We start from the raw sequence: 57,671 nt of genomic DNA on the forward strand, positions 1-57,671 counted from the left end.
CGCCCCGAGCGATCGCAGCTCGTCGCGGAGCTGTGCCGCGCCCGGTGCGGCTGGACCTTGGCGGCTGGCCAGGAGGAGGTGTGCGGGGTGTTGTGCGGCGAGGTGGCGGGCGAGAACGGTGCCGAGTGAGCCGGTGCCGCCGGTGATGAGGATGGTGCCGTGTGGATCGGGCGTGGTCGGGATGGTGAGTGCGAGTTTGCCGGTGTGGCGGGCGTTGCTGAGGTGGCGGAAGGCTTCCGGGGCCTGGCGGATGTCCCAGGCGGTCACCGGCAACGGGGTCAGGTCGCCGCTGGCGAACAGCGTGGTTAGGTCGCCGAGCATGGCCTGGAGGTGTGTCGGGTCGGCCTCGGTGAGGTCGAAGGCGTGGTAGCGCAGTCCGGGGTGTTCGGCGGGGTCGCGGGGGTCGGTCTTGCCGAGTTCGATGAAGTGCCCGCCGGGTGTGAGGAGGTCGAGCGAGGCGTCGAGGAGGTCTCCGGTGAGCGAGTTCAGGACGACGTCGACCGGCGGGAACTGCGTGGCGAAGTCCGGGGTTCGGGACGAGGCGATGTGGTCGTCGGGGATTCCGAGTTCTCGCAGGGTTTCCCATTTGCTGGGGTGGGCGGTGGCGTAGATGTCGGCGCCGTAGTGCTGGAGCAGCTGGATGGCGGCCATGCCGACACCGCCGGCGGCGGCGTGCACGAGCACGCGCTGCCCGGGTTGGACCTGCGCGAGGTGGTGGAGTGCGTGGTAGGCGGTCAGGAAAACCGCGGGTGTGGCGGCGGCCTGGGCGAACGTCCAGTCCTCCGGTAGGAGGGCGAGCAGCCGGTGGTCGGTGATCGCGAGCGGGCCCATCGCGCCGGGCAGCATGCCCGCCACCCGATCGCCGACCGACAGGCGATCGACATCGGAAGCGGCCTCGGTCACGACACCGGCGACCTCGATGCCCAGCGGCGGCGTGCCGGGGTACATGCCGAGGGTGTTGAGGACGTCGCGGAAGTTCAGCCCCACGGCCCGCACCGCGACCCGGACCTGACCGGCCGAAAGCGGTCCTTCGGCCGCCTCGAACGCCGCGAGGTGGAGGTTGTCGATGCTGCCGCGCTCGGTCACGTCCAGCCGCCACGCACGCCCCTCGGGCGGGGCGAGGACCTCCTGGCTGCGCGTCAGACGTGGCACGAGCAGCGCATCGCCGCGCACCGCGATCTGCGGTTCACCCTGGCGCAGGGCCACGCCGACGGCTTGCCGCAGCCCGACGGGATCGGTGTGGGCGTCGGCATCGACGAGCAGGATGCGGTCGGGGTGCTCGTTCTGCGCCACCCGCAGCAGGCCCCACAGCGGGCCGGTGACCAGGTCCGGGACCTCTCCCGGCTGCACCGCCACCGCGCCCCGCGTCACCAGCGCCAGACGCGTCTCCGCCCCGTCCGGCAACCAGCTCTGCACCTGATCCAGCGCTTCCCGGGCGACCCGCGCAACGCACGCCGGGACGTCCTCCGACGGATCGATCGCGCGGAAGTCGGCCAGCACCACATCGGGGCGCGGATCACCGCTCTCGGCAGGCAGGTCCGCGGTCAGCTGCGTCCACTTCAGCCGGAGCAGCTCGGCGTCCCGGCCGCCGGCGGTCGCGGCCGGTCGCAGCGTCAGGGCCTCGACCTCGGCCACCGGATTGCCGGTCTCGTCCGCGGCGGCGATGCGGATCGTGCCGGAACCGACCGGCCGGATGCCGACCCGGAGACGTTGCGCGCCCCGCTGGTGCAGCCGGATTCCGTTCCAGGAGAAGGGAAGGAGCGCGTCTTGGGAATCGCCGAGCCTCGGCAGCAGGGCCGCCTGGACCGCCGGATCGAGCAGTGCGGGGTGGATCGCCCAGCCGCCTGCACCGGCTACTTCTGGCAAGGCGACCTCGGCGTACAGGTCGTCGCCGTCCTCCCACAGGGCTTGGAGCCCTTGGAACGCGGGCCCGTAGTCGAGGCCTCGGTCGCTGAAGACGTCATACGCATCGGCCAGATCCACCGGCGTGGCGTGCTCCGGCGGTGCGGTGGCCGGAAAGTCGCCCCGAGGCTGTTGCACGTCGATGCGCAAGACGCCCGCGGCGTGTTGGACCCACTCCTGGGCTTCCTCGCGCGAGTGGATGGTGACTTCGCGATTCCCGGACTCGCTCTCCGGCGCGATCGTCAGGCGCAGCGCGAGGTGCCCGTGGGCGGGCAGCACGAGCGGTGTGTGGAGGGTGAGTTCTTCGACGGCGCAGTCGAGTTGCGCGGCCGCGTGCAACGTCATGTCGAGGAGCGCGGTGCCCGGGAGCAGCACGGTGTCCTGGACGACGTGGTCGGCCAGCCACGGCCGCGTTTCGAGCGAGATCCGCCCGGTGAAGACCGTCTCGCCGGTCTGCGGCATGTCGACCCGCGCGGCGAGCAGCGGGTGCCCGGTGCTCGCCAGCCCCAGCGTCTCGGGGCGTCCGGCCGACCGCTCCGCGTTCAGCCAGTACCGCTGGTGCTGGAAGGCGTAGGTGGGGAGGTCGATGGTCCGGCTCGGCGGGAGGAGCGCGGGCCAGCGGACCGGGAGGCCCGTGGTGTGGGCACCGGCGAGGGCGGTGACGTAGGCCGTCGTGTCGTCGGTACCGGCGCGCAAGGTGGGATGGCCGGGCGTGTCGTGCGTGGTGCGCGCGAGGGTGGTGAGGGTCGCGTCGGGGCCCAGCTCCAGATGATGCGTGACGCTGTGGTGCTCGTGGAGCCAGGCGAGGGCGGGCGCGAAGCGGACCGGTCGACGCACCTGGCTGGCCCAGTAGGCCGGCGTGGTGAGCTCGTCGGTGATGGTCCCGGTGACGGTGGAGATGATCGGGATCTTCGGCGGGTGGAAGGTCAGCTCGCGGGCGATGCGTTCGAGCTCGTCGAGCAGCGGCTCGCAGTGCGGCGAGTGGAAAGCGCGGCTGGTGTGCAGGTCCCGGACGGTGCGGCCCTGCCCGCGCCAGTGTTCGCGGATGGCGTGGACGGCGTCGGGATCACCGGAGACGACGGTCGACTGCGGGGCGTTGACCGCGGCGATCGAGACGCCGCTGCGCGGATCGTGGAGCTGGGGGTGCGCGTCGAGGAGTTCCTGCTCGCCTGCCTGGATCCCGGCCATGACCCCGTGCGCGGGGAGGGCCTGCATCAACCGGGCCCGCCCGGCGAGCAGCGCGGCGGCGTCGGGCAGGGACAACACCCCGGCCAGATGCGCGGCGGTGAGCTCGCCGACGGAATGGCCAATGAGGTGGTCCGGCACGATGCCGTGGTGTTCGAGCAACCGGAACAACGCGACCTGCAGTGCGAACAGCGCAGGCTGAGCGACCAGCGTTCGTTCCACCTCGGCGTCGTCGCCGTGGAACACGATGTCGGTGAGCGGTCGGTCCAGCCCCAGCAGCGGGTCCAGGTGCGCGCACGCTTCGTCCCAGGCCCGGGCGAACACCGGGAACGCCTCGTGCAGCCCACGGCCCATGCCGGGTCGCTGGCTGCCCTGACCGGACAGCAGCATGGCGACGCTCGGCTGGTCTGCGGCGATGCCGCGCACGACACCCGCGTCCTCGGAACCGGCGAGGGATGCCAATCCCGCCAGCAGTTCCCGGCGGTCGGTGCCGACGATCGCAGTCCGGTGCGCGAAGGCGGTGCGGGTGGTGGCCAGCGACCGGGCGATCTCGGCAGGCGTCCAGTCGTCCCGGTCGCCGAGGTGGGAGAGCAAGCGTTCTGCCTGCGATGCAAGGGCTTCCGGCGTTCTCGCGGAGATCACCCACGGCACGACGCCGGAATCCGCGGTCGCGGTCGCGGACTCGATGGCCGGCGGCTGTTCGAGGACGAGGTGTGCGTTGGTGCCGGAGATGCCGAAGGACGAGACGGCGGCGCGACGCGGCCGCTCGCCCTTCGGCCACGGCCGGGGTTGATCGAGCAGTGCGAGGGCGCCGCTGCTCCAGTCGGCGTGGGGAGACGGTTCGCCGGCGTGCAGCGTGGCGGGCAGCTCTTCGTGGTGGAGCGCCTGCACCATCTTGATGACGCCGGCGACACCGGCAGCCGCTTGGGTGTGGCCGATGTTGGACTTCAGCGATCCCAGCCACGCCGGCCGCTCGGGACTGTGGTGCTTGCCGTAGGTGGCGAGCAGGGCTTGCGCTTCGATCGGATCGCCCAACGCCGTACCCGTGCCGTGGGCTTCCACTGCGTCGACATCGGCGGGGGTGAGTCCGGCGTTGGCGAGCGCCTGCAGGATCACCCGCTCCTGGGCAACCCCGCTCGGCGCGGTCAGGCCGTTGCTGGCGCCGTCCTGGTTGATCGCGCTGCCGCGGATCACCGCCAAAACCCGGCGGCCGTTGCGCACGGCCTCCGACAGCCGCTCCAGCACCACCACCCCGACGCCCTCGGCCCAGCTGGTTCCGTCGGCGTCGGCCGAGAACGCCTTGCAGCGCCCGTCTTTCGCCAGCCCGCGCTGGCGGCTGAACTCGATGAACATGCCGGGCGTGGCCATCACGGTCACCCCGCCGGCCAACGCCAGGCCTGACTCGCCCGACCGCAGCGACTCGCATGCCAGGTGCATCGCCACCAACGACGACGAGCACGCGGTGTCCACGGTGAACGCCGGTCCGTGCAAGCCCAGGGAGTAGGCGATCCGCCCGGACAGGATGCTCGGCGTGGTGCCGGTCAGCGCATGTCCCTCGCCGCACTGGTCCAGGCGAGGCCCGTATTCCTGCGCGGTCGCGCCGACGAACGTCCCGGTGCAGGTGCCGCGCAGCGCCGCCGGATCGATTCCGGCGCGCTCCAGCGCTTCCCACGACGTTTCCAGCAGCAGCCGCTGCTGGGGGTCCATCGCCAGCGCTTCCCGCGGGCTGATGCCGAAGAAGGCGGGATCGAAGGACGCCGCGTCGTGCAGGAATCCGCCCTGCCGGGCATAGGACTTGCCGGGCGCGTCCGGATCCGGGTCGAAGAGCGCGTCCAGGTCCCAGCCGCGATCGGTGGGGAACCCGGAGATCGCGTCCGCGCCGGAGGCGACGAGCCGCCACAGGTCCTCCGGCGACCGCGCGCCGCCGGGCAGGCGGCACGCCATGCCGACGATCGCGATCGGCTCATCGCCGGCCGACGGTTTGAGCCCGGTGGGAGCCCCGCCGCCGGCCAGCTCCGCGCGCAGGTGATCGGCCAGTTCGGCTGGTGTCGGGTAGCTGTAGAGCGCTGCGGTCGTCAGCCGGAGCCCGGTGGCGGCGCAGAGGCGGTCGCGCAGCTCCACCGTGCCGAGCGAGTCGAAGCCGAGCTCGCGGAGCGTGCGTCGCGGTTCGACGTCCTCGGGCGAGGAATGCCCCAGGATGGCGGCGGCCTGGGAACGCACGAGCTCCAGCGGGTCCTGCTCGGTCTTGGCCGCTGGCTCCGCGACCGGCTCGTCGTCGGTCGTCTCCTCGTCCAGCCAGTACCGCTTCCGCTGGAAGGCGTAGGTCGGCAGGTCGATCCGGCGGCCCGCGGGCAGCAGAGCCGTCCAGTCGACGGGGACGCCGGTCGCGTGCGCGCGGGCGAGGCAGGTCAGCACGCTCTCGGGTTCCGGCAGATCCGGGTGCAGCGCCGGGATGGCCGGGATGTCGCCGTGCACCTCGCGCGCGAGCGTCGTGAGGGTCGTACCCGGGCCGAGTTCCAGGTGGTGGGTCGCCTCGTGGTCGCGGTGGAGCCGGGCCAGCGCCGGGTGGAACCGGACGGGATCGCGCAGCTGGCGCACCCAGTAGCCCGGCGTCGTGATCGCATCGCTGCGATCGCCGGTCAGGGTGGAGACGATCGGGATGCCCGGCCGGTGGTAGGTGAGCCGCGCCGCGGTCGACTCGAACTCGTCGAGGATGGCGTCGCAGTGCGGCGAATGGAAGGCACGGCTGGTGCGCAGCCGCCGGACGTGGCGGCCCGCCCGGCGCCAATGCCGCAGGATCGCATCCACCGGCTCGGGATCGCCGGAGATCACCGTGCTGTCCGGCGCGTTGAGCGCCGCGATGGCCACGCCGCTCGCCGGGTCGGCGAGTTCGGGGTGCGACCGGGTGAGTTCGGCTTCGGTCGCGTGCACGGCGGCCATGACGCCGGAGGCCGGCAGCGACTGCATGAGGCGCGCGCGGGCGGCGAGCAGCGTCGCCGCGTCGGGCAAGGTGAGGATGCCGGAGACGTGCGCCGCGCTCAGCTCGCCCACCGAGTGGCCGATGAGGAAGTCGGCGCCGATGCCGTGCCCCTCGAACAGCCGGAACAGCGCGACCTGGAGCGCGAACAGGGCGGGCTGCGCGACGAGAGTCTCGTTCAGGGCGTCCTGGCTGCCGGTGAAGACGATCTCGGTGAGCGGGCGGTCCAGCCCGAGCAGCGGATCGAGGTGCTCGCACACCTCGTCCCAAGCCTCGGCGAACTCGGGAAAGGCGCGGTGGAGTTCGCGTCCCATCCCGGCCCGCTGGCTGCCCTGGCCGGAGAACAGCATCGCGACGCCGCTGCCGCCCGTCGCCACGCCGCGCACGAGCCCCGAACCCTCGCCGCCCTGTGCCAGTTCTTCCAGCCTGGCAAGGAGTTCCTCCTCGTCGCGGCCGAGGATCGCGGCACGGTGCGCGTGCTGGCTCCGCGTCGTCGCCAGCGACCACGCCACGTCGGACGGCGACCACTCCCGGTGCTCCCGGAGGTGGGCGTGCAGCCGGGCCGCCTGCGCGCACAGCGCTTCCTGGGTCTTCGCCGAAACCAGCCACGGCACGGTGCCCGCGATGTCGCCGGGCACATCGGTCTCCGCGGCGGGCGGCTCCGTCACGACGAGGTGGCAGTTCGTGCCGCCCATGCCGAAGGAACTCGCGCCCGCCGTCAGCGGCCGGTCCGGCCGCGGCCACGGCCCGAGCTCCCGCTGGACCGCCAGGTTCAGGGAATCCAGCGGAATGGCGGGATTCGGCGTCTCGAAGTTGAGGCTCGGCGGCAGCCTGCGGTGCCGGATGGCCAGCGCCACCTTGAGCAGGCCGACGATGCCCGCCGCGCCCTCCAGGTGCCCGACGTTCGTCTTGGCGGAGCCGACCGGCAGGGGAGAGCCGGGCGGCCGGGCGGCGCCCAGCGCCGCACCGAGCGCCGAGGCCTCCACCGGATCGCCCACCTTCGTGCCCGTGCCGTGCAGCTCGACGTACTGCACCTCCGCCGGATCCACACCGGACGCCGCGTACGCCGCGCGGATGACTTCCCGCTGTGCCAACGAATCGGGCACCGTCAGGCCGTCGCCCGCGCCGTCGTTGTTGACCGCGCCACCGCGGATCACGCAGTAGATCGGGTCGCCGTCGGCCACCGCCCGCGATAGCGGCTTGAGGACGACCACGCCGCCGCCTTCGCCGCGCACGTATCCGTTGGCTCGGGCGTCGAAGGTGTAGCAGCGGCCGTCGGGTGACAGGCTGCCGAATTCCTCCACGCACACCGAGCTCTCCGGCGCGAGGATGAGGTTCACGCCGCCCGCCAGCGCGAGGTCGGCCTCCCCGGACCGCAGGTTCTCGCAGGCGAGGTGCACGGCCACCAGCGACGACGACTGCGCGCTGTCGACGACCATGCTCGGGCCGCGCAGCCCCAGGGCGTACGACACGCGATTCGCGATGATCCCGCGCTGCAGGCCGGTCGAGGTGTGCCTGCCGATCGCCCGCGGTGCGCGGCGGTGCAGCAGGGTCGCGTAGTCGTCGGCCGCGCATCCGAGGAACACGCCGGTCCGGCTGCCCCGGACCCGGTCCGCGATGATCCCGGCGTCTTCGAGCGCATCCCAGGCCAGTTCCAGGACCAGCCGCTGCTGGGGATCCATCGCGCGGGCCTCGCGGGGCGAGACGCCGAAGAAGTCGGCGTCGAAGCCGTCGACGCGATCGAGGAATCCGCCCCGGCGGGTGGCCCCGGACGCATCGGGGCCGCAGCGGTCGGCGGGGGCGTCGGCGATCGCGCTGCCGCCGTCCCGCAGCAGCCGCCACAACGCGCGCATGTCCGCTGCTTTCGGGAGCCGACATGCGGCGCCGATGACGGCGATCCCGTCATCGGCGGCCGAACGATCTCCTATTCCTGCGCGGTCAGATCCGGTTGCCAAGTGAACTCCCTGTCGGCTCGTTCAACACGCGGTTTCCGGGGGCCGGGCGCAGGTGCTCAGCCGAGGCTGGTGTTGTACAGGCCCGTCAGGGTGATCTCGGTGAGGCCTTCCGGGGAGTCGCACTTCGCCGGGTCGATCCGGCCGATGGTGTTGTTCTCGATGATGTGGCCCTTGAGCTCGCCTTCGGTGACCCGGCCGACCGACCGCTCGATGATGACGTCCCCGGCGATCTGGAAGGTGCTCACGAACTCCATCAGGCTGGTGCGCTCGGACTGGTCATCGGTGGTCCAGCGCACGCGGTCCTTGACCCACACGATCGCGGACTCGCAGTCGCCCTTGCCCTTGACCTCGACCTCGTGGGCCTTCGTGCCGGTGATCGGCAGGGTGGAGACGCACCGCCCGCTGTGCCCGCCCTCGACGTAGCTGAAGGTGATCTCCTGCTCGGTCCGCTTGAGGCCCGGCGTGATCTTCAGCGTCGCGGTTCCGCTGCACGATTCGCCGTGCACGGCTTCGTCGACGTTCGCTGCGGACAGCGCGGCCGGCCCGCTCGAGACCACCACCGTTCCGGCGGCCAGCAGGACGGCGGAGAGGCCCGCCAACACCCACTTGCCCCGGCGGCCGATCAGCGGCGCGGCCTTCTCGGCCGGCCGGGGCGCGTTGTGGGGGGTCTGGGCCTTCATGGGAGGGCTCCTTCCGGGGTGAATGCGGGAGATCCGCCCCATTTCTAAGCCACCCGAGGCGCTTTCTCGACCGATCATGCCCGATCGAGAAAGCAGCTCACTCGTCTTCGTTGTCCTGCCCGGAAGGGCGACTACGGTTCGCAGTGATGATGCCGAGATCGCTTCATATATTGTTGCGGCGCAATAGCTTTCAACCTTTCGATGGGGTGATCCTTTCTGGTGCGCCCAGCGGAGGGCCGTGTGGTAGTCCTGGGTGGTCCGTGATCGCTGCACAGCGCTTGGAGATGCGGTGCGCGCCATCCAGATTTCCCGGTACGGCGGGCCGGAAGTGCTCGTCCACGAAGAGGTGCCGGATCCGGCATCCAACAACGGTGAGGTGGCCATCCGGGTCAGCGCCGCCGGTGTCAACTACATGGACACCATGTGCACGTCGAATTCCTACCTCAAGCCGGTCGAGCTGCCCTACGTCCCGGGCGGCGAGGTGGTCGGCCGCACCGCCGACGGGCGGCGCGTCCTCGCCATGATGGACGGCGGCGGGTACGCCGAGCTGGTCGTCACGTCCTCCCCGTTCGTCGCCGAGGTCCCGGACGGCGTCGACGACCACCAGGCCGTCGCGCTCGGCGTCCAGGGCCTGTCGGCCTGGCACCTGCTGCGTACCTGCGCGCGAATCGTCCCCGGCGAGTCGGTGGTGGTGAACGCGGCCGCGGGCGGGGTGGGATCGCTGCTGGTCCAGCTGGCGAAGCTGTTCGGGGCGGGCCGCGTGGTGGCCGCGGCGTCGAGCCCCGACAAGCGGGCCTTCGCGATGGCAGTCGGAGCCGACGCGGCCGTGGACGGCGCGGCGGAGGGATATCGCGACCGGGTCGTCGAGGCCAACGACGGGCGGCCGGTGGACATCGTCTTCGACGCCACCGGCGGGGCCGTCTTCGACGCGGCGCTGGACGCGCTCGCCCCGCTCGGGCGGATCGTCACCTACGGCGTGGCATCCAACGTGCTGCCCGGCCCGATCACGGCGGCGCAGGTCATCGAACGCACCGTTGCGGTCGGCGGGTTCTGGCTGCCGCAGGTGATCTCGTTGCCGGGCAGGTACCGGGAGCCGCTGGCGGAGCTGTTCGCCCTCACCGCCGCCGGCCGGCTGCGCCCGGCGATCGGCGGCGTGTACCCGCTCGGCGAGGCGCGGCGGGCGCACGAGGACATGCTCGGCCGGCGGACGCGCGGCAAGCTCGTGCTGGAACCGTGACGGCGCCGGCCACGATCGTGCGGGTGCCGACCCCGTCGGTGGTGGTGGACCGATTTCCCGGTGGCACGAACGAGTTCCGGCGCCGCGCGGTAGTCGCGGTTCAGGCGCCAGGTCAGCGGAGGCGATCTCGCGATGGGTTTTCCTGTTGCGGTGAAGAGGTTTTTGCCTTTCACCGCCGTTGCCGAGGATCGGCCCGCACTCGCGCGGCGAGGTGGTGCCTGATGCCCGAAGATGAGGCGGGCGCCGATCACCGCGCGAAGTCCGGTGCGGTCTCGATCGAAACCGCCCGTTCTGCTCGTCCCTCGCCGGAAACCCGGCGGCTGGACTGATCGGGTCAACGATTCGCCGAAGCCGGGAGGTTGAAGTTGACTGCCACCGCCGCACCGCGGCTGATCGCCGAACGAGCCCCGGATCCCCGCCTGCCGGTCGCGCGGCTGCTCGACCGCGATTCCGCCACCGCGCTGCACCCGCCGGACGACTGCGGGGTCATCGCGGTGGCGGGGCGGATCGATGGCCGCCGGGTGATCGCGTACTGCACGGATGCCACCAAGATGGGCGGCGCGCTGGGTGCGGCCGGGGTGCGGCGCGTCTTGCCGGCGGAGTCGGCCGCGCGCTCGACATCGGCGTGGTGGACGAGGTGATCGACCCCGCGGACACCCGGCGCCGGGTCGCCGCCGCGCTCGCCGAGGCCGCCGCCGGCCGCGGCCACCACGGTAATATTCCGCTGTGACCGGAGGGAGAACGGTGACCGTTCCAGCACGCGGCGGCCAGTTGTGGATCCGCCGCTTCCACCCGGCGCCCGACGCCGGCGTCCGCCTGGTAGCGCTCCCGCACGCGGGCGGCTCGGCCAGCTTCTACTTCCCGCTGTCCCGCGCGCTCGCGCCGCGCGTCGAGGTGCTGTCGGTGCAGTACCCCGGCCGTCAGGACCGGCGGGCGGAGCCGTGCATTGACGACATCGGTGAGCTCGCGGACCGGATCGCGGCAGAGCTGCGGCAGTGGGCGGATCGCCCGCTGGCGCTCTTCGGCCACAGCATGGGCGCGGCGGTGGGTTTCGAGGTGGCGCGGCGGATGGACGTCGCGCCGATCCGGCTGATCGCATCCGGCCGCCGCGCGCCGTCGACGCATCGGGACGAGCGGGTGCACCTGCGCGACGACGACGGGCTCGTCGCGGACCTGCGGAAGCTGAGCGGGACAGCTGCCGGCGTGCTCGGCGACGAGGAACTGCTGCGCATGATCCTGCCCGCGGTTCGCAGCGATTACCGAGCGGCCGAGACCTACCAGGGCGAGTCCGGGGCGAAGGTGGCCTGCCCGATCACGGTGCTGCTCGGCGACGACGACCCGAAGGTCACCCTGGCGGAAGCCGAAGCCTGGCGGGAGCACACCGACTCCGAAGTGGACGTTCGGGTCTTCGCCGGCGGGCACTTCTACCTGGTGGAGCACCAGGAAAAGGTGCTCGCGGTGCTCGACGAGCGGCTGAAGGTGCCGGATTCCGTGTGAACATCCCTGCGTGGCGGCACCGGTTCCATCGCGCCCAAAGGTGTGCAAATATCGCCCAATTGTTGGGAAACAGTGTCAGTGTCGACAGACTTTGTTTAGGGGCAACATCTTTGAGTTCGTTTTATCCGTGATCTGCTCGGTTCGGCAGGAGGAGACCGACGTGTCTGGTGATGGGGAAGTCTGTGGAAAGGTTCCGCAGTTTCAATTGAAACTGTGAACTGGACGCTCGAAGAGTGGCGATTGCGCCCACCGCTGGTAGCCGGGTCCGACGCGTGCGGCTGCGCGGCATTCTGCAACGGCCCCTGAGTCCGGCATCGGATTCCACTGTGGAGTCCGGTGCCGGGCTTCCTGGTCTCAGGCCCCCGGTGTGACCGACGTCGTCCCGGGCTGGACCGAGGGGTGCTGGACTCGACCCAGTCGGATTAGTTAGGTTAGGCGTACTTAACCACTCTGATTGGGGCTTGATGCGGTTCTCTGGGCGTCGGGGTCGCGGCGCGCTCGCGGCGATGCTGTTGGTGCTGGTAGCGGCGCTCGCCGGGTGCGGCGGGCCGGAGCCGGGGAAGGCGCCCGTGGTGGGGGACGGGCAGTTCCCGGTGACCGTTCCGACCGCGTTCGGTGACGTCACGATCCCGGAGCGTCCGCAGCGGGTCGTCGCTCTGGGCTGGGGCGATGCGGAGGTCGCCCTGATGCTCGGCGTGCAGCCGGTCGGCGCGGCGGACTGGCTTCCCATCGGCGGGGACGGCGTTCCGCCGTGGCTGCCCGCGGACAAGAGGTACGCGACGCCGCCCACGATGCTCGGCACGATGGAAGTCGACATGGAAGCCGTGGCCGCGCTGGAACCGGATCTGATCCTGGACACCCGCGCCAGCGGCGAGCGGGACCGCCACGACCTGCTGGCCGGGCTGGGCGTGCCGGTGGTGAGCATCCCGGTCGGCGGGCAGGCGTACCGGACGAACTGGGACCAGCAGCTCGACATGATCGGCAAGGCCCTCGGCAGGACGGCGGAGGCGCAGCAGGTCCACGCGGACGTCGAGGCGAAGTTCCGCGAAGCCACGGCCGCGCACCCGGAGTTCGCGGGCAAGACGGTGGTCGTCGGCTCCAAGATGGTCGGCTCCTACGGCGCCTACGTCAACGGCGGTTCCCGCGTCGACCTCATGGAGCGCCTCGGCTTCGTCCAGTCGCCGCGGGTGCAGGCGCAGGCCGGGGAGGGCTTCTCGGTCTCCATCTCGCCGGAGCGGATGGACCTGCTCGACGCGGATCTCGTGCTGATGTCCCCGATCGGTGTGAGCGCGGCCGACATCTCCAACGATCCGCTGTTCCGGTCGGTGCCCGCGGTCCAGGCGGGGCACGCGGTCGTGCTCTCCGATTCGGAGATCTCGCAGGCCTTCTCCAGCGGCACTCCGCTCGGCCTGGTCCGCGCGGTGGACGAGGTCGTGCCGCTGGTCGCGCAGGCGCTGGCTCGCTGAGCGCCGTGGGTTCGGCGCGGCGCGGGACGCGTCCCGGTCTCGTTCTCGGGATGATCGCGGCGCTTCTGGTGCTGGCGGCCTTCGCGAGCGTCATGGTGGGCGCCAAGGGGCTCGCGCCCGCCGCAGTGCTGGACGCGCTGCTGCACCCGCGCCCGGGCGATCCCGACCACCTGATCGTCTGGCAGGTGCGCATCCCGCGGACGATCGTGGGGCTGCTCGCGGGCGCGGCGCTCGGGCTGGCCGGTGCGATCATCCAGGGCGTGACCCGAAACCCGTTGGCGGACCCGGGAATCATGGGCGTCAACGCCGGGGCTTCGCTGTGCATCGTGTTGGCGATCAGCGTGCTCGGTGTGCAGTCGGTGGCCGGGTACGTGTGGTTCGGCTTCCTCGGCGCGATCCTCGCGTCCGTCCTGGTCTACGGGGTGAGCATGCTGGGCGGGGAGGGCGGCACGCCGCTGCGGATCGCGCTGTCCGGGGCGGCGTGCACCGCCGCGTTCGGCTCGCTGACCACCGGCGTCCTCGTCACCGACAACGTGACCTTCGAGCAGTTCCGGTTCTGGCAGGTGGGTTCGCTGTGGGGCCGGGCGTCGGACGCCGCTTGGCAGGCGTTTCCCTTCCTCGTGGCCGGTTTCGTGCTCGCGTTCGCGTGCGCCCGAGTCCTCAATGGACTTTCGTTGGGAGACGACGTGGCCCGATCGCTGGGGCACAACGTGGTGGTCGGCCGCGCGACCTGCGCGGCAGCGGTCGTGGTGCTGTGCGGCTCCGCGACCGCGATCGCCGGTCCGATCGCGTTCGTCGGCCTGGTCGTCCCGCACGCCGCGCGGCTGCTGACCGGCCCCGACCACCGCTGGCTGCTGCCGTTCTCGATGCTGCTGGCCCCGTTGCTGCTGCTGGTGGCCGACATCGTCGGGCGCGTGATCGCGCCGCCGGGCGAGGTGCAGGTCGGCGTCGTCACGGCGATCATCGGGGCGCCGGTGTTCATCCATCTCGTCCGCCGCCGCAAGCAGGTGGCCGTATGACGACGCTGGTCGCGACGCGCCGCCGCAACGGCCTCCGCTACGCGGTCGTCCTGGCTGGGCTCACCGCCGCCGTGATCGCGGTCCTGATCTTCGCCCTGTGCTTCGGCCGGTATCCGATCGGCGTGCCCGACGTGGTCGCGACGTTGTTCGGCCGGGGCACGCCGAGAACGGACTACGTGGTGCTGCGGCTGCGGATGCCGCGCGCCCTGACGGGCCTGCTGGTCGGGGCGGCGCTCGGGCTGGCCGGCTTGATCTTCCAGAACATCCTGCGGAATCCGCTGGCCAGCCCGGACGTGATCGGCGTGACGGCCGGTTCGAGCCTGGCCGCCCTGCTGTGCATCACCGTGTTCGGGGCGTCCGGCTTCGTGGTGTCGACGGCGGCACTGGCCGGCGGGCTGGCCACAGCCGGGCTGATCTACCTGTTGGCGTGGCGGCGCGGCATCACTGGGCACCGGCTGGCGCTGGTCGGCATCGGCGTCGCGGCGGTCCTGTCGAGCATCGTCTCGTACCTGATCACGCGCAGCGACACCGAAATCGCGACGATCGCCCTGTTCTGGCTGACCGGCAGCCTCAACGGCGTCGGCTGGGCCGAGGCCGCCACCGCGGCGGCGTTCCTGGCCGTGCTGGTGCCGGTTGCGCTGGTGCTCGGTCGCGTGCTGGCCGCCCTGCAGCTCGGCGACGAGGTCGCCCGGGGGCTGGGACTGCGCGTCGAGTGGTGCCGCCTCGGCCTGCTGGCGGTGGCCGTGGCGCTGGCCGGCGTCGCGACCGCGGTGGCCGGTCCGGTGGCCTTCGTGGCGTTCGTGTCCGGGCCGATCTCGGTGCGACTGCTGCGAACCGGCCGACCGAGCCTGCTCCCGGCGGCGATGACCGGCGCGCTGGTGACCCTCGTCGCGGATCTCGCGGCGCAGCACCTCTTCTCCGGCGCCGTGCTGCAGCTCCCGATGGGCGTGGTCACCGGGGCCGTCGGTGCCCCCTACCTGCTCTACCTGCTGGCTGTCGCGAACCGAAGGACACGCGCATGACGACGTGGCATCCGAGCAAGGCCGAGCTGGTGACGCTGGAGGCGGCGCTCCACGAGGCGCGCCGGCACCGGCGATCGCGGCCAAAGGCATCGCCGGGATCGACGAGCTCAGCAGGGATTTCACCGCAGCGGCCAGGCTGTTCTTCCTCGCCACCACCGCCGCGGACGGCAGCGTCGACCTGTCGCCCCGCGGCGATGCGGCGGGCAGCGTGCTGCTGTTCGACGACGACCATGGCGAAGTAGCTGAAGCACTCCTGCGGGTGCTGGGTCACGGCGAATCCCGGGTGTCGCGCAGCGCCTCGGCATCCTGGGGCACGATGGCGTTGACCGTGGAGAGATCGCCGCCGACCAGTGCCGCCACCCGGGCCGCGCTGTCCGGGATGGGCGCGAGCACCACGGTGTTCAGCCGCCACCCCGCGTCGCCCGGCCGCGCGCCCTATCAGGATTCGTGGCGGCGCAAGGTGAGCTTGCTCCCGCACAGCCAGGATTCCAGCGCGAACGGGCCGGTGCCGACCGGCCGCTGCCAGAAGTTCTCCACGTCCCGCTGGATCGCGGTGGGCGAGGCGATGCCGAACTGCACGGGCGAGGTCATCCCGCTTCTCGGCCCGGCGACGGACACTCCGGCCTGAGCGCGAGGTCGGGCGGCCGGAAGCCGCCCGCCCCGCTTTCACACCGCGCGGATCGAACGGCCAGCGCTACCGGTCACGACTGCGCTATCCCGGCGGTGACCGAGCCTCGTGCCGCGCGACGGGCCGGGATGACGGCGGCGAGCGGCGCCGCCAGAACGGCGGCTCCCAGCAGCACTCCGAGCCGACCCCACGGCAGCGCGAACAGCACCGGCTCGGCGTCGGTCGACGCGACCTGCGCGATCAGCCACGCCGAGCCGATGCCGACGAACAGCCCGCACGCCGCACCGAGCAGCGCGACGAAGACCGATTCGGCGGCGAGGGCGGCGCTGAGCCCGCCCCGGGTCAGGCCGAGCGCGCGAAGCAAGGCCGACTCGCGAGTCCGCTCCAGGACGGACAGCGAGAGCGTGTTGGCGATGCCCGCGAACGCGATCAGCACGGCCAGGGCGGTCAGCGCCCACAGCAGGTCCAGCGTGCTGCGCAGCGGCGCCGATAGCTCGTCCTTGAGTTCGTCGATGCTGCGCAGCTGGGCAAGTGGCGCGCCGGAGAGCGCGTTCTCCAGCGCCCGCCGGACCTGGTCGTGGTCGGCGTCCGCCGCCAGCTTGACCAGGACGCTGTCGTCGTAGCCGCCCTCGCCCATGGCGATCGCGGACTGCTGCCCGAGATCGATCATGGCGAGCCCGGTATCGGCGCCTGCGGCGCGGACGCCGTCGTAGACCGCGACGACCCGCAGCGGGACCGGGCGGTTCCGGGGCCCGGCCTGGACGGTGTCGCCGACCGCCAGCCCCGTTTCCTCGGCGAGCTGCTTGCTCACGGCCAGCTCGCCCGGCCCCAGCCAGTCGAGGCGGCCGGACAGCACCACCGGCCGCAACAGGCTGCCCACGGCGTCGCCGCGCACGGCGGTCATCCCGTAGCCGCCGAACGTCCCGAGGTCACCCGAGAACGACTGGCGGAGGGCCGCGTCCGCGACGCCGGGAACCGCCGCGAGGGTGTCCGCGAGCGCGGCGGGCAGTGGCTTGGTGGCGACCACCGACGTGACGGTGAAGTCGGCCCCCAGCTGCTGGTCGATGCCGCGATCCCGGCCCGCTTCGACGCCCGCCGTCACCGTGGTCACGAGCGAGACGACGGCGAGACCGATCGTGAGCGCGGCGGCGCTGGCCGCGGTGCGCTTCGGGTTGCGGTCGGCGTTGAGCGCGGCCAGCCTCGCAGGCTGCCCGAGGATCGGCGCGCAGAACGCGCCCGCCACCCGCGCCACCGGGCCGACCACCAGGGGCCCCGCGGCCAGCGCCGCGCCCAGCAATGCGGTCATGGCCACGATGGACAGCACCACGCCGGTCTCCACCTCGGAGCCCAGCGCGAGTGCGGCCGTGCCGAAACCCGTCGCCAGCAGGGCGATCGTGACGGCCGCTCGTGGCCGCCCGGCGCGGGCGGACTTGCCCTCCACCGGCGTCCGCAGCGCCTCGACGGGGGCGGCGCGGGTCGCGGACCAGGCCGGGATCGCCGCGGCGAGCATCGTCACCAGCACCCCGATCGCCAAGGACGCGACGACCGTCCGCGCGGTCAGCGGGACGTGGACATCCCCGATCGCGATCGCCTGCAGCGCGGCGGCGACGCCGAGCCCGCCCAGCAGACCCACTGCGGACGCGACCGCGCCCACCGCCACGGCTTCGGCGAGCAACCCCGAGAACACCTGCGGCCTCCCGGCCCCGATGCACCGCAGCAACGCCAGTTCCCTCGTGCGCTGCGCGACGAGGATCGTGAACGAGTTGGCGATCACCATCGCGGCCACGATCATCGCGAGCACCGCGAAGGCGGTGAAGAACTTCGTCAGGCCGGCCGAGTCCGACGGGGTCTCGCGCAGCATCTGCGCGGCGGCTTCCTGCCCGGTCACCACGGAGATTCCGCGCCCGCCCACCGCTCGCGCGAGATCGGTGACGAGCTGCTGCTGACCGATGCCCGGAGCCGCGCGCACGACGATCTCGCCGAACGCCGTCTCCTGCGACAGCTTGCCCAGGGCCTCGGGCAGCAGCACCAGATCGCCGGCCCCGATACCGGCGTCCGAGGGCCGGGTGAACGTGCCGACCAGCGTGAAGGTGTGCTGGTTGCCGTCCTGGTCGAGGACGGTCACGGGATTGCCCAGCGCGTAGTCCGCGGCGGTGTCCTGCTCCATCGCGATTTCGTTCGCGCTGCTGGGAAAACGCCCGTCGGCGAGGTCGAAGGGACGCAGCTGCTCGTCGGCGGCCAGCCCGGTGGCGGCGGCGTCCTTCGGGCGGCCTGCAGCGTCCAGTAGGGGAGCGCTCACCGTGGTGCGGCCCTCCGCTGCGGCGACGCCGGGCACCTGCCGCGCCTTCGACAGCACCTCGTCGTCGAGCTCGGCCCCGCGCGTCCCGTCGATCGATGCGTCGACCCCGCGGGTCTCGAAGGCGATGGCTTGGCGAAGGCCGACGCCGACGGCGTCGGAGAGCACCAGCGACCCGGCGACGAAAGCCACGCCGACGGCGATGGCGACGGCCGAGAGCAGCAGCCGCAGCGGCCGGGCCGCGAGCCCGGCGATCACGGTTCGCAGCATCACGCCTCCAGCCTGGTGAGAGCCGCGAGCACGGTCTCGGCGGTCGGGCGTTCGAGGTGCGCGGCGATGCGGCCGTCGGCCAGGAGCACCCCGCGGTCGGCGTAGGACGCCGCGACCGGGTCGTGCGTCACCATCACGACCGTCTGCCCGAGCTCGCGGACCGACGTGCGAAGGAAGCCGAGCACCTCCGCGCCCGAGCGCGAGTCGAGGCTGCCCGTCGGCTCGTCGGCGAACACCACGTCCGGTCGGCCCACCAGCGCGCGGGCGCACGCCACCCGCTGCTGCTGGCCGCCCGAGAGCTCGCCCGGCTTGTGCCGCAGCCGCGACCGCAGGCCCAGCGCGTCGACGACCGAGGTGAACCACGCCCGGTCCGGCGCGCGGCGGGCGAGCCGCAGGCCGAGCAGGATGTTCTCCTCCGCGGTCATGGTCGGCAGCAGGTTGAAGGACTGGAACACGAACCCGATCCGGTCCCGCCGCAGCCGGGTCAGCGCCGCGTCGGACAGCCCGGTGAGCTCGGTCTGCCCGATGCGGATCCGCCCGGAGTCCACGGTGTCCAGCCCGGCGAGGCAGTGCATGAGCGTGGACTTGCCGGAGCCGGACGGGCCCATGATCGCGGTGAAGCGGTGCGCCAGGAGGTCGAGGGACACGCGGTCCAGCGCGCGCACCGCCGTGTCGCCGCGACCGTGGACCTTCACGACGTCCGCCACTCCCGCCGCGTTGTGACCGTCCATTGTGTTCCCGCGCATTTGCTCCCCTGAAACGAAGCCTCGAAGGCGGCCGCCGGTCGCGGCCGCCTCGGCGATGGTGGCGGGCGAGGCCTGAACGGTTCCTGAAACGACCTGAAGAACGCTTCAGGTGCGGCACCGCGGGTCTGGGAGGATCGGCCCATGCGGGTGCTCGTGGTGGAGGACGAGAGGCGGCTGGCCGAGACGCTCCAGTGGGGTCTGGAGGCCGACGGCTACGCCGTGGACCTCGCCCACGACGGAGTGGAGGGGCTGGAGCTCGCGCAGCTGCACCCCTACCAGGTGATCGTGCTGGACATCATGCTGCCGAAGCTCAACGGCTACCGCGTCTGCGCCGCGCTGCGGGAACGCGGCGTGAGCACGCCGATCCTCATGCTCACGGCCAAGAACGGCGAGTACGACGAGGCCGAGGCGCTCGACACGGGAGCCGACGACTTCCTGAGCAAGCCGTTCTCGTACGTGGTGCTCACCGCGCGCCTGCGCGCCCTCACCCGCCGGGGCGCGGCCGGTGCGGCCGCGGCGCTGGCATTCGGCGACCTGGTCCTCGACCCCGCGAAGCGGACGTGCCGGCGCGCGGGGCAGCCGGTGGCGCTGACCGCGAAGGAGTTCGCGGTGCTCGAATGCCTGCTCCGGCACAAGGGCCAGGTGGTCGCCAAGCACGAGATCCTGGAGCAGGTGTGGGACCTGGCGTACCGGGGCGACCCGAACATCGTCGAGGTCTACGTGAGCGCCCTGCGGCGGAAGCTGGACGCGCCGTTCGGGCGGCGCACCATCGCCACGGTGCGCGGCGTCGGTTACCGGCTGGTGGCGGATGAGTAGGTGGTGGCCGGTGTCGGTCCGGCGGAGCACGGCCCTGTCGGCGGCGCTGCTGTGCGCGTTCGTGTTCACGCTGGGATGGCTGGGGACGCGCGAGTTCCTGAGCAAGCAGCTGACCGGCGACGCGGTGAACGCGACGCGAACCGAGCTGGACCGGATGGTCGCCGCCTACCACGTCGCGTCTCTGGGCGGCGGACGACCGGCGCTCGCCGCGGCGATCCACTCCGGCGACGCGACGTTCGAGGTCGTCGCGGAGTCCGGGGAGGCGGTGGTGCGCAGCGAGAACCTGCGCAGCCTGGATCCGGCGTGGACACCGCTGCCGCCCGCGCCGATCGGAGCACCGGCGGACTGGACGACCACGACGAGCGTGACGCTGCGGCCCGGCGACCATCCGCATTGGCGCGAGTACCGCACGTACACCGTGCTGGGCCGGCTGGTCGACGACGTGCCCGCCGACCTGGTGGAGCCCACCGGCCGCGAAGGATCCACATTGGACGCAGAGCTGGGAGGCGCGGACCCGGCGAAGCGCCAGCGGCTCACGCTGTACCTGTTCGTGCCGCCGTGGAACGCGCTCGGCACGCTGCGCAACTTCGACGACACCCTGGCGGTCTTCGTTCCGCTCGCGGTGCTGCTCACGGCCCTGGCCGCGTGGTTCTCGGCCGGGCGCGCGCTGCGGCCCGTGGAGGCGATCCGCCGGGAGCTCGCCGAGGTCAGCGAGAGCCGGCTCGACCGGCGCGTGCCGGTGCCCCGCTCCCGCGACGAGGTGGCCCGGCTGGCGCGCACGACGAACGAGACCCTCGATCGCCTGCAGCGCGCCCACAACCAGCAGGAACGCTTCGTCGCCGACGCCAGCCACGAGCTGCGCAGCCCGCTAGCGAACCTGCGGGCGGGCCTGGAGGTCGCGCTCGCGCATCCGGACCGGGCGGACTGGCCCGACATCGCCCACCGGTCGCTGCTCGACGTCCAGCGCCTGCAGCGCATCACCGCGGACCTCCTGCAACTAGCCGTCGGCCCGGACGGGCAGCCGTCGGCGGTCGTCGACCTCGCGGATGTGGTGGCGGAACAGGTCGCCGAGCGCTCGTTCGACCCAGGAGCTCCCGTCGTGAGCTCCATTGTGGAGGGACCGGCGCCGGTGCTGGGAGAACCGGTGCAGCTCGAACGCCTGCTGCGGAACCTCCTGGACAACGCGGTGCGCCACGCGCGCTCGGCCGTCACCGTGCGAGTCGGCGAGCAGGCGGACGACGTCGTCCTCGAAGTCCTCGACGACGGACCCGGAATCCCCGTCGAGGACCGCGAAAGGGTCTTCGACCGCTTCGCCCGCCTCGACGACGCGCGTACGCGAGACGCGGGCGGCTCCGGCCTCGGCCTGACGCTCGCCCGGGACATCGCCACCAGGCACGGCGGCACCCTCCGGGCGGAGGACGCCGAAGCGGGAGCCAGGCTGGTCGCGAGGCTGCCATCCGCCAGGCGGGCAGAACCCGAACCACCGGCCTGAGCCGCAGTCCGTCCTGATCGCCCGTTGCCGCTTGGGGCAGTGCTCCCACCAGCAGGCGCGCGGTGGGCATTGGTGTCCATTGTGGGTGCTCGTGCCCGGCGCCTACCCCAGTTTCGTGACGCCTTCGTAGTCGCCGACCACCGCGTCGCCGGTGACCTCGTACTCGAGGAGCAGCAGGCCCCGCGTCGTGGCCTCGTGCCGGACGAGTTGCAGGCCGGTCGCCGCAGTCGGGTGGGTGAGCAGGCGTCGGCCCGTGCCGAGCACGGTGGGCGCCACGACCAGGCGGAGCGTGTCGACGAGCCCCATCGACAGCAGCGCGCTGCCGAGCCGGGCGCTGCCGTGGACCTGCAGTTCCCGCCCCGGCCGCGCCTTCAGCTCGCGGACCGCCTCGCCGGCATCGCCGCGGAGGACCGTGGTCGGCGGCCAGTTCCCCGCCTCGAGGGTGTTCGACACGACGTACTTCGGCAGCGAGTTCATCCGCTCGGTGAACGGGTCGTCGGGGTCGGTGATCGCCGGCCAGTCGCGGGCGAACGCCGTGTACGTCCGCCGGCCGAGCAGCAGGCCATCGGCGTGGTCGAGCCATTCCGACGCGCGCCGGACGAACGCCTCGTCCATGTGCGGCACGAGCCAGCCGCCCCTCGTGAAACCGCCGCTGGTGTCCTCAGTGGACGAACCTGGTCCCTGGCTCACGCCGTCGAGGGTGACGAATTCCGTGACGGCGACCTTCATCGCCCGGTCTCGCCCTCGACCAGCCGGGCGAGTTGGGCGGTGGTGGTGCCCCAGCCCTCGGCGAAACCCAGCTCGGCGTGCCGGGCGCGAGCGGCGGGGTCGCCGTGGCGCACGACGACCCGGTAGTCGGTGCCGTCCGGGTGGTCCAGCAGGACGATCTCGGCGGTCATCGGGACCGGCGCGGGGCTCGCGGGGCGCCATCCGCTGTCGAGCGCGTTGGTGAAGACGATCCGCTCGTACTCGTCCACCACGAGGAAGCACGCGTCCAGGTGCGGGACGAACGCGTCGCCGTCGTCGCTCATCAGCGTGACGAACGCGCCGCCGGGCCGGACGTCGAGGCGCTCGACGCGGCAGCGGGTCGGGGCGGGCACCCACCACTGCGCGAGGTTGGCCGGGTCGGTCCACGCATCCCACACCTGCTTGCGGGGCGCCCGGATGACCCGGTCGATGCCGAGGTCGAGTTCGGTGTTCACTGCTCCTCCTTCGGGTTGGTGACGAACCGCTCCAGGCGATCGGTGCGGTCCGTCCAGATGCGCCGCTGCTCCGTGAGCCAGTCCTCGACGAGCGCGAACCGCTCCTGGTTGAGCTCGCAGATGCGCACCCGGCCGGACTTGGCCGTGCGGATCAGGCCGTTCGACTCGAGCACCCGCACGTGCTTCATGAACGACGGCAACGTCATGGGGGCATCCCGGGCGAGGTCGCCGACGCTCGTCGGTCCGCGACCGAGCCGCCGGAGAACCGCGCGCCTCGTCGGATCGGCGAGTGCGATGAACACGCCGTCGAGCACAGCCGAATACTGAGCCATGAGGCTAAGTATTAACCCTTCGCAACACTTAGCGCAAGAGCAAAGTGTCGACCCGATGACCTCGCAGGGCGGTGGGCCGGTCGCGGGTGTGCACCTCTACCATTCAGCGGGTGGCCGCCTACGACGATCTCGACCTGTTCGAGCACCTGGACCCCTCGACCCTGCCGCTGCGCCAGCAGCGAATCCTGGTCGCCATCCGGGATTGGGTGATACGGCACGGGTACTCGCCGAGCACTCGGCAGATCGGCGAGGCCGTCGGGCTCCGGTCGTCCTCTTCGGTCTCGAAGCACCTGGCGAGCCTGGAGGAGAAGGGTTTCCTCCGCCGCAGCAACACGATGTCCCGCCCGATCGACGTGCGCGCGTTCCTCCGGGAACCGTCCACACGGGAGTCCGCCGAGCACTCGGTGCCCGTGCCCGTGGTCGGCGACATCGCCGCCGGAACGCCCATCTCGGCGGTGGAGCACGTCGACGACGTGCTGACCCTGCCCCGCGAGCTCACCGGGCGCGGCAACGTCTTCGGCCTCCGGGTGCGCGGTGACTCGATGATCGACGCCGCGATCTGCGACGGCGACATCGTCGTGGTGCGCCAGCAGTCGGAGGCCCACTCGGGCCAGATCGTCGCCGCGATGATCGACGACGAGGCCACCGTCAAGGTGTACCGCCGCCGCAACGGCCACGTGTACCTCGAACCGCGCAACCCGGCTTACGAAGTCATCGACGGCGACAAGGCCGCCGTGCTGGGCACGGTCGTCTCGGTGCTGCGCAGCGTCTGAGAGCTTGTTTCCAGGCTCGTTCGGTGCGGGGTGGCGGAACCTCAGGGGCCTTCTCGCTGTGGGATCCCCGACATCATGAATGCCACGACATGAAAAACAGCCTCCATGACTCCAGCGCGTTCATCGCCGGCGGGGATCCCGGGCGAGGGCGAAGCCGCACGCCGCTGCGGCGAGCAGCAGCGCGGAGCCGAGGAGGTAGACGGCGGTGATGCCGAGCGCGTCGGCCAGGAGGCCGCCGAGGAGGAGGCTCACCAGCCTGCCCGCCTGGAACAGCGAGTCCAAGGCGGCGAAGACGCGCCCCCGCACCGTCTCGTCGGTGTGGGTCTGCACCAGGCTGGTGAAGGCGATGGTTCCCGTCGAGGTGCCCAGGCCGTAGAGCAGCAGTGACGCGGCGGCCAACAGAGGCCATGTCGTCACGGCCAGCAGCACGTTGACCAGGCCGCGCAGCCCGAAGGCGGCGAACACGACGTTCGGGCCGGCGCGGCCGCGCAAGGCCCGGGTCAGCAGGACGGGGCCGGCGACGGCGCCGACGGCGATCGCCGCCAGCAGCCATCCGAAACCCTGCGGGCCGAGTCCGAGCCGCTCCCGGGCGAGGACGACGAGCAGGGCGCTGATGGCCCCGGCCGACAGCGCCGCGAGCAGCTGGGCGGCGGCCAGTGCCCGCAGCAGCCGGTCGGCGACGAGCAAGCGCGCGCCGTCGAGGGAGTCGCGCAGCCAGCCCCGGCTGATCGCGGCGGCGCGGTGACCGGGCACCGCCAACCCGGCGAGCAGCACGGCGCTGGCGGCGAATGAAGCCGCGTTGACCCAGAACGCGACGGCGAAGCCGGCTGCGGCGGCGAGCACTCCGGCCAGTGGCGCGAGCGCGATCTGGGCGATGATGGCCATGGTCCAGACACCGGAGTTGGCGGCGACGAGCTCGCGTTCGCCGACCAGCGCGGGCAGCAGGCTGTTGGCGGCGGGGTTGAAGAACACCGCGGCGGCGGAGAGCGCGAACGCGATCGCGTAGATCGCGAACACGTGGGCATCGACCAGGGGCAGCGTCGCGGCGAGGACCGCGCGGACCAGATCTGCCGCGATCATGATCCGTCGCCGGGGCCACCGGTCGACGACGATGCCCGCCAGGGGAGCCAACAGCAGCACGGGCAGGACGTCGGCGATCACCACGCCGGCCACACCCGTTCCGGAGCCGGTTCGGTCCAGCACCAGCAGGAGCAGCGTCACCCCGGCCAGGACGTCCCCGGCGCGCGAGATCGCCGCGGCGGCCCACCACCGCCGGTAGCCCGGGCGCGCGAGCAACGCCCGCACCGTGATCCGGTCGTGTTCCGCCGCTGGCATCGCGCGCCGGGCTGTCCGGTTCCTACCGGGTGTCGCGGGGGTGCGGGCGCGGTGCGAGAACTTCCGCGACCGGCCTGGTCTCCGCGTTCGCGACGCGCACCGCCTCGGCCACGATCTCGTGGTCCGGCGAGAGGATGCAGACCGGGTCCGTGCGCGCCGCGTCGCCGGTGAGCAGGAACGCCTGGCAGCGGCAGCCGCCGAAGTCGATCTCGCGGCGCGGGCAGCCGCGGCACGGCTCGGGCATCCAGCCGGTGCCGCGGAAGCGTTGGAACAGCGGCGATTCCGCCCAGATCCATGCCAGCGACTTCTCGCGCACGTTCACGCGCGGCAGCGGCAGCGTGTGGGCGGCCGGGCAGGGCAGCGCGTCGCCGTTGGGCACCACGGTGAGCTGCAGCTTCCCCCAGCCGCCCATGCAGGGCTTGGGGAAGTCGAGGTAGTAGTCGGGGAGGATGTAGGTGAGCTCCGCCCGCCCCTCCAGGCGCTTCCGCGCCGCGCGCACCACCTGCTCCGCCCGTTCCACCTGCGTCCTGCTGGGCAGCAGCGCGGCGCGGTTGTGCAGGGCCCAGCCGTAGTACTGGGTGTTGGCGAGCTCGATGCGGTCGGCGCCCAGCCGCTCGACCAGCGCGATGATGTCGGCGATCCGGTCGATGTTCTGCCGGTGCAGGACGACGTTCACCGTCAGCGGCCAGCCCAGGTCCTTCACCGTCCGGGCCGCCGCGGCCTTGCGTTCGAAGGAAGGAGTGCCCGCGATGCGGTCGGACAACGCCGCCTCGTGGGCCTGGACGCTGATCTGCACGTGGTCGAGACCGGCGGCCCGGAGCTGCTCCGCCCGGCGCGGCGAGAGGCCGATCGCGCTGGTGATGAGGTTCGTGTACAGGCCCAGTTCGGCGGCGGTGCGCGCGATCTCCACCAGGTCCCGGCGCTGCAGCGGCTCACCACCGGAGAGGTGCGCCTGCACCACGCCGAGCTCGCGAGCCTCGGTCAGCACGCGGCGCCACTCCGCCGTGGTCAGCTCGTCGCCGTAGTCGGCGAGCCGGAGCGGGTTGGAGCAGTACGGGCAGTGCAGCGGGCAGGCGTAGGTGAGCTCGGCCAGCAAACCGAACGGTCTAGTCATCGTCGGCCTCCACGCACCGCTTGGCGGCGAGGCGGGTCAGGAACTGCGCCACTTCGTCGTCGGCGACGTGGTCGTAGCGGGAGCTCAGCTTCGCGACGATCTCGGCGACCGTCCGCTGCCCGTCGCACAGATCGAGGATGGCCGCGCCGGTCGTGTTCAGGACCGTCACCGACTCCGGGCCCAGCAGCATGTACCGCCTGCGGGCCCGGTCGAACCCCAGGCGAACGTGCGGCGCCAGCCGAGGCCGGCTCGACGGGCGCACCGCCGTGCTCATCGCGGTCCCGCGGTGGCCGGGCGCCGGGCCGCCGGCGCCCGGGGATCGACTGCCGGTCGTCCCACCGCGCCTAGTCCTCCAGCCGCGCGACGTACATCGTGACTTCCGAGGCGCATACGACTTCTTCGAACTCGGGCGTCTCCCATTCGACTTCGTCGAACTCCGGGGGCTCCCATTCGAGAAGACCGGGCCGAGCAGCATCTGATCTCATGACTGGCACCTCCTCTCCGGCGACGAGCGTCCCCGGGTGGAGATCGTCGACGGTTCGGCTGCCGAGGCGAACGCGATGTCCGGTACCGGTGCTCACTGCGAACCGGCCCCCCGACCTGATCCGGACCCCCGACGCGTCCCCACGCGCGGGACCACCGCAGGTGCAGGATAGCTCCGCGGAAACGCGGCCGTAAGGGCATGGGAAACCCGAAATCTGCTGGTCGGTAGTGGTGTCGCCGGTGAGCGCCTGGCAGGTGGGGCGGAGGTGGTGCCTGGGCCGGGCGTGGCGGTCAGGGGATGTCGGAGAGGTCGGGCTCGGCGGTGGAGATCGCGCTGTGCAGGCCCTCTGGCCGACGCCGCCGTGGAGCTGTTCCTCCAGCGCGGATTCGACCAGGTCAGCGTCCGCGAGATCGCCGACGCCGCCGACGTGTCGACGACGACGCTGTTCAAACACTTCCCGAGCAAGGAAGCGCTCGTCTTCGACGAGGCCGCCGACCACGAGGCGGAACTCGTCGCGGCCGTTCGGGATCGCGCGCCCGGCGAGTCCATCCCGACCGCGTTGCGCCGGTACGTGCTGCAGGCGGTCGAGCGGGTCAGCAGCGATCCGCGGTGGGAGTCGTTCGTGGCGCTCAGCGAGTCCAGCAACGCGTTGCGCTCCTACGCCGACCGGATGTGGATGCGCCATCGGGCCGCGCTCGCCGCCGCGATCGCGGAACAGGCGGGATGCGCCGACGACGACCCTAAGTGCGCCGCCCTGGCGCACTTCGCGCTGCAGACTCGCGCGCTGGCCCGCGGCCCTCGTTCCGAAGAGGCCGTCGCGGCAGCGTTCGACCTGCTCGAAAACGGCTGGCGAACCGGCTGATGTCGCCGAGTTGCGTGTCCATTGTGGATGATCTGCGGTGGGCGCGGTCCGCTGATCGGCGTGGCGGCGTTCGTCTCAACCGGTGAACACGTTTTGCGGGCCGCGATCAACCCGCTACTCTTCGGCTCATGATCCGCTTGGTTATCCGTCGGCACGTCGACTACGTGCGCGTGACCACTTCGGCGTGTTGATCCTCTGATTCCTCGGGCTGTCGCCCGGGAATGTCGCAGTTCTGCGCTTCCGCTCGGATCTCGTGGGCGCCTTGGATTGCCATAGCGCTCCCGCCTTGTGCCTGCGGAACCGCCTTCATCGCAATGCTTTTCGGCGGACTCCCGTCGACCACTCCCAGGCCGCGTCGCCGCGCTGCGGTCGGCGCATGCCGTTTTGCTCAGGAGACACGCATGAGTGCTGACGCTTCTTCCGCCGCTCTCGACCAGTCCGCCTGGTCGTTCGACACGCTTCAGGTGCACGCCGGCGCCCAGCCCGACCCGGCGACCGGTGCGCGCGCGGTGCCGATCTACCAGACGACGTCGTACGTCTTCCGGGACACCGAACACGCCGCGAACCTGTTCAACCTCAGCGAACCCGGCAACATCTACACGCGGATCAACAACCCCACCCAGGAGGTCCTCGAGAACCGCGTGTCCGCGCTGGAAGGCGGCGTGGCGGCGGTGGCGCTGGCGTCCGGCCAGGCCGCCGAGACGCTGACCATCCTCACCCTGGCGCAGGCCGGGGACCACGTGGTGTCCAGCTCTTCGCTGTACGGCGGCACCCACAACCTCCTCCGGCACACCCTGCCGAAACTGGGCATCGAGGTCAGCTTCGTCGAGGACCCCGACGACCTCGACGCCTGGCGGGCCGCCGCACGCCCGAACACGAAGCTGTTCTTCGCCGAAACGCTCGGCAATCCGCGGGCGAACGTGCTGGACGTGCGGGCCGTCGCCGACGTGGCGCACGAGGCCGGGGTCCCGCTCGTCGTCGACAACACCATCGCGACGCCGTACCTGCTGCGGCCGATCGAGCACGGGGCGGACATCGTCGTGCACTCGGCGACGAAGTACCTCGGCGGCCACGGCACCGCCATCGGCGGCGTGGTCGTCGACGGCGGCACCTTCGACTTCGGCGCCCACTCCGAGCGGTTCCCGGGATTCGTCGAGCCCGACCCGTCCTACCACGGCCTGCAGTACTGGCCCGCCCTCGGCCACGGCGCCTTCGCGGCGAAGCTGCGGGTGCAGGGACTGCGCGACCTCGGCCCCGCCATCTCGCCGTTCAACGCCTTCCTCCTGTTGCAGGGGCTGGAAACGCTGTCGCTGCGGATCGAGCGGCACACGCGCAACGCGCAGATCCTCGCCGAATGGCTCAGCGAGCGCGACGAGGTCGAGTCGGTGCACTACGCCGGTCTCACCTCCAGCCGGTGGTACGAAGCCGGGCAGAAGTACCTGCCCCGCGGCGCGGGCGCCGTCGTGTCGTTCGAGCTGCGCGGAGGCACGTCCGCCGGGCGAGCATTCGTCGACGGCGTGCAGCTTTTCAGCCACCTGGTGAACATCGGCGACGTGCGCAGCCTCATCGCGCACCCGGCGAGCACCACGCACGGCCAGCTCAGCGAGCAGGACCAGCTGCTCGCCGGTGTCACGCCGGGCCTCGTCCGGTTGTCGGTGGGCATCGAAGCCGTCGAGGACCTCAAGGCCGACCTCGAAGCCGGTTTCCGCGCGGCCAAGGCCGAGCTGGAGCGATGAGCCGACCGCAGGCGACCGGCTCCCTTCCCGCCACCGGGGCGTGGCGGGAGGGGAGCCCGGCCGGTCGGCGCCGGTGGCTGCGCCTGCGCGAGCCGCTGCGGCTGGACGCGGGCGGCGAGCTCCCGGCGGCCAGCCTGGCTTACGAGACCTGGGGAAGCCTCAACCGCGACGCTTCGAACGCGGTGCTCGTGCTGCACGCCCTGACCGGCGACAGCCACGTCGCCGGGCCGGCCGGTGAAGGCCACCCGAGCCCAGGCTGGTGGGACGCGCTCGTGGGGCCGGGCCGGGCGCTGGACACCGATCGGTGGTTCGTCGTCGCCCCGAACGCGATCGGCGGCTGCCAGGGCAGCACCGGCCCGGCCGGTGCCGCGCCCGACGGAAGTCCTTGGGGCGGCAGGTTTCCCGTGATCACCGTGCGGGATTCGGTGCGCGCGGAGGCGCGGCTCGCTGACGAGCTCGGGGTGCGGTCGTGGGCGGCGGTGATCGGCGGCTCGTTCGGCGGGATGCGCGCGCTGGAATGGGCCGCCACCTACCCGGACCGGGTGTCGGCGGCACTGCTGCTGAGCTGCTGCGCCGTGGCCTCTGCGGAGCAGATCGCCTGGTCCTCGGCGCAGATCCAGGCGATCCGGGCGGATCCGGACTGGCTGGGCGGCCACTACCACGACCTGCCCGCCGGTCGCGGCCCGCACGCCGGGCTGGGCGTGGCCCGGCGGATCGCGCACATCACCTACCGCAGCCCGCAGGAGCTCCAGGACCGCTTCGGCATCGACCACCAGGACGGCGAGAACCCCTGGAACGGTGGCCGGTACTCCGTCGAGTCCTATTTGGACCACCACGCCGACAAGCTGGTGCGACGCTTCGACGCGGCCAGCTACGTGACGCTGGCGCAGGCGATGTCCGGGCACGACGTGGGCCGGGGGAGAGGCGGGGAAGAGGCGGCGCTGAGCCGGATCCGGGCGCGGACCTGCGTGGCCGGTGTGGACAGCGACCGCCTCTTCCCGCTGCACCAGCAGCGCCGCCTCGCCGAGGCGATCCCCGGCGCCGGGCCGCTGCGTACCATCACCTCGCTGCACGGCCACGACGGATTCCTGATCGAGACGGCGCAGGTCGCCGAGCTGGTCCGCGAACTGCTGCCGGATCGCGGACCGGCACGGCTGCAACCGTCGGTCTGATGCAGGGAGGCGGGTTCCGTCGGTTGCAGCGAGCTCTCAGCGGACTAGGAGTTCATGATCGCGGCCGGGTTGCGTGATTGCGGTTGTCCTGCCGGTGCCGGCTTGGCCGGTGACGATCAATCCGCGGCGACCGGCGATCTGGTGTCGCTTGAGCAGCACCAAGCGGCGGCCCGTGGTGAACACCGAGAGTGGTGGTCCAGTCGTACCTCGTATGCCGTGTGGCGGCTTCTGCATCCCGGGAACCTGGCACCGAAGTCTCACGGGTTTGGCTTTCGATGTGGGGCCTGATCGATCTGTTCGCGAAGGATGTCGCCGTGTCCTGCGTGCCGTGCGAATTCTTCGATCATGGCGAGCAGGGTCCATCGCATGCTGACTGTTCCTTCACGCGGGTTGTCCTTGGTGTCGTCGAGGCTGAAGCGGGCGGCGATCTCACGTGATCGTTGGCTTGCGCGTTCGAACTCGGCGATCACGTCGGCTAGCGGCTCGTCATCTGTGACGGTGAAGGTGCCCTCGTCCCGGTTCGAGTATCCGTCGCATTCGGATTCGTCGAGGCCCGCCCAGAATCGTTGGAACCAGATCCGTTCGGCGGCCGCGGCATGCTTGATCAAGGAGATCGGTGTCGTCAGTGAAGCGACGAGTCGGCGGCGGGCGTCGGCTTCGGAGAGGCCGCGTGCGGTCTCGATCAGGGCTTCGCGGTTGCGATCGAGCATGTCCTCGATGATCGCTCGTTCGATTCCGTTGGTAATTCTGTTGGTACTCATGGGCTTTCACTCCGTTCTTTTGCGCGGCCGAAGAACCTGTGCGGTCTCACGTCCGATCGGTCTGGTCGGCGTCAAGGCTGCGGTTCGACGCGGGGTTGACGACAGGGACGATGCATCCAGAGGCTGGAACGAGTCGAGGCGTTCGATGTGCTCACCGCTTTGATGCGCAGGGAGCGTGTCGGTGCGGGCAGAACTGAAACACCGCAGCCGAGATCAGTCGCCGGGCAGATCCGGTGAAGGCGCCGACGTCACTATCCTATCGTGTCCTGGAGGGTGGCGTCGGCGAAGTAGGTGAGTACCAGGTCAACTGGGACAGGACGGTGACGCGCTGGGCCAGGTCGCATCCGGTCGTTGAATCTCGCCGGCTTGGTGGGACTGTGCCACCTTCGAGGAGGCAGGACACCGCGTGGCTTACCCGATATGGGAGACACGCCCTAGTTCTTCAGCTGCTCGCGGGAGGTGACGCCGAGCTTTCTCAGCACTCTCGCCGCGTGGTGCTCGACCGTGCGCGGTGAGAGGAACAGGATTCCGGCGATCTCGCGGTTCGTGTGCCCGCAGGCGAGCAGCCGCGCCACCTCTTCTTCGCGCGGTGACAGCTCGTCGCCGTAACCCCGGCGGCCCCGGCGGGAAGGCTTGCCGCCGCCCGCGCCGCGCAGCAGGTGGCGGCACCTCGCCGCGTCGCGGGTGGCTCCGAGGCGGTCGAACACGTCGACCAGCGCGGACAGCTCCTCCTGCGCAGGTCCCGGATCGGTGGGCAGCAGGCACGTGGCCGCTCGTTCGGCGACCATCGCCGCGTAGTAGGGCACCGGCAGTTCCTCGTAGTGCGCGACCGAATCGCGGTAGTGCGTCATCGCCGCGGTCCGGTCTCCCCGGTGTTCGGCCAGCCGGCCGCGGCACTGGGCCAGCGCCGCCACCGCGAGCGGCACGCCCGAACCCGCGATTCCGGCGGCGATCTCGTCCACCACTCGCGCCGCGTCCGCTTCGCGGTCCGCCGCCAGGTACACCGCGACCGCCACCGGGCCCAGCTCGCCGCTCCACGCCCAGACCCCCTTGCGCCGCAAGATGTCCAGCCCCCGGTCGACGTCCGCGCAGGCCTTCGCCGGCTCGTCCTGGGACAGCAGGGTCCAGGCCAGCCCCGCGCAGCCGGCGATCGCGACCGGGCTGATCGCCTCGTCCGGGGCGAAGGCGCCCGTTTCGGTGAGGTGGCTGGTCGCCCTCGCCCATTCGCCGCGGGCCATCGCGAGCGAACCCAGCACCAGGCTCAGCTCGCTGACCACCGGGAACAGGTCCCGGTACTCGTCGAGCATCCGGTGCGCCCGCTCGTCGAGCCCGGCCCACTCGCCAGTCAGCCAGTCCAGCCGGGTCCGGGTGGCCCTGGCCGTGCTGATCACGAACGGGGCGCCGCAGCGGGCGGCGATCCGCAGGCCGCCGCGCAGCAGCTCGTCGGCGATCCGCAGGTGCCCGGTCCACTCGCACGCGTCGGCCAGGTTGCAGCGCAGCCGCGCGAGGTGGCGCTGCTCGCCGACCGTCGCCACCTCCTCCGGCAGCTCGTCGAGCGAGGCGAGCACGGTGGCGTCGCCGAGGTGCATGCGCGAGCCGAACTCGTTGGCCTGCAACGACAACCGCAGTTCGCCAGTGGCCTTCGACCGGTATTCGGTGAGCCGCGCGAGCCACGGCCGGATCTCGTCGAGCGGTGTCTGCCCGACGTAGGGCATCGCCAGCACCGCGGTGCCGCGCGCGGCCAGGTCCGGGCATTCCGACAGCTCGTTGATCGCCCGCTCGACCTCCGAACGTGCCTCCACCAGCCCGCCCGCCTGCCGCAGCAACAGCAGCCCCCGGTACAGCCGCACCTCGCCGCGCGCCGACGTGGACAGCCGCCGGTCGCTGAGCAGCCGTTCCAGCGTTTTGGTCGGATCGTGCTGGTCCAGGCCGGTGTGCGCGATCTGGCCGAGCTTGATCGCGAGCCGGTCGACGTGCTCGGCGGGCAGCCCCGGCTCTTTCAGCAACCGCTGCAGCAGCTCGGTGGCGGTCGCCGCGTCGCCGATCTCGGCGGCCCGGTCGGCGGCAGCCTCCCCGTAGGAAAGCCACTCCGAAACCCGGCCGGCGCGCTCGCTGTGCTCGGCGAGCTGCTTCAGCGGCTTGGGCTCGACCCCGGCCAGCACGTCGATCGCGCGCGCGTGCAGGTGCGCGCGATCCGGGCCGGTGATGGTGTCGTAGACGGCTTTCCTGGCCAGCGAATGCCGAAAGCCGTAGCCGCCGTCCAGCTCGTGCAGCACGTGACCGCTCAACGCGTGCGTCAGCGCGGTGCGCAGTCGCGGCTCCGGGACGCCGGCGACCGCGCCGAGCAGTCCCTCCGTCGCGGGCGCGCCGAGCACCGCGGCCGTCTCGACGAGCCTGGTCGCCGCGGTCGGCAGCACGGCGAGCCGCTCGGCCATCGCGTCCCGCAGCAGCACCGGCACCTCGACCGCGTCGAGCAGCCGGCGGGCGGCGGCGCCGTCGGTGCGCACCGTGCCGACGGTGTTGCGCAGCGCCCGCAACGTTTCTTCGACGACGAACGGGACTCCGGCCGTGCATTCGTGCAGCCGGGCGGCGAATTCCGCGGACACCTGCTTCTCGCCGAGGATCGCCTCGGTCAGCGCGCGGACGTCGTCCACGCCGAGCGGGCTCAGCGCCAGGACCACGCTGACCACGCCGTTGGGTGGCCGGTAGGCGCCGCCCAGCGGCAGTCCGCCGGGCACGTCCTCGCGCCGGTAGGTCACCACGATCGTCATGTTCGGCGGCGGGTCGCTCATCAGGAACCGCACCAGCTGCCGGGTGCCGTCGTCGGCCCACTGCAGGTCCTCGATGGCGAGCAGCACCGGGCCCAGCGCGCCGACCAGCTCGCGCACCGCGCGGAACAGCCGGTGCCGCTCCGCGCGCGGGTCGCCGAGCGGGTCCGGCGCGGGCGGCAGGTGCTCGGCGATCTCCGGGAGCAGCGGGCCGAGGACGCCGGTGACCGGGCTCAGCTCCGGCCGCCGCGCGGGCCTCGCGCCGCGCAGCGCCTCCAGAACCGCCCCGTACGGGAACGGTTCACCTACCTGACGGCAGTACCCGATGAGCGAGGTGGCCGGTCCGAGCTCGCCGGCGAGCACCTCGGTCAGCAGCCGGCTCTTGCCGACTCCGGCCTCGCCCTCGACCAGCACCACGGCCGGGTGCAAAACGGCCACCGCCTGCAGCGATGCGAGCTGCTCGGCGCGCCCGACCAGCACCGGTGAGCTGGTGCGGATCTGCGGGCGAACGGGGCGCCGGGTGCGCGCCATGTGCTCTCCCCTCGCCGAAAGACACGTACCCCTACGTAATGAAACACGGATTGATCATCATCAGGGCATCAGTCGATCGTGTCGGAAATGGCTGTGCGGCACCACCTCCGTATGGCAGCCATAACTGAAGAGGGAGCACCCGACATGCGACAAGGACGCAAGATCCGGCTGATCACCGCGCTCGGCGCGGGTGTTTTCGCCGCTGCGCTGGCCACCGCTCCAGCCACCGCGGCCCCGACCGGCAAGATCCTCCCCGCCGCGGAGCCGGTCACCGGCAGCTACATCGTGGTGCTGAAGGACCTGAACGCGACCGCGGCCTCGACCACGAGCACCACCGCGCGCCTCGTCGCGCAGTACGGCGGCACCACGACCGCCACCTACACCTCGACCATCCGCGGCTTCGCGGCGAAGCTCGACGAGGCCGCGGCCAAGCGGCTGGCCGGCGACCCGGCGGTCGCGTACGTGCAGCAGGACGGCGTCGCCCGGATCGCAGGCACCCAGCAGAACCCCACCTGGGGCCTGGATCGCATCGACCAGAACAACCTGCCGCTCGACCGCAGCTACACCTACCCGAACACCGGGTCGGGGGCGACGGCGTACATCCTCGACACCGGCGTGGACAAGCGGCACCCCGACCTGGAGGGCCGCGTCAGCGACGGCCGCGACTTCATCGACAACGACGGCGACGCCTCCGACTGCCAGGGCCACGGCACGCACGTGGCCGGCACCGTCGGCTCGAAGACGTACGGCGTGGCGAAGCAGGTGAAGCTGGTCAGCGTCCGCGTGCTCAACTGCCAGGGTTCGGGCCAGTACTCCCAGATCATCTCCGGCATCGACTGGGTGGCCCGCAACGCCACCAAGCCCGCGGTGGCGAACATGAGCCTCGGCGGCGGTGCCGACACCGCGACCGACAACGCGGTGCGGAGGGCGATCCAGAGCGGCGTCACCTTCGCCGTGGCGTCCGGGAATTCGAACACCGACGCCTGCAGCTCGACGCCTGCCCGCGTGCCGGAGGCGATCACGGTCAACGCCACCGACCGGCAGGACAGCCGGTCGTCGTTCTCCAACTACGGACGCTGCACCGACATCTTCGCGCCGGGCACCGACATCACGTCCACCCTCAACGGCGGCGGCTCCGGCGGCAAGAGCGGCACGTCGATGGCGACCCCGCACGTGGCGGGCGCGGTCGCGCTGTACCTGACGGCGAACCCGTCGGCGACGCCGGCGCAGGTGCGCGACGCGCTGGTGAACAACGGAATCCAGAACGCGGTGCGCAACCCGGGCTCCGGCTCGACGAACCGCCTGCTGAACGTCGGCTTCATCAAGGGCGGCGGCGCTTACTGATACCGACCGGTGAAATCGGAAGGCCCCGCACTGCAGGCGGGGCCTTCCCCCGTTTTCGCATAGCGGAGCCCTGATGTGGCCCGCTAGTGGTTGAGGTGATCCAGCGTCATCCGAATTGCGAAAGGCGCGCGTTTCTGCTGGTCAAGTGCCGTGAGTGCTTTGGGGTGCCAGAGCGCCCCAAAACGCTCACGGGTACGCAGGACCGAGCAGCGGATGAACCAGCAGGTCATGGCCGCTGCGGATCAGCTGAGGTTCTTCAAAAAAGTCCGCCACGCGGCGTGACTGACCGTGATGTGCCCAGCATCAGGTGCCTTCGAATCCCGCACCGCCACACCAAGACCGGTTAATCGAACCTCGACGCAAGCGTCGTTGGCAGCACCGCTGCGGCTGCTCTTGAACCAGCCGGTGTCGTAGTCCATCACTCCATGCCCTTCAGCTTGTCGATCAAGAGGGTGCGGGACGAATCCAGGTCCAGCGCCAACTCCCGCACCCGTTCGTAGGCGCGAAACATGGGGCCAGTGTCTGCCTCTTGATCGTGATATGTCGATGGCCCGTAGGGCACAGGAGCGAACGCGATCCGCGGTGCGGAAGGCGCGAAGTCAAGCGTGATGAGCCCGCCGTGGAGCAACGGGTTGTTCGGGACTGTCCGCGGAAGCACCTGGACGGCGATGTTAGGACGCTCGCCGAGCTGGAGAAGATGCAGAACTTGCCCGCGCGCCACGGAAGTGCTGCCGACAACCTGGTCCAGCGCGATCTCGGTGACGACGAAGGAGATCGCCTTCGGTTCGCTGGCGTCGAGCACGCGACGTTGCTGCTCCAAGCGGAACGCGACGCGGTTCTCCAACTCTTGGTCCGAGGAATCCCACCAAACTCCGTCGCCTGTCGCGATGACTGCACGCACGTAGTCTGCGGGCCTTTGGGTGGCTATGCCCCTACTGGAGTTTCGCGCTCGATGTTCCTGCTGGTCACTCCAGCCGTGCGTACTTTGTGTCGCTATGGCAGCACAAAGTACGCACGGCTCCGGACCTGCCGGAACGTCCTTCCGGGCCGTCATGTCGCGGGCAAAACCGCGAAACTCCAGCCTTTGAGGTGCCCCTCAGCCCGAGTATTCGCCTGTCGGGCGTTCCAGCATGGCCTGCGCCATGGCGACGTGGCTCGGCGCGAGTGAGGTCGCGCCGTCTTCGACGTCCCACAGGCTGTTCTGCAGCACCCGTCCGAGCGTCCAGCCCGCCGCGCGCTCCCGGTCCAGGCCGAGGGCTTCGGTGAGCAGGTCGAACCGCCGGTGCACGACGCGGATCGGGTCGCCGGTGGCCACCACCGCGTCCCACTCGCTGTCCAGGGCGGGCCACAGGTCGAACCCGGGGTCGCCCGCCAGCGGCTCCGGGTCGATCGCCAGCCACGGTTCCCGCTCGCCGGCGAGGACGTTGCCGTAGTGCAGATCCCAGTGCAGCAGCCGATCACCGGGCTCGTCGACCAGGTCGGCGATCGCGTCGGCGCACGAGCGCAGCAGCCGTTGATCGGCCGGGTCGGTCAGTGCCGAAACCGCTTGGGGCGCCTGGTCGAGCATCTCGGCGGCGATCTCGCCGAGCCCCCGCAACCCCTCCGGCGCGGGCACGGCCGTCAACCGGCGCAGCAAGTCGGCGAGGATGCCCATCGCCTCGTCGTCATCCGCGACGGAGGTCAGGGTGCGCGAGCCGTCGAGGCGTTCCAGCAGCATCGTGCAGTTCGCCGGGTCGTGGTCGAGGAGCCGCACGATCCCGCTGCCGTTCCAGGCCCACAATCCGATGAGCGCGGCCCTGGTTTCCTCCTTGGGTAGCTGGAATCGCAGCACCGCGCGCTCCCCGCCGGCGCGGACCACGGGCACCACGAGCGAGGCCTCCCCGGCGGCGACGTTCCCGTCGGGAGTGAGGTCCCACGTCTCCAGGTACTCGGCGACCTGGCCGGGCAGCGCGGCGATCCAGGATCTCCCCGCTTCGCTCCCGCCGTAGGAGGCCATCAGGGTGTCCGGGACGCCGAACGCGAGCACGTGGTGATTTCCTTTCGGGGCATGGCTTTCCTGCCGGCCAGTGTACGGATCCGAGGGGGCGCGCCGCCGCAAGTGGTGATCGCTGCTCGCGGCGGCGCGGGGTCCGGTCAGGCGTGGGTGACGACGAGGGTGACCCCGGCTTCTCCGCCGCAGTCGACGAAGACCGGGCCCACGCCGTTGCCCACGGCGTCGCTCAGCCGGCCCTTCGCGAGGAATCCGGCCGGATTGGGGTCGACGATGCGCACGTCCTCCAGTACCGGCCTCGTTTCCGAGAAGCCGCTGAGCACGGCCTTGAGGCCGGTCCCGCCGCCGCAGTCGCCGGTGATGGTCACTTGCTGGCCCCGCCAAACGGGATTCGGGCCGACCTGGACCGTCGCCCGGGCCCCCTTGGGCGGGACGGGGGCCGCGCCGGACATGGGCGCGGCGAACGCCCCGCTGCTGGTGGCGGTGATGATCGCGCCCGCCGCAACGGTAAGTCCGATGACGGCGGCTTTCTTCTTCAGCACAACGACATCCTCCGGTGTTGGTCCTATTAGGACGAGATTGGTTTCCGTCCCGCCGGAGTACCGTCCGGCGGCATCCGGCCGTAAGTCGTGCCGGTCGCCGCCCCGGGTTCTCCTGCCGTCAAAATGTGATCTGAGCCACTTGGAGAACCGCTGGGTGTCCGCCCGTCGTCTTCCGGGGCGTGAGGGGAAACCGGGTGCCGATGGCTTCGCTGGACGAAGCGCAGCTGGTCCGCCGCATCGCGCGAGGCGACCGCGCAGCGTTCGAGGAGCTGTACCGGCGCACCTCGCCGTGGCTGGCGCTGCGGCTGCGCCGCAGGTGCGCCGACGAGCAGCTCGTCGCCGAGGTCATACAGGAGACCTACCTCGCCGTGTGGCGCGCCGGCGAGGCGTTCGCGGGAGACGCGGTGGGTGGCTCCGCCGTGGGATGGCTGTGGACCATCGCCGCGCGCCGCCTGGTGGACGGCTTCCGGCGGCAGGCCCGGTATGCGCGGGTGCCCGCGGTCGCGGCGGAGCCGGTGAGCGCTCCCGCTGCCGAGGACGACGCGTTGGCCGGCGAGGTCGGCGGAACGGTCGGCGACGCGCTCCGGCGACCAACACACCCGCGGCTACGTGCACAAACGCACCCAACAAGGACTATCCAAAAAGGACATCATGCGGTGCCTGAAACGCTACCTCGTCCGCAAGATCTACCGCACCATCACCACAGACCTCGCCCTCACCACCACTTGACAAACAATAGGAGCATCGAAATCGCCATCCCTCCCTCACACGGAGCGGCGATTTCGCGCGAAATCGCCCGCGCGCCGGAAACGACGCCTTAGGTGGTGGTCGGGCCGCCGTGTAGCGCGGCGTGCATGAGCCGCTCCAGCGCTTCGCGGGTTACCGGGCGTGGATTGGTGTAGGGGCTTGCGAGAACCTCCTCGATGACGGCGGGCAGGTCCGCCTCGGAGACGCCGAGTTCGGCCAAGCCGCGCGGTGCGCCGAGGCGCGTGGCCAGCTCCGCGAGGCCTTCGGCCGGGTCGGCGGTGTCGAGGGCGCGCTGCAGGGCGGATCGCGCATCGGGCGCCGCGTCGAGGTTGAACGCGGCGACGTGGGGCAGCACGACCGCGTGGGTCTGCGCGTGCGGCAGGTCGAGCTTCCCGCCGAGGACGTGGCACAGCTTGTGGTGCAGGCCCATCGTGGTGGCGCCCAGGCAGGCCCCGCACAGCCAGGTGCCCTGCAGCGCCGCGCTCCTGGCGTCGATGTCGGCCGGGTCGCCGGTGATGGCCGGCAGCGATCCGGCGAGCTCGCGGACCCCTCGTTCGGCCATCGCCGAGATGACGGGCGAGGTATCGGGGGCGTAGAGCGCCTCCACGGCGTGCGCGATGGCGTTGAGGCCGCTGGTGGCGGACATGCCGGCGGGCAGGGCGAGGGTGAGCTCGGGGTCGTAGATGACGGACTTGGGCAGCACGGCGGGGTTTCGGCCGGTCTGCTTGCGGGCGTTCTCCGTGAGGCCCCAGATGGGCGTCATCTCGGATCCGGCGTACGTCGTGGGCACGGCCAGCACGGGCAGTCCCAGGCGGAGGGCGAGCGCCTTGCCCAGCCCGATCGTCGATCCGCCGCCGATCGCGACGCACCCGTCGGCGTCGAGACCCGCGGCCATCGCCTCGGCCGCGGCGACGGTTTCCACCGGCACGTGCATGCGGGCCCGGTCGAAGATCCCCACCGCGCGCTCGCCCAGCAGGTCGCGCGCCGTTCCGGCCAGCGCGGTCTGCCCGGGGGTGGCCAGCACCAAGGCGCGTTCGATGCCGAGGCGCTCGGCCTCCTCGGAGATGCGGCGCACCGCGCCGGCGCCGAAGGCGACGCGCATCGGCAACGCCTCGTAGGTGAATTCCCGGATCACGGTGCTTGATCTCCTTCTGGCGCGAGGTGGATGTCGAAGCGAGCGTGCCCCGGAAATCCGCGGTAGCGCCCGTCCACCGCCTTCCGGGACTTGCGGGCTCACCGCGTCATTCCACCACCTGGATGGCGCGCGTGGGGCACAGCAGGGCGGCCTGGCGCACCGCCTCGTGGGCTTCCGCCGGGGGTTCCGGTTGCAGAAGCACGACGGTGCCGTCCTCGTCGCGTTGGTCGAAGACATCGGCGGCGGTGAGCGCGCACTGCCCCGAGCCCGTGCACCACTCGGTGTCGACGATGATCCGCACGGGTTCTCCTATCTGATCGAGCGGGTGGCCAGTTCGTCGAATTCGGACGTCGATCCGCTGCTGCTCGCCGAGGATCCTCGCGACCACCCGGTCGAAGTCCGCACTGCCTACACCTCCCAGGTGACGGGCAGGCGGTGGACGCCGTAGATGAGCATGTCGCTCCGCATCGCCACGTCCGCGGGCGGAATCGCCAGGCGCAGCGCGGGGAATCGCGTCACGAGCGCGGGAAGCGCGACCTGCAGTTCCACGCGGGCCAGCTGCTGGCCGAGGCACTGGTGGATGCCGTGGCCGAACGCCACGTGCCCGCTGCTCGCGCGGAGCAGGTCGAGGACGTCGGGGTCGGCGAAGTGCTCGGGATCGCGGTTGGCCGCGGGGATCGAGATGGTGACCGATTCGCCCGCCTTGATCTGCTCGCCGTGCAGCTCGACGTCCTCCAGCGCGGTGCGGATCGTGAACGGGATGATGCTCAGGTAACGCAGCAGCTCCTCGACCGCGCGACCGGCGGTGCCGGGGTCGTCGCGCAGGACGGCGAGCTGGTCGGGATGGCTCAGCAGCGCGAAGGTGCCCAGCGCGAGCATGTTGGCCGTGGTGTCCAGCCCGGCGCCCAGCAGCACGAACCCGATGTTGACCAGTTCCTCGTCGGTGAGGTCGGTGTCGGTGAGGCCGCTGAGCAGGTCGTCGGTGGGCGCGGCGCGTTTGGCGAGCACCAGCTCGCGGACGAACTCGTGCACCGCCCCGTAGGCGGCCGCCAGCTGCTCCGGCGGCGAGTCCAGCCGGAACATGTCCAGCGCGTGCGCCTGGAAGCGTGCCCGGTCCGCGTACGGCACGCCGAGCAGCTCGCAGATCACCTGCGCGGGGACAGGCTGAGCCAGGGCCTCCACCAGGTCCACCGGACCGCCGTGCCGTTCCATCTCGTCGAGGCGCTGGGCCGTGATGTCCTCGATCTGCTCGGTCAGCCGACGCATGCGGCGAACGGTGAACTGGCCGGTGAGCAGGCGGCGGTACCGGGTGTGCTCGGGCGCATCCATGGCGTTGAAGATCCCGGGCGGTGCGGGCTGGTCGCTGCCGGGGATGCCGGGAATCGGCGCGTGCCGCAGCTCGGCCCGTGCGCTGAACCGCGGATCGGCCAGCACCTCGCGCACCAGTGCGTGGCTGGTCACCAGCCACCCCTCGTGCCCGTCCGGATAGCTCAGCCTGCTCAGCGGCGCCTGCCCGCGCAGCTCGGCGAGCCCCTCGGGCGGGTCGAAGGGGCGGTCGGCCGGCCGAGCGGTCGGCAGTGACGGGGTCATGCCGGTCTCCTTCCACGTGATTCGTTCGCGGTGTGCGAAACGCTAGGACCGCATTTCGCGCGTTCGCAACTGGCCTACCCGGTTGTTCCAGGTAGGAGAAGTACGATCGGTGCAATGACATTGATGCTGAACGCACCACGTTCAGCGACGAGCGGAGGCCGGGATGCCGGGAGGTCGTCTGACCCACGAGGAGCGCCAGCGGGTCGCCGCCGGGCTGGCGGCCGGGCTCGGGTACGCGGAGATCGCCCGCGGGCTGGGGCGGCCGAGGTCGACCATCAGCCGCGAGGTCGCGCGCAACGGCGGGGTCCGCGGCTACCGGGCCAACCAGGCGCAGCAGGCGACCGCGTGGCGGGCCCGGCGCCGCAAACCGGGCGGGCACCCGGAAATCCCGGCCGCCGACACCGACGGGCGCGACCCGCGGACGGTCCGCGAGTTCGAGGAGCGGTTCGCGGACATGATGATCGAGACGGGGGTTCCGCCGATGATGGCCAGGGTCCTCGCCTGCCTGTTCACCAGCGACACCGGCAGCACCACCGCCGCCGAACTCGTCGCCAGGCTCCAGGTCAGCCCCGCGTCGGTCTCCAAGGCCGTCGGCTGGCTCGAACAGCGAGGCCTGGTCGGGCGCGAGCGCGACGGCCGGCGGGAGCGGTACGCGATCGACGAGCACGTCTGGTACCAGGCGTGGCTGGCCAGCGTCCGGTCGATGGCCAGGTGGGAGGACCTGACCCGGCAGGGCGCCGACCTCCTCGGCGGCGCCACCCCGGCCGGGGCCCGGCTGGGCGCCACGAGCCGGTTCTTCCAGCACCTCGGCCGGGACATGGTCCAGGCCGCCGAGCACTGGCGCCAGACCCTCGCCGACCAGCCCTGACGGCGGGTCACTTCCGGTTGCGCCACTGGCCGGGGCTGCACCCGAACCGGCGCCGGAACCAGCGCGAGAAGTTGCCCGGCGTCGAGAAGGACAGCAGTTCGGCGATCTCCGTCATGCTGTACCGCCGGTTCTCCACCAGGTTCTCGGCCAGTTCGGCCCGCGTCGCGTCGAGGATCGACGAGAACGTCTCGCCCGCGTCGGCGAGGTGGCGGTGGACCGTCCTGCGGTCCACCCCGAGGCTGCGCGCGACCTGTTCGACCGAGCAGCGACCGGTGGGCAGCAGGATCTCGATCAGCTCGCGGACCCGGCTCGACGTCGTCGTTTCCCCTTGTGAATCAAGGGAATCGAGGATCTGGTAGGCGTAGTTGCGCATCTGCGGGTCCGACCGCTTGTTGGGCACGTCGAGGTCGTGGGCGTAGAACGTGATCCCGTTGAACTCCTGCTCGAACTTGGCCGTGGAGCCGAAAACCCTCCGGTGGGTGCTCGCGTCGGCCGGTGCGCAGTGCGTGAAGCAGACCGCGATCGGCTGCCAGAGCGAACCGAGGAAATCGCGCAGGAGCCGGTGCAGCGTGCCGAGGGCGAGCTCGGCGGCCTGCCTGGTCTCGGTCTGCTCGCCGAGTTCGAAGCCGATGCGGATGGTCGCGAGCCCGTTGCGCACGACCATGTTCATCCGCAGGGCCTCGTTGTACATGTGCTCGTGGCGGACCAGGATCGTCAAGGCGCTGCGCACGTCGGGTTCCTCGCGGATGACCAGGCCCAGCGGGCCGAGGTTGGCGAAGCGGCGGCGTTCGGCCAGTTGCAGCGCGAAGTCCTGGTGCCCGGACTCCGCCGCCGACCGTTCGAGGAGCCGGGCGACGGACACGGCCGGGATCCACCGGTCCTGGAGCGCCATTCCGGCCGGGTCGAGTCCGACGCCGCGCATCAGCCGGATCGGCTCGATGCCGACCGAGCGGCTGACGTCGATGTAGCTGTTCAACGATGCGTAGCGGGCGAGGGGCTTCATCGTCACTCTCCGCGATGTCACCAAATGATAATCATCGTGTCCCGCGAGGATAAGACCTGACGCCCGTCGACGCATAATGTCGCCTCCATCACAGCCGACCCCGTGCCGAGATTCCGATGGAGAACGTCATGGCCGAAACAGCGACGCAGTGCGGCTCCCCGGCGATCGGGACCTCGTCCGCCGATGTGCTGCGGGAGCCGTGCCGGACGGCTGCGGCGTGGCGGGCGGCCGACCTCGACGACCCGGCCGAGTGGAGGTTCGAGCTCTCGCCGTCCCACCTCGACGAGCTGGACGCCGCGCTGAAAGCGGCGCGGAGGAACGGGATCGTGCTCCTCCGGATCACCAGGGAGCGGTTTCCCCTGCCCTCGCTGGGAACGGAGCTGCGGCGCATCGCGCATGCGTTGGAGAACGGGCGTGGTTTCGCCGTGATCAAAGGCATTCCGGTGCAGCGGTACGACGATGCCGAGATCAACACGCTCTTCTGGGGAATGGCCCAGTACTTGGGTTTTCCGGTCTCGCAGGACTCCTTCGGCCGCAAACTGGGTCGCGTCCGGGGTGCGGCGGCGGGGCCGGAGCTGCGAACGGGCGGCTCGGATGTCGTGGCGCTGCTGAGCCCGCGGCTCGGCGGGAGCAACACCGTCGTGAGTTCGGCGGCGCTGTACAACGAGGTGCTGGCGCGTGATCCGCTGCTGGCGGAGCGGATGTACCGGCACTTCTGGTTCGACCGGCGGGGTGAGCAGCTCCCTGGGGAGAGTCCCTACCGGTCGGTTCCGCTGGCGTGCTGGTGCGACGGCAAGCTGAGCGTCCGCTACGCCCGGCGCGACATCGAGTCGGCTCAGCGGTTCCCGGAGGTTCCCCGGCTGGAACCCGCCGACGTGGCGCTGTTCGAGCTGATCGACGGGCTCGCGGCCGAGTTCCGGTTCGGCGTCGACGTCGAGCCCGGCGACATCCAGCTGTTCAACAACTACGCGGTCCTGCACGCGCAGGGCGGCGACATCGCGGACCCGGCGGCCGGCGACAGCCTGCGCCGGCTCTGGCTGACGCTCCACGATGGACGAAAGCTGCCACCGGACTTCAGCTGGGAGACGGCCGGGTACGGCGGTCCGCGGGGCCGCGGGGGAGTGGCGCCCCGAGACGTCATCACCCGGGCGAGCTGACCGCACGGACGAGGGAAATCAACCGAGCAACGGCACAGGCGGATTCGCTCGTGCCGCGAAGGAGAACGCCATGGCACAAGCCGTTCGCTTCCACGAGACCGGTGCACCGGAGGTCATGCGGTGGGAAACCGTCGACGTCGGTGAGCCCGGTCCGGGCGAGGTCCGCATCCGCCACGAGGCGGTCGGGCTGAACTTCGCCGACACCTACTTCCGCACCGGCCTCTACCCGGCCCCGCTGCCCGCGGGTATGGGCGTCGAAGCGGCCGGTGTCGTGGAAGCCGTCGGCGCCGGGGTGCCGCACCTCAGGGAAGGCGACCGGGTCACGTACACGGGCAGCCCGCTCGGGGCCTACAGCACCGAGCGCGTGATGCCCGCCGGGTCGCTGATCGCGCTGCCGGACGAGATCGGCTTCGACACCGCAGCCGCGATGACCATGCGCGGGCTCACCGCTTCCTACCTGCTGCGCCGCATCCATCCGCTGCGGCAGGGGGACACCGTCCTGCTGCACGCCGCGGCCGGGGGAGTGGGCCTGATCTTCCTGCAGTGGGCGAAGTTGCTGGGGATCAACGTGATCGGCACGGTGTCGACGGAGGCGAAGGCCGAGGTCGCGCGTGCTCACGGGTGCGACCACGTCGTGCTCTACAAGCAGGAGGACGTGGCCGCGCGGGTCCGGGAGATCACCGGCGGAGCGGGCGTTCCGGTCGTGTTCGACAGCATCGGTGCGGCCACCTTCCAGGCCTCCCTCGATTCGCTCGCCCGCCGCGGCCTGCTGGTGTGCTTCGGCACCGCGTCCGGCCCCGTCCCGCCCATCGACGCGATGCAACTCGCCATCAAGGGATCGGTGTTCGTCACCCGCCCCGCGCTCGCCGACTACATCGCCGACCCTGCCGAGCGCGCGGAGCTGGCGGGGGAGCTGTTCGGCCACGTCGCCGGCGGTCGGATCAAGATCGGCATCAACCAGCGCTACGCCCTCGAAGACGCGGTGCAAGCCCATCGCGACCTGGAGTCGGGTCGCAGCATCGGATCTTCGGTCTTCTCCCTCTGACACTGAATCTTCGCCGCAGCACCGGAATTTCGGGCGGCGGCACGATCAACCAACCCGCGGAGGAACTGTCATGTCCAGTGCGGTCCAGACGTCCCGGACGACGAAGATCAAGCACCAGAAGCTCACGTGCACCATCGGTGCCGAGCTGTTCGACGTCGACCTCGGCGATGTCGCGCGCGATGATGCGCTGTTCGCCGAACTGCATTCGCTGCTGCTCCAGCACAAAGTCCTGTTCCTGCGCGATCAGGACATCAGCCGGGCCGAACACGTGGCGCTCGCCCGGCGCTTCGGGTCGCTCGAAGACCACCCGGTGGCCGGCAGCGATCCCGACAACCCGGGCCTGGTGCGGATCTACAAGGACCTCGACAGCCCGGCCGAGCACTACGAGAACGCCTTCCACTGCGACGCCACCTGGCGGGAGAACCCGCCCATGGGGTGCGTGCTCCGGTCCGTGGAAGGTCCGGAGGTCGGCGGCGACACGATCTGGGTCAACATGGCCGAGGCGTACGCGAAGCTCCCCGGGCACATCAAGAGCCAGATCGAGGGACTGCGCGCCAGGCACAGCATCGAGGCCAGCTTCGGCGCCGCGCTGCCGATGGAGCAGCGCCACGAGCTGAAGGAGCGATTCCCCGACGCGGAACACCCGGTGGTGCGCACCCACCCCGAAACCGGGGAGAAGATCCTCTTCGTCAACGCGTTCGCCACGCATTTCGTCAACTACCACACGCCGGAGAACGTCCGCTTCGGAAGCGACTACGCCCCCGGGGCGAGCAACCTTCTCAACTACCTGATCAGCCAGGCCGCGGTCCCGGAGTACCAGGTGCGCTGGCGCTGGACCAAGAACAGCGTCGCGATCTGGGACAACCGGTCCACGCAGCACTACGCGGTCCAGGACTACTGGCCCGCGGTACGCAAGATGGAGCGCGCCGGGATCATCGGCGACCGGCCGTTCTGACCTCCCTCCGGGATTTTCGTTCCGCCGCTTCGGAAAAGGAGAAGAACGATGCACTTCCACGACGACTCGCTGTTCCCCGAGAACCAGGAGAAGCTCGTCATCACGGCGGCCCCCTACGGGCCGGAGTGGGAGCCGGAGGACTTCCGGGAGGACCTCCCGCTGACCATGGACGAGCACGTCCAGCAGGCGGTCGACTGCTACAACGCCGGGGCCACGGTGCTGCACATCCACGTGCGCGAGCTCGACGGCAAGGGTTCCAAGCGGCTGTCGAAGTTCAACGAGCTGCTGGGCCGGCTGCGCGAAGCCGTACCCGACATGATCCTGCAGGTGGGCGGCTCGATCTCGTTCGCGCCCGAAGGCGAAGGCGCCGACGCCAAGTGGCTCAGCGACGACACCCGCCACATGCTGGCCGAGCTCGACCCGGCCCCGGACCAGGTCACCATCGCCATCAACACCAACCAGATGAACATCATGGAGTTGATGACGGAGGACGACGTCGCCGGGACCTCGCTCGCGCGGCCGGCGGTGGCCGAGGCGTACCGCGAGATGTACGTGCCGGCCGGCCCGGCCTGGGTCGAGGAGCACCTGAAGCGCCTCCAGGCGGCGGGCATCCAGCCGCACTTCCAGCTGGCCAACATCCCGCAGCTGGAAACCGTCGAGCGGCTGATCCGGCGCGGTGTCTACACAGGACCGCTGATGGTCACCTGGGTCGGCATCGGCGGCGGGTTCGACGGCCCCAACCCGTACAACATCATGGAGTTCATCCGCCGCGTCCCCGACGGCGCGGTGCTGACGCTGGAAACCCTCATGCGCAGCGTCCTGCCGGTCAACGCGATGGCCATCGCCATGGGGCTGCACACCCGGTGCGGCAACGAGGACACCATCTGGGGGCGCAAGGGCGCGAAGCTGACCTCGGTCCAGCAGATCGAGCAGCTGGTGCGCATCGCGGGCGAGCTCGGCCGGGAAGTCGCCACCGGTAAGGAGGCCCGCGAGATCTACAAGATCGGCGAACGCTACGCCGACGCCGACGAGACCCTCGCCAAGGTCGGGTTCGCCCCGAACCGCAAGCCGGGGCAGGTCGGCTTCACCCACCACGCCTGACGGTCGGAGACACCGAACGCCGTTGGGGAGGCCGGGGCGCGGCGCCTCACGAGGGCCCGCGCCCCGGCCCCGGATTTCGCCAGGGGGACGAGCTTTCCACCGGATGCACCAGCAGCAAGCCGAGGAGTGACAATGAAGTCGCACGCCCTGCCCACCTTGGACCTACCCGGCGGGACCGCGCCCGCCAAGCCGCGGATCTACCCCTTGGTCGTCTTCGGCCTGACGTTCGGGCTGTTGCTGTCGGACTACATGTCCCGGCAGGTTCTCAACGCGGTGTTCCCGTTCCTGAAGGCCGAGTGGGCGCTGTCCGACTCCCAGCTCGCCGCGCTGACCAGCGTGGTGGCGGCGATGGTCGGACTGCTCACCTTCCCGCTGTCAGTACTCGCCGACCGGTGGGGCCGCGTCCGCAGCCTGGTGCTGATGGCGATCATCTGGAGCCTGGCGACGCTGCTGTGCGCGATCGCGGCCGACTACGGCCAGCTGCTCGGCGCACGATTCCTCGTGGGAGTGGGAGAAGCCGCTTACGGCAGCGTCGGCATCGCGGTGGTGCTCAGCGTGTTCGCGCCCCACGTCCGCGCCACGTTCGGCGGCGCGTTCATGGCCGGCGGCTCGTTCGGCTCGACGATCGGCGTCGCGCTCGGCGGCTTCATCGCCGTCCACTTCGGTTGGCGCTGGGCCTTGGCGTTCATGGCCGTCGTCGGGCTGGTGCTGGTCGTCCTGTTCCGGTTGGTCGTCACCCAGCGCAGGCTGGACCGGCACCGGTTCGAGGACGACGCCGCCGTTGAGCCGGGCGGATACCGGGCTCCGCTGTCCAGCCTGTTCTCGAACGCTTCCGTGCTCTGCGCCTACGTCGGGAGCGGCCTGCAGATGTTCGTCGCCGCCGTTCTGCTGGCCTGGACACCCAGTTACCTCAACCGGTACCACGCCATGAGCCCGGACACCGCCGGATTCGTCTCGGCGATCCTGGTCCTGCTCATCGGCGCCGGGATGATCGTCTGCGGCGCCATCACAGACCGGGCCAGCCGACGGCACCCGGAGCGCAAGTGGACCACTTCGATCGGCTACGGCGCGGCCGCCGCAATCCTGCTGATCACCGGTTTCCAGTTGCCGGCAGGCGTTCCGCAGCTCGTCGTGATCGGCTGCGGCGCATTCTTCTCGGCGGGCGCCTCCGGGCCCGCCACCGCCATGGTCGCCAACCTCACGCACGCGTCCGTGCGGGCCACCGGGTTCGGGTCGCTGACCCTGGCGAACAGCCTCCTGGGCCTGGCCGCGGGCCCGTTCGTCGTCGGTCTCCTGGCCGACCGCCTCGGCCTGCTGGGGGCGCTGCAACTCGCCCCGCTGGTCTACCTCGGAGCCATCGCGGCACTGCTGATCGGAAAGCGCCGCTACCCGGCAGCGCTGCGAGGACTCACGGCACTCGACAGACGTCCTTCGGCATGACCGAATCGCAAGATCGGAGCAGCAGTTGAACAACCCCGAAAACCCGACCGTCGTGATCGTCCCGGGCCTGCGGGACCACGTGGCCGACCACTGGCAGACCCATCTCGCCGAGAAGCTGCCGAACACCCGCACCGTGCCGCCGCTCGAACACGACAAGCTCAGCCGGGACGCCCGGGTCGCGGCGCTCGACCGCGTCGTGGCGGACATCGCGGGGCCCATCGTCATCGTCGCGCACAGCGCCGGAGTGATGATCACCGTCCACTGGGCGCAGCGGCACACCCGCGCGATCCGGGGTGCCCTGCTGGCAACGCCGCCTGACTTCGAATCGCGGCTGCCGGATGGCTACCCCGCACCGGACGACCTGTCCCGCAACGGTTGGCTGCCGACGCCGCGCGAACTGCTCCCGTTCCCCAGCATCGTGGCGGCGAGCACGAACGACCCCCTCGCCCGCCTGGCGCAGGTGGCCGAGATGGCCCGGGACTGGGGCAGCAGGCTGGTCCACCTAGGCGCCGTCGGCCACCTGAACCCCGCCTCGGGGTACGGGCTCTGGCCGCGGGCCGAGGAATTCGTCCGCGAGCTCGCGCGAACGTACGAAGACGCCGCGCACTGACACCGCCGAACCACGACGTAGGAGACCAAGCGTGCTGAACCTGGCCATGTTCCTCGACGACTCCGCCCGCAGGTATCCGCGGCGCGACGCCCTGGTGTGCGGCGGCAGGAGGATGAGCTACGCGCAGGTCGGCGCGCTCGCCAACCGGATCGCCAACCTCCTGGTCTCCCGGGGGATCCGGCCAGGCGACAAGGTGGCGGTTACCTGCCCGAACGTGCCGGAGTTTCCCGCCGTGTACTACGGGATCCTGAAGGCCGGTGCCGTCGTCGTGCCGCTCAACGTGCTGCTCAAGGAGCGGGAGATCGCCTACCACCTGGCCGATTCCGGCGCCCGGGCGTACTTCTGCTTCGAAGGGGATCCGAGCCTGCCGACGGCTGAACGCGGGCGTGCCGCGTTCCGGCAGACCCCGGGCTGCCAGGACATGTTCGTCATCGCCGCCGGAACCGAGAGCCCCGAACCGGTCGGGGAGACCGAGACGCTGGCGCAAGCGCTGTCGGCCCAGCCCGCGGAATTCGAGACCGTGGCGCGGGAGGCGACCGACACCGCCGTGATCCTCTACACCAGCGGCACCACCGGGCGGCCGAAGGGCGCCGAACTCACCCACGCCAACATGGTGATGAACGCCCTGACCGCCAACCAGATGTTCGGCAGCACCCCGGCGCAGCACGACACGCACCTGGTCGCGCTGCCGCTGTTCCACTCCTTCGGCCAGAGCATCGACATGAACGCGGGATTCTCCGTCGGCGCGACCCTGGTCCTGCTGCCGAGGTTCGAAGCACGGGCGGCGCTGGAGCTGATGGCCGGCGAGGACGTCACGGTGTTCGCGGGCGTCCCGACGATGTACTGGGGCTTGCTCGGCGCGCTCGGCGAAGGCGTCGACGTCGGGCGGATCGCGCGGAACCTGAGGCTGGCCATCTCCGGCGGCGCGGCGCTACCGGTGGAGATCCACTCGCGGTTCGAGCAGCGCTTCGGAATCCGGATCCTCGAAGGCTACGGCCTGTCCGAAACATCGCCGCTGGCCCTCTTCAGCCTTCTGGGGCAGCCGCCCCGGCCGGGGTCGATCGGCCTGCCGGTCTGGGGCGTCGAGGTCGAGCTGGTCGATGCCGGCTGGAACGTGGTGACCGGCGCAGACGAGGTCGGCGAGATCGCCATCCGCGGCCACAACGTCATGAAGGGCTACTTCGACCGACCGGACGAGACCGCGGAGGTCATGCACAACGGCTGGTTCCGCACGGGTGATCTCGCCCGCCGCGATGGCGACGGCTTCTACTACATCGTCGACCGGGCGAAGGACATGATCGTCCGGGGCGGCTTCAACGTCTACCCGAGGGAGGTCGAAGAGGTCCTGATGAGCCACGAGGCGGTCTCCCTCGCCGCGGTCGTCGGCATTGCGAATGACAGCCACGGAGAAGAGATCAAAGCGTTCGTGATCACCGCCGAATCCGCGCAGATCACGGAGGATGAACTCATCGCCTGGTCAAAGGAGCAGATGGCGAGCTACAAGTACCCGAGGCTGATCGAGTTCGTGGAAGCCCTCCCGATGACGGCAACGGGCAAGATCCTCAAACGGGAACTGGGCCGGACCCGGTAGCGGCGGTCGTCGTCCTTGGCCTGCCCGCACAAGCTCCCCGTGTCGCGACCCCGAACGGGCTTGGTGTGGAGCGCGTTCGTCGGTCCCGCGGTTTGGCTACTGCTCTGCGGAAATCGGCGAGGCCACGACGTCACGGAGCCGGTGCGCGACCCAGCGGCGCGCGACGTCGACCAGCGGCGCCCGTTGCGGGCTGGGGTCTACGCCGGCCATGTGGTGCCACACCCCGAGCACGGCGACGGCGAAGTCGGTGCGTTCTTGTTCGCTCACCGAAGACCATGCGGGTACAACGCCGTCGGCCCATCGTTCGGCAGCTGCCGGGGAGTGGCCGGCGTCGATCAGGCGCAGCACTAGTAGCCCGGCGTCGACCCACGGCGCGGCGCGGCGCGACCACGCCCAGTCGACCACCCGTGCCCGATCGGACACCAACACGTTGAGGGGGTGGAGGTCGGTGTGGGCGAGTGCGTCGCCGTCGATCGCGGTGAACGCGCGGTGCTCGCGGTCGACGAACTCGTCGAGCCTGCCCCACACCCACTCCGCCGGCTCGGGTTTCCGGTCGTGCGCCAGGCGGCGCCAGGCGGCCAGCCGGGCCCACTGATCGGCCAGCCGCGGCGCTCTGGCGGGCGATGGCGTCAATGCCTCGCCGATCGTGTGCACGGTGTCGGCGACCAGCGGCAGGTCCGGTGACCCTGGAGAGAGGTCGGCGTGGTGCCCCGGCACGTGTTCGAACCCGAGCAGCAACCACCCGTCGACCTCGGTCCGCCACAGCAGCCGCGGTGCCACGCCCGGCGGAAGGTACGGGTTCACCTGCGCCTCGTGCCGGTGCATCCGGGCTTTCGGCGTGTCGAGCCGGACGCCCTTGCAGAACAGGACGTGTCCGCCACCGGTGTGCAGGGTGGCGGACACGTCCGAGTTCCGCCCGGCGTTCGGGAGCACCGCCCGAGTCACGGTGCCGCACTGGTTCTCTATTGCGGCACGCACAGCGGTCGGTAGTTCGCTCCAATCACGTCGGGTCATCGGTGCTCACTTCTTCGGTGGCGGGTCCGGTGGTGGGTCGTTGTAGCAGCCGTTGTGGCACTGGCTGCACAGGCTCGCATCCTCGGCGAACCATAGCTCGCGGTCGACGAGGAACCCGGTTTGCTCGATCGCTGCGACGGTGCGGTGTCGCACCTCGATCGGGTCTGCCTCGGACGGCTGATCCACAGATCCGCCGACGCTTTCCGAGCTGGTCATGCCCTGACCTTCGTCGGCAAGCGCGGGGAATCCGACACGTTTTCGGGGCATCGCGGGCCAGATTGCGATCTGACCCACTGTTTCCGTCCGGATACATTCGGTGATCGATTGCGAAAGGGGAGATCGTGCCGACGCCGAACACGTCGCTTCGCGCAGCACGGGAGGCCACCGCGTCCCGCCGCATCCCTGACGAGTGCATGTCGCGGCCCGAGCTGGCCGACGAGGTGAATCGCTACCTGTTCGGCTCGACCGGCAAGCTGTATGAACTCGATCGACACCAGATCGCGCGGTATGAGCGTGGTGAAGTCAGGTGGCCGGGAGCGGCTTATCGCGCAGGATTTCGTGCGGTGCTCGGCGCGAAGTCCGACAGCGAGCTCGGGTTCATTCCGCGTAGGCAGGCACCTTCTCGATCTGCGGAGGCAGACGACCAGCCGACGGGCTGGCATCCTTCGGACGTCGTAGCCAATGCCGAGGAGATGACGAGTCAGGACGTGACCCTTTCGCGACGCAAAGCACTGGTCTCCGCAGCGGCCGTCGCCGGTGCAGGCCTCACCGAGCCTCTGCAGGGTTGGCTGGTACCGCAGCGCATCCGGCTTGCTGGCAGCGCATCGATCAGCGGAGCTGAAATAGACGGCTGGCGGGAAATCACGGGACAACTCCAGGGCTGGAACAGCACACCGACCGGACTGCTCGCCCGCAAAGCAGTCATCGCGCTGCTCAACGACGTCAGCGACCGGCTCAAGGATGCAGCCGACAGCGCTACGACGCGCGAGGCATTCCTCGTGGGCGCTGAGCTGGCCGAGATCGCCGCGTCGATGTCGTGGGATTCAGGTCTGCACCGCGCCGCCCAGCGCTACTACACGCTGTCCGTGCAGTTCGCCAAGGTCGGTGGCGATGACAACTTCGCCGCGGTCACCCTCGCCGCGTTCGCGCGCCAGTGCTTCGACCTCGGGCAGGCCGACGACGGCCTCGAACTCGTACAACTCGCCCAGTACGGCACCAGGAAATCTGCGCGCCCGATCCTGCGCGCGCTGCTGGCCACACGAGAAGCGTGGTCCTACGCCCAAACCGGGGCAGCGCAGCAGTTTCGCCGAGCTGCTGGGCTCGCCGAAGATCACTTCGCCGAGTCCGTCGGCGACGAAGCTGATCACCGAGTGCGGGGCCTCGACCAGGTCGAACTCTACGGGGTGCTTGGCGCGCGGTGGCGCGATCTCGCTGCTGCGCGCCAGGAACCGAAGGAAGCGCGGCATGCTCAGGAGTACATCGGTCGTGCCCTGGAGCTGCGTGATCCGTCATGCGCCAGGAACCGGGCATTCGACATGATCGGGCTCGCCCGCACCTACCTCGTCACCGCAGAACCCGACCGCGCGTGCGAGCTGGTCGCCGAAGCCCTGCCCATCGCGAAGCAGTGGGCGGCCGGTCGTGTTGGGGAGAAGCTGCGAGACTTTCATCGTGAAGTGCGGCCGTTCGCGGACTCCGTCGTCGTGCGCGATACGCGCGACGCTGTCCGCGACCTTGTTGACGCCTGACCAGCAGTGACGAAAGGGCCGGAATTGGCGCGTATCGGAATCACCGGGCATTCGAACCTCACCGCCGCGAGCGCTCCCCTCGTCCGGGAGGCCCTGGTGACTCAGTTGTCCCTCCACCATGACAGGCTCATCGGGGTCACCTGTCTCGCCCGCGGCGCCGATCAGATCTTCGCCCGCGCGGTGCTCGACGTGGGCGGCTCGTTCGAAGTCGTGCTCCCCGCCGCCGATTACCGCGACCGCAAGGTGAAGCCGGACAACGCCGCCGCGTTCGACGAGCTGATCGGCAAGGCGTCGCAGGTTCGCACCATGCCTTTCGAGGAATCCAACCGCGACGCCTACATGGCTGCCAGCGAACACGTCCTCAGTAGTGTCGACGCGATGCTCGCCGTCTGGGACGGGCGCCCGTCAGGCGGTCGCGGCGGCACGGGTGATGTCGTGCAAGCCGCGCGCGAACGCGGAATCCCGGTCACCGTTGTGTGGCCAGAGGGCGCGGAGCGCGAATGAACGTGACGTCGCCCCTGACGGCTTATGCCGCGGTCGTTGGTGCAGCCGGCGCACACCTCCCCGCTGTCGTCAGGGGATGGTGGTCAGGCCTGGTCAAAGGAGCAGATGGCGAGCTACAAGTACCCGAGGCTGATCGAGTTCGTGGAAGCCCTCCCGATGACGGCAACGGGCAAGATCCTCAAACGGGAACTGGGCCGGACCCGCTGAGCGCCACCACGCATGGTGGCCAGGTCGTTGCTCAGAGGTCGTTTCAGAATGGCTCAGCCCGGCTCGTCCGAAGGCGCCCGGTGCCCGACGCGGAGCGGCGATTTCGCGCGAAATCGCCGCTCCGCCTGCTGCGAGACTCCCCTCCGGGAGGTGGAACGGCGGTTCATAATCCACTGTGGATGGTGCTGTTGCTCAGCCCTTTCCCGTCGTGGGTAGCAGGAAACCTCGGGCGAGGTCGTCGTTCGGGTCCACCACGAGGGTGTTGTACCCGGTCAGGTAGGCCGTGCCCGCCACTTCGGGGATGATCGCCGGTCGGCCCTGCACCGAGGTGGTGCCCGCGATCCTGCCGGTGAAGGTCGTGTCGATGATGCTGCGGTTCACGAGTTCTCCGTTGGCGTCGAGCTCGTCGCGCGCAGCCAGGACGGCGAGGCGGGCGCAGGTGCCGCTACCGCAGGGCGAACGGTCGACCTGGCCGTCCGCGAAGACGGTCACGTTGCGCTCTTCGATGCGGCCCTGCGCGCTGGAGAGGCGGTCGTAGAAGATCACGCCGTACAGGCCGTTGATCCGCTCGTCACCGGCGTTGGTCAGGTCGTGGCGAGCGAGGACTTCCGCCTTGATCTCGGCGCTCAGCTCGATGAGCCGGGGCAGGTCCGAGGGGGACACGGCCATTCCGAGCCGGTCTGCCTCGACCACGGCGTAGAAGGCGCCCCCGTAGGCGATGTCGGCTCGGACGGTTCCGCTGGACGTGGGCACTTCCACGTCCAGCGCGTGGGTGTAGGAGGCGATGTTGACGAAGCGCACGGACGGGTGGCCGCCCTCGTCTCGGAGATGGCAGGTCACGCGCCCGGAAGGTACGTCGAGGACGATTTTGTCGCCGTCGCGAGGGGTGACGTACCCCGTGGTGCAGGCCCAGACGGCGGCCGCGATGGAACCGTGTCCGCAGGCGGTGCTGAAGCCGTCGCGGTGGAAGAAGATCAGGCCGAGGTCGGCGCCGTCGTCGTCGGGTTCGGTGACGAAGCAGCCGTACATGTCGGCGTGGCCGCGCGGTTCGAGGGTGAGCATCGCGCGCGTGTCGTCGAGGCGAACCATCGCGTCGTCCCGCTTGTCGAGGATGGTCGAGCCGCGAGGGGGCTGGACGCCGCCCAGCACGATCCGGAACGGCTCACCGGCGGTGTGGTAGTCCACGGTGCTGATCATCTTCGGCAACCCGGTCACAGGTATCTCCTTCCGAAGTGGACGTCGCTGCTGGTTACCGGCCAGGTCAGGGGAGTGCCGCCGGCCGCAGCGGCCGCGTCATCTCGTGCAGCCACGAGGAGACCTCCGGTGGCAGCAGGTTCCGGAGTTCGTTCTCGACCACCTCGTGGTACTCGTCGATCCAGCGGATCTCCTCGTCGGAGAGGGCGTCGAGATCGATCAGCCGCCGGTCGACGGGGGCGAGCGAGATGACCTCGAACCCGCACATCGGGAGCTCGCCCCCCGGCGGTACGGCCGGTTCCCCGATGAGGAAGGTGTTCTCCACCCGCACGCCGAACTCGTCGGGGCGGTAGTAACCGGGTTCGTGCTCGATGATCATTCCGGGCAGCAGCGGAACCTCGTTCCCCCGTTTCCAGTGCATGTACATCGGGCCCTCGTGCACCTTCAGGAAGGATCCGATGAGGTGTGCCGTGCCGGGGCCGTAGTCGAGGCCGTGCCGCCAGAAGTACTGGCGGGCCACCGCGTCGATGTGCATGGCGCCGATTCCGGGCGGGAAGCGCAGCACGGCGTGCGCGATGTGGGCCTTGAGGGCGAGGGTGTGCGCCCGGACGTGCTCCGGGCGAGGCGCGCCGATCGGCACCGTGCGGGTGATATCGGTAGTTCCGTCGTGGAACTGGGCGCCCGCGTCGATCAGGAACACCTCGCCCGGTTCCAGCGGGACGTTGCTCTCGCTGGTCGGTGCGTAGTGCGGGTACGACGAGTGCGCCCCGACGCAGGCCGCCACCGGAAAGCCCAGCCCCCAGTAGCGTTCGTCGGCCTCGTGCAGCTCGCGATACCGCCGGGCGACGGCGAGTTCGTCCACGCTCCCGGTCGGGCCGTGGGTGTCGATCCAGTGCAGCAGCTGGACCAGGATCGCACCGTCGCGCCGGTGCACGTCGCGCGCGCCGGCGATCTCCTGCTCGTTCTTCACCGCCTTGGCCAGGTGGCACGGATCGCTGCCGTGCACGACCTGCACACCGGCGTCGTGCAGCTGGGTTTCGATCGCGACCGGGGTGGTCGCCGGATCCACCAGCACCCGGGAGCCCGCCAAGGCCTTGAGGCGATCGGCGAACATCGCCGGTGGGTGGATCCGGATGTCGTCGCCGAGTTGCTCGCGCGTTCGGTCGTCCACCGACTCCGGTGCCACGAACAGGTCCACGCTTGCGTCGGCGTGCAGCAAGGCCCGGCCGGGCGGGGCCGGGAGGTAGGGCAGGCCACCACCGCGGATGTTCACCAGCCACGCCGTGTTGTCGCAGGTCGCGATCACCGCCGCCGAGCATCCGCCGCCGAGTTCCCCGGCGAGCCGAGTCCGCTTCGAGGCGGAGCTTTCGCCGGCCAGGCGAACCGGATGCACGTGGGCGGGCAGCACCTCGATGGCCGGCCGGTCCTGCCAGATCCCGTCGACCAGGTTCTCCGGCACCGCAACGATTTCGAAGGACGCTGATCGGCTCAACGCGTGCAGCACGGCGAGCGAGGCGATGGAGTGCAAGGCGGGATCGAACCCGATCGCGCCGCCGGCGGCATGCCGAGCGACGTAGTCCTGCCACGGGAGATCGACCAGGTCGTGGACCTCGAAGAGGTCCTGGGCGCAC

The 57,671-nt window shown here is 70.8% G+C and carries 50 protein-coding genes (1 of these 50 running past the window's edge); 25 read left to right on the plus strand and 25 right to left on the minus strand.

Going from position 1 to position 57,671, the window contains the following annotated elements; all coding sequences use genetic code 11:
• Together BLW84_RS34770 and BLW84_RS34775 are read right to left on the minus strand one after the other, a co-directional pair.
• Positions 1-8,019 (minus strand): type I polyketide synthase (locus tag BLW84_RS34770; protein ID WP_143061202.1); only part of this gene is annotated, 8,019 nt, incomplete at its 3' end.
• Positions 8,020-8,075: 56 nt separating this feature from the next.
• Entirely contained in the window at positions 8,076-8,699 is a 624-nt protein-coding gene (locus tag BLW84_RS34775) for a hypothetical protein (protein ID WP_093274390.1), read from the minus strand.
• A 289-nt stretch (positions 8,700-8,988) separates the two neighbouring features.
• On the opposite strand from BLW84_RS34775, the gene BLW84_RS34780 reads away from it, so the two are divergent.
• From BLW84_RS34780 to BLW84_RS49515, 7 genes are all read left to right on the plus strand, one after another.
• On the plus strand, positions 8,989-9,936 hold the full coding sequence (locus BLW84_RS34780) for a quinone oxidoreductase family protein (RefSeq protein WP_093274392.1): 948 nt from the start codon (positions 8,989-8,991) through the stop codon (positions 9,934-9,936).
• Positions 9,937-10,301: 365 nt separating this feature from the next.
• Positions 10,302-10,577: a hypothetical protein gene (locus BLW84_RS34785; protein WP_143061203.1), complete on the plus strand. Its 276-nt coding sequence runs from the start codon at positions 10,302-10,304 to the stop codon at positions 10,575-10,577.
• Positions 10,578-10,680: 103 nt separating this feature from the next.
• Positions 10,681-11,433 carry a thioesterase II family protein gene (locus BLW84_RS34790; RefSeq protein WP_093274398.1) on the plus strand — a complete coding sequence of 251 codons (753 nt, stop codon included), beginning with the start codon at positions 10,681-10,683 and terminating at the stop codon, positions 11,431-11,433.
• A gap of 464 nt (positions 11,434-11,897) precedes the next feature.
• On the plus strand, positions 11,898-12,899 hold the full coding sequence (locus BLW84_RS34795; protein ID WP_093274550.1) for an iron-siderophore ABC transporter substrate-binding protein: 1,002 nt from the start codon (positions 11,898-11,900) through the stop codon (positions 12,897-12,899).
• Between the two features lie 50 nt (positions 12,900-12,949).
• Positions 12,950-13,918: a FecCD family ABC transporter permease gene (locus BLW84_RS34800; protein WP_093274401.1), complete on the plus strand. Its 969-nt coding sequence runs from the start codon at positions 12,950-12,952 to the stop codon at positions 13,916-13,918.
• Positions 13,915-14,940 (plus strand): FecCD family ABC transporter permease, encoded by a 1,026-nt coding sequence (locus BLW84_RS34805; protein WP_093274403.1) that lies wholly within the window; start codon positions 13,915-13,917, stop codon positions 14,938-14,940. Before BLW84_RS34800 ends, BLW84_RS34805 begins: the two co-directional genes overlap by 4 nt.
• Before the next feature lie 4 nt (positions 14,941-14,944).
• Complete coding sequence (locus BLW84_RS49515) at positions 14,945-15,568, plus strand: hypothetical protein (RefSeq protein WP_245761596.1); 624 nt, start codon at positions 14,945-14,947, stop codon at positions 15,566-15,568.
• A gap of 73 nt (positions 15,569-15,641) precedes the next feature.
• Here BLW84_RS49515 and BLW84_RS34815 read toward each other — a convergent pair whose 3' ends face one another.
• Together BLW84_RS34815 and BLW84_RS34820 are read right to left on the minus strand one after the other, a co-directional pair.
• Complete coding sequence (locus tag BLW84_RS34815) at positions 15,642-18,134, minus strand: FtsX-like permease family protein (protein ID WP_093274405.1); 2,493 nt, start codon at positions 18,132-18,134, stop codon at positions 15,642-15,644.
• A complete protein-coding gene (locus tag BLW84_RS34820; protein ID WP_093274407.1) occupies positions 18,134-18,865 on the minus strand; it encodes an ABC transporter ATP-binding protein in 732 nt (243 codons plus the stop codon). The genes BLW84_RS34815 and BLW84_RS34820 overlap by 1 nt, the downstream gene beginning before the upstream one ends.
• A gap of 156 nt (positions 18,866-19,021) precedes the next feature.
• On the opposite strand from BLW84_RS34820, the gene BLW84_RS34825 reads away from it, so the two are divergent.
• On the plus strand, positions 19,022-19,696 hold the full coding sequence (locus BLW84_RS34825) for a response regulator transcription factor (protein ID WP_093274410.1): 675 nt from the start codon (positions 19,022-19,024) through the stop codon (positions 19,694-19,696).
• A gap of 10 nt (positions 19,697-19,706) precedes the next feature.
• A complete protein-coding gene (locus tag BLW84_RS34830) occupies positions 19,707-21,188 on the plus strand; it encodes a sensor histidine kinase (protein WP_245761597.1) in 1,482 nt (493 codons plus the stop codon).
• Between the two features lie 102 nt (positions 21,189-21,290).
• On the opposite strand, the gene BLW84_RS34835 is transcribed toward BLW84_RS34830, so the two are convergent.
• Genes BLW84_RS34835 through BLW84_RS34845 form a run of 3 tightly spaced genes read right to left on the minus strand, consistent with a single transcriptional unit; the run spans position 21,291 to position 22,722 of the window.
• Complete coding sequence (locus BLW84_RS34835) at positions 21,291-21,917, minus strand: dihydrofolate reductase family protein (protein WP_093274415.1); 627 nt, start codon at positions 21,915-21,917, stop codon at positions 21,291-21,293.
• On the minus strand, positions 21,914-22,390 hold the full coding sequence (locus BLW84_RS34840) for an SRPBCC domain-containing protein (RefSeq protein WP_093274417.1): 477 nt from the start codon (positions 22,388-22,390) through the stop codon (positions 21,914-21,916). The genes BLW84_RS34835 and BLW84_RS34840 overlap by 4 nt, the downstream gene beginning before the upstream one ends.
• Positions 22,387-22,722: an ArsR/SmtB family transcription factor gene (locus BLW84_RS34845; RefSeq protein WP_093274420.1), complete on the minus strand. Its 336-nt coding sequence runs from the start codon at positions 22,720-22,722 to the stop codon at positions 22,387-22,389. Before BLW84_RS34845 ends, BLW84_RS34840 begins: the two co-directional genes overlap by 4 nt.
• A gap of 110 nt (positions 22,723-22,832) precedes the next feature.
• Between BLW84_RS34845 and lexA the strand changes: the two genes are divergently transcribed.
• Complete coding sequence (gene lexA, locus BLW84_RS34850; RefSeq protein ID WP_093274423.1) at positions 22,833-23,495, plus strand: transcriptional repressor LexA; 663 nt, start codon at positions 22,833-22,835, stop codon at positions 23,493-23,495.
• 120 nt (positions 23,496-23,615) lie between these two features.
• On the opposite strand, the gene BLW84_RS34855 is transcribed toward lexA, so the two are convergent.
• From BLW84_RS34855 to pqqA, 4 genes are all read right to left on the minus strand, one after another.
• Positions 23,616-24,830, minus strand: a complete 1,215-nt coding sequence (locus BLW84_RS34855) for an MFS transporter (protein WP_093274427.1) — start codon at positions 24,828-24,830, stop codon at positions 23,616-23,618.
• Between the two features lie 22 nt (positions 24,831-24,852).
• The gene (gene pqqE / locus BLW84_RS34860; RefSeq protein WP_093274428.1) at positions 24,853-25,944 is read right to left on the minus strand and encodes a pyrroloquinoline quinone biosynthesis protein PqqE; all 1,092 of its coding nucleotides are present in this window, start codon (positions 25,942-25,944) and stop codon (positions 24,853-24,855) included.
• Positions 25,937-26,218 (minus strand): pyrroloquinoline quinone biosynthesis peptide chaperone PqqD, encoded by a 282-nt coding sequence (pqqD, locus tag BLW84_RS34865; RefSeq protein ID WP_093274431.1) that lies wholly within the window; start codon positions 26,216-26,218, stop codon positions 25,937-25,939. Before pqqD ends, pqqE begins: the two co-directional genes overlap by 8 nt.
• Positions 26,219-26,288: 70 nt before the next feature.
• On the minus strand, positions 26,289-26,429 hold the full coding sequence (pqqA, locus tag BLW84_RS34870) for a pyrroloquinoline quinone precursor peptide PqqA (RefSeq protein ID WP_093274433.1): 141 nt from the start codon (positions 26,427-26,429) through the stop codon (positions 26,289-26,291).
• Between the two features lie 360 nt (positions 26,430-26,789).
• Between pqqA and BLW84_RS34875 the strand changes: the two genes are divergently transcribed.
• The 3 genes from BLW84_RS34875 to metX all read left to right on the plus strand — a co-directional run bounded on the left by BLW84_RS34875 (position 26,790) and on the right by metX (position 30,198).
• Positions 26,790-27,290: a TetR/AcrR family transcriptional regulator gene (locus BLW84_RS34875; protein WP_245761598.1), complete on the plus strand. Its 501-nt coding sequence runs from the start codon at positions 26,790-26,792 to the stop codon at positions 27,288-27,290.
• A 401-nt stretch (positions 27,291-27,691) separates the two neighbouring features.
• Positions 27,692-29,026 (plus strand): bifunctional o-acetylhomoserine/o-acetylserine sulfhydrylase, encoded by a 1,335-nt coding sequence (locus tag BLW84_RS48605; protein ID WP_093274438.1) that lies wholly within the window; start codon positions 27,692-27,694, stop codon positions 29,024-29,026.
• Positions 29,023-30,198, plus strand: a complete 1,176-nt coding sequence (gene metX, locus BLW84_RS34885; protein ID WP_093274440.1) for a homoserine O-acetyltransferase MetX — start codon at positions 29,023-29,025, stop codon at positions 30,196-30,198. Before BLW84_RS48605 ends, metX begins: the two co-directional genes overlap by 4 nt.
• Before the next feature lie 257 nt (positions 30,199-30,455).
• Here metX and BLW84_RS34890 read toward each other — a convergent pair whose 3' ends face one another.
• Entirely contained in the window at positions 30,456-30,959 is a 504-nt protein-coding gene (locus BLW84_RS34890) for a DinB family protein (protein ID WP_093274442.1), read from the minus strand.
• 434 nt (positions 30,960-31,393) lie between these two features.
• Positions 31,394-34,258: an ATP-binding protein gene (locus BLW84_RS34895; protein ID WP_245761599.1), complete on the minus strand. Its 2,865-nt coding sequence runs from the start codon at positions 34,256-34,258 to the stop codon at positions 31,394-31,396.
• Positions 34,259-34,402: 144 nt separating this feature from the next.
• Here BLW84_RS34895 and BLW84_RS34900 point away from each other — a divergent pair, with 144 nt between their 5' ends.
• On the plus strand, positions 34,403-35,602 hold the full coding sequence (locus BLW84_RS34900) for a S8 family peptidase (protein ID WP_093274444.1): 1,200 nt from the start codon (positions 34,403-34,405) through the stop codon (positions 35,600-35,602).
• A 242-nt stretch (positions 35,603-35,844) separates the two neighbouring features.
• Here the strand turns inward: BLW84_RS34900 and BLW84_RS34905 are convergent, their stop codons facing one another.
• The 4 genes from BLW84_RS34905 to BLW84_RS34920 form a co-directional block, all read right to left on the minus strand.
• Entirely contained in the window at positions 35,845-36,021 is a 177-nt protein-coding gene (locus BLW84_RS34905; RefSeq protein ID WP_093274445.1) for a DUF397 domain-containing protein, read from the minus strand.
• Positions 36,021-36,656, minus strand: a complete 636-nt coding sequence (locus BLW84_RS34910; RefSeq protein WP_245761600.1) for a DUF5753 domain-containing protein — start codon at positions 36,654-36,656, stop codon at positions 36,021-36,023. Before BLW84_RS34910 ends, BLW84_RS34905 begins: the two co-directional genes overlap by 1 nt.
• A gap of 42 nt (positions 36,657-36,698) precedes the next feature.
• Positions 36,699-37,598 (minus strand): aminoglycoside phosphotransferase family protein, encoded by a 900-nt coding sequence (locus BLW84_RS34915; RefSeq protein ID WP_093274554.1) that lies wholly within the window; start codon positions 37,596-37,598, stop codon positions 36,699-36,701.
• 137 nt (positions 37,599-37,735) lie between these two features.
• Positions 37,736-38,134, minus strand: a complete 399-nt coding sequence (locus tag BLW84_RS34920) for a hypothetical protein (protein ID WP_218157593.1) — start codon at positions 38,132-38,134, stop codon at positions 37,736-37,738.
• A gap of 200 nt (positions 38,135-38,334) precedes the next feature.
• Here BLW84_RS34920 and BLW84_RS49520 point away from each other — a divergent pair, with 200 nt between their 5' ends.
• The gene (locus tag BLW84_RS49520; RefSeq protein ID WP_245761602.1) at positions 38,335-38,955 is read left to right on the plus strand and encodes an RNA polymerase sigma factor; all 621 of its coding nucleotides are present in this window, start codon (positions 38,335-38,337) and stop codon (positions 38,953-38,955) included.
• On the opposite strand, the gene BLW84_RS34930 is transcribed toward BLW84_RS49520, so the two are convergent.
• The 3 genes from BLW84_RS34930 to BLW84_RS34940 all read right to left on the minus strand — a co-directional run bounded on the left by BLW84_RS34930 (position 38,952) and on the right by BLW84_RS34940 (position 41,606).
• A complete protein-coding gene (locus BLW84_RS34930) occupies positions 38,952-40,016 on the minus strand; it encodes a maleylacetate reductase (protein WP_245761603.1) in 1,065 nt (354 codons plus the stop codon). The genes BLW84_RS49520 and BLW84_RS34930 overlap by 4 nt on opposite strands.
• A gap of 106 nt (positions 40,017-40,122) precedes the next feature.
• Positions 40,123-40,317 carry a ferredoxin gene (locus BLW84_RS34935; protein WP_093274450.1) on the minus strand — a complete coding sequence of 65 codons (195 nt, stop codon included), beginning with the start codon at positions 40,315-40,317 and terminating at the stop codon, positions 40,123-40,125.
• 107 nt (positions 40,318-40,424) lie between these two features.
• Positions 40,425-41,606, minus strand: a complete 1,182-nt coding sequence (locus BLW84_RS34940) for a cytochrome P450 (RefSeq protein ID WP_093274453.1) — start codon at positions 41,604-41,606, stop codon at positions 40,425-40,427.
• Positions 41,607-41,769: 163 nt separating this feature from the next.
• Between BLW84_RS34940 and BLW84_RS34945 the strand changes: the two genes are divergently transcribed.
• A complete protein-coding gene (locus tag BLW84_RS34945) occupies positions 41,770-42,474 on the plus strand; it encodes a GbsR/MarR family transcriptional regulator (protein ID WP_093274456.1) in 705 nt (234 codons plus the stop codon).
• Between the two features lie 7 nt (positions 42,475-42,481).
• Here BLW84_RS34945 and BLW84_RS34950 read toward each other — a convergent pair whose 3' ends face one another.
• Positions 42,482-43,477 (minus strand): AraC family transcriptional regulator, encoded by a 996-nt coding sequence (locus BLW84_RS34950; RefSeq protein WP_093274459.1) that lies wholly within the window; start codon positions 43,475-43,477, stop codon positions 42,482-42,484.
• A gap of 128 nt (positions 43,478-43,605) precedes the next feature.
• Here BLW84_RS34950 and BLW84_RS34955 point away from each other — a divergent pair, with 128 nt between their 5' ends.
• The 7 genes from BLW84_RS34955 to BLW84_RS34985 all read left to right on the plus strand — a co-directional run bounded on the left by BLW84_RS34955 (position 43,606) and on the right by BLW84_RS34985 (position 51,376).
• A complete protein-coding gene (locus tag BLW84_RS34955; protein ID WP_177226855.1) occupies positions 43,606-44,634 on the plus strand; it encodes a TauD/TfdA family dioxygenase in 1,029 nt (342 codons plus the stop codon).
• Positions 44,635-44,704: 70 nt separating this feature from the next.
• Positions 44,705-45,679, plus strand: a complete 975-nt coding sequence (locus tag BLW84_RS34960; RefSeq protein WP_093274463.1) for a quinone oxidoreductase family protein — start codon at positions 44,705-44,707, stop codon at positions 45,677-45,679.
• Positions 45,680-45,749: 70 nt separating this feature from the next.
• Positions 45,750-46,634 (plus strand): TauD/TfdA dioxygenase family protein, encoded by an 885-nt coding sequence (locus BLW84_RS34965; RefSeq protein WP_093274465.1) that lies wholly within the window; start codon positions 45,750-45,752, stop codon positions 46,632-46,634.
• Between the two features lie 48 nt (positions 46,635-46,682).
• Entirely contained in the window at positions 46,683-47,735 is a 1,053-nt protein-coding gene (locus BLW84_RS34970) for a beta-keto acid cleavage family enzyme (protein WP_093274466.1), read from the plus strand.
• A gap of 132 nt (positions 47,736-47,867) precedes the next feature.
• Positions 47,868-49,175, plus strand: a complete 1,308-nt coding sequence (locus BLW84_RS34975) for an MFS transporter (protein WP_093274468.1) — start codon at positions 47,868-47,870, stop codon at positions 49,173-49,175.
• Positions 49,176-49,200: 25 nt separating this feature from the next.
• A complete protein-coding gene (locus BLW84_RS34980) occupies positions 49,201-49,785 on the plus strand; it encodes an RBBP9/YdeN family alpha/beta hydrolase (protein WP_093274471.1) in 585 nt (194 codons plus the stop codon).
• A 31-nt stretch (positions 49,786-49,816) separates the two neighbouring features.
• Entirely contained in the window at positions 49,817-51,376 is a 1,560-nt protein-coding gene (locus tag BLW84_RS34985; protein ID WP_093274473.1) for a long-chain-fatty-acid--CoA ligase, read from the plus strand.
• Between the two features lie 96 nt (positions 51,377-51,472).
• Here the strand turns inward: BLW84_RS34985 and BLW84_RS34990 are convergent, their stop codons facing one another.
• A complete protein-coding gene (locus BLW84_RS34990) occupies positions 51,473-52,279 on the minus strand; it encodes a phosphotransferase family protein (RefSeq protein WP_093274475.1) in 807 nt (268 codons plus the stop codon).
• 117 nt (positions 52,280-52,396) lie between these two features.
• On the minus strand, positions 52,397-52,606 hold the full coding sequence (locus BLW84_RS34995; protein WP_093274478.1) for a hypothetical protein: 210 nt from the start codon (positions 52,604-52,606) through the stop codon (positions 52,397-52,399).
• Positions 52,607-52,731: 125 nt separating this feature from the next.
• Between BLW84_RS34995 and BLW84_RS35000 the strand changes: the two genes are divergently transcribed.
• A complete protein-coding gene (locus BLW84_RS35000; RefSeq protein ID WP_143061204.1) occupies positions 52,732-54,135 on the plus strand; it encodes an NsdA family TPR-like regulatory protein in 1,404 nt (467 codons plus the stop codon).
• A 24-nt stretch (positions 54,136-54,159) separates the two neighbouring features.
• Positions 54,160-54,639: a hypothetical protein gene (locus tag BLW84_RS35005; RefSeq protein ID WP_093274484.1), complete on the plus strand. Its 480-nt coding sequence runs from the start codon at positions 54,160-54,162 to the stop codon at positions 54,637-54,639.
• 399 nt (positions 54,640-55,038) lie between these two features.
• Here the strand turns inward: BLW84_RS35005 and BLW84_RS35015 are convergent, their stop codons facing one another.
• Positions 55,039-56,061, minus strand: coding sequence for a proline racemase family protein (locus BLW84_RS35015; RefSeq protein WP_245761604.1), 1,023 nt, complete (start codon positions 56,059-56,061; stop codon positions 55,039-55,041).
• A 46-nt stretch (positions 56,062-56,107) separates the two neighbouring features.
• On the minus strand, positions 56,108-57,671 hold the 3' portion of the coding sequence (locus BLW84_RS35020) for a M24 family metallopeptidase (RefSeq protein WP_093274493.1). Its footprint extends 239 nt past the window's final position; the window shows 1,564 of its 1,803 coding nt (coding positions 240-1,803); its start codon lies beyond the right edge, outside the window; the stop codon is at positions 56,108-56,110.

Source organism: Saccharopolyspora shandongensis (assembly GCF_900106995.1).
Taxonomy (GTDB): Bacteria; Actinomycetota; Actinomycetes; order Mycobacteriales; family Pseudonocardiaceae; genus Saccharopolyspora; species Saccharopolyspora shandongensis.

Coding starts and splice junctions, on each gene's coding strand:
- BLW84_RS34955 (WP_177226855.1), top strand. CDS start 43,606: ATGGCCGAAACAGCGACGCAGTGCGGCTCCCCGGCGATCGGGACCTCG.
- BLW84_RS34995 (WP_093274478.1), bottom strand. CDS start 52,606: ATGACCAGCTCGGAAAGCGTCGGCGGATCTGTGGATCAGCCGTCCGAG.
- BLW84_RS34805 (WP_093274403.1), top strand. CDS start 13,915: ATGACGACGCTGGTCGCGACGCGCCGCCGCAACGGCCTCCGCTACGCG.
- BLW84_RS34945 (WP_093274456.1), top strand. CDS start 41,770: ATGCCGGGAGGTCGTCTGACCCACGAGGAGCGCCAGCGGGTCGCCGCC.
- BLW84_RS34970 (WP_093274466.1), top strand. CDS start 46,683: ATGCACTTCCACGACGACTCGCTGTTCCCCGAGAACCAGGAGAAGCTC.
- BLW84_RS34800 (WP_093274401.1), top strand. CDS start 12,950: ATGATCGCGGCGCTTCTGGTGCTGGCGGCCTTCGCGAGCGTCATGGTG.
- BLW84_RS34855 (WP_093274427.1), bottom strand. CDS start 24,830: ATGCCAGCGGCGGAACACGACCGGATCACGGTGCGGGCGTTGCTCGCG.
- BLW84_RS34900 (WP_093274444.1), top strand. CDS start 34,403: ATGCGACAAGGACGCAAGATCCGGCTGATCACCGCGCTCGGCGCGGGT.
- BLW84_RS34815 (WP_093274405.1), bottom strand. CDS start 18,134: ATGCTGCGAACCGTGATCGCCGGGCTCGCGGCCCGGCCGCTGCGGCTG.
- BLW84_RS34915 (WP_093274554.1), bottom strand. CDS start 37,598: ATGGCCTCCTACGGCGGGAGCGAAGCGGGGAGATCCTGGATCGCCGCG.
- BLW84_RS34960 (WP_093274463.1), top strand. CDS start 44,705: ATGGCACAAGCCGTTCGCTTCCACGAGACCGGTGCACCGGAGGTCATG.
- metX (WP_093274440.1), top strand. CDS start 29,023: ATGAGCCGACCGCAGGCGACCGGCTCCCTTCCCGCCACCGGGGCGTGG.
- BLW84_RS34820 (WP_093274407.1), bottom strand. CDS start 18,865: ATGGACGGTCACAACGCGGCGGGAGTGGCGGACGTCGTGAAGGTCCAC.
- BLW84_RS49520 (WP_245761602.1), top strand. CDS start 38,335: ATGGCTTCGCTGGACGAAGCGCAGCTGGTCCGCCGCATCGCGCGAGGC.
- BLW84_RS34905 (WP_093274445.1), bottom strand. CDS start 36,021: ATGGACTACGACACCGGCTGGTTCAAGAGCAGCCGCAGCGGTGCTGCC.
- BLW84_RS34950 (WP_093274459.1), bottom strand. CDS start 43,477: ATGAAGCCCCTCGCCCGCTACGCATCGTTGAACAGCTACATCGACGTC.
- pqqE (WP_093274428.1), bottom strand. CDS start 25,944: ATGACTAGACCGTTCGGTTTGCTGGCCGAGCTCACCTACGCCTGCCCG.
- BLW84_RS48605 (WP_093274438.1), top strand. CDS start 27,692: ATGAGTGCTGACGCTTCTTCCGCCGCTCTCGACCAGTCCGCCTGGTCG.
- BLW84_RS34940 (WP_093274453.1), bottom strand. CDS start 41,606: ATGACCCCGTCACTGCCGACCGCTCGGCCGGCCGACCGCCCCTTCGAC.
- pqqD (WP_093274431.1), bottom strand. CDS start 26,218: ATGAGCACGGCGGTGCGCCCGTCGAGCCGGCCTCGGCTGGCGCCGCAC.
- BLW84_RS34825 (WP_093274410.1), top strand. CDS start 19,022: ATGCGGGTGCTCGTGGTGGAGGACGAGAGGCGGCTGGCCGAGACGCTC.
- BLW84_RS34910 (WP_245761600.1), bottom strand. CDS start 36,656: ATGACGGCCCGGAAGGACGTTCCGGCAGGTCCGGAGCCGTGCGTACTT.
- BLW84_RS34895 (WP_245761599.1), bottom strand. CDS start 34,258: ATGGCGCGCACCCGGCGCCCCGTTCGCCCGCAGATCCGCACCAGCTCA.
- BLW84_RS34775 (WP_093274390.1), bottom strand. CDS start 8,699: ATGAAGGCCCAGACCCCCCACAACGCGCCCCGGCCGGCCGAGAAGGCC.
- BLW84_RS34965 (WP_093274465.1), top strand. CDS start 45,750: ATGTCCAGTGCGGTCCAGACGTCCCGGACGACGAAGATCAAGCACCAG.
- pqqA (WP_093274433.1), bottom strand. CDS start 26,429: ATGAGATCAGATGCTGCTCGGCCCGGTCTTCTCGAATGGGAGCCCCCG.
- BLW84_RS34890 (WP_093274442.1), bottom strand. CDS start 30,959: ATGAGTACCAACAGAATTACCAACGGAATCGAACGAGCGATCATCGAG.
- BLW84_RS34835 (WP_093274415.1), bottom strand. CDS start 21,917: ATGAAGGTCGCCGTCACGGAATTCGTCACCCTCGACGGCGTGAGCCAG.
- BLW84_RS34845 (WP_093274420.1), bottom strand. CDS start 22,722: ATGGCTCAGTATTCGGCTGTGCTCGACGGCGTGTTCATCGCACTCGCC.
- BLW84_RS34795 (WP_093274550.1), top strand. CDS start 11,898: ATGCGGTTCTCTGGGCGTCGGGGTCGCGGCGCGCTCGCGGCGATGCTG.
- BLW84_RS34975 (WP_093274468.1), top strand. CDS start 47,868: ATGAAGTCGCACGCCCTGCCCACCTTGGACCTACCCGGCGGGACCGCG.